This window comes from Acinetobacter halotolerans, assembly GCF_004208515.1.
Lineage (GTDB): Bacteria > Pseudomonadota > Gammaproteobacteria > Pseudomonadales > Moraxellaceae > Acinetobacter > Acinetobacter halotolerans.
Window position 1 is genome coordinate 1 of record NZ_SGIM01000015.1, and the last position, 57,671, is coordinate 57,671.

Below are 57,671 nucleotides of genomic sequence, written 5' to 3' on the forward strand. Positions count from 1 at the left end.
CCCGCCAGTAATACCACCGATGATGCCAGTGATTGGGCCAAGAGGGCCACCATCACCACCTGTAATACCGCCGATAATTCCAGTGATTGGACCTAAAGGACCACCGTCACCGCCACCTGTAATACCACCGATGATACCAGTGATCGGGCCTAGAGGGCTGCCACCGTCGCCACCTGTAATACCGCCAATGATCCCTGTGACGGTATCTAATGGACCACTATCGCCACCGCCAGTGATACCACCGAGAATGCCAGTAATTGAACCAAGAGGACCACCATCTGTATTATTAGTTAAGGTACTGATCGTATCTGTTACCGTATTTGTAGATAGAATATTTGTAATTGTTGAAAGAGAAAGAGGAGCCAGAGTTGAGCCAGTGGCTGATGAGGTACTACTCTCCGTTAAATTTGAGGTAATACTTTTAAGGGGTGATAAAAGACTTTTGAATAGCATAACGATACCTATATTTTTAAAGTTGTGTTGTTTTGATTCAATTATTTGATGCTTACGGTTATTTTGTGACTTACGTCTCATTAATCAGATTTAGTGTTGTGTTTTTCAATTAATTTGTCAATGTATATTAATGATCAAATTTAATTATTAAATGAGAGTTTAAAGTCGGGTAGGTAATTGTTTTTATTTGATATATTTTATTTTTTTAGTGGCGAAAAGTCTTATGGTGAAGATGTGTTAATAATTTTCCATCATGGAGTTTAGTCTATTAAATCAGTTGGTTATTAGGAAGTAGGTTGAATTGTGCAGATGCTTATTGAGGAATAAGCAGAAAGTTTATGAAATTTGTTGTTGGTTTGAAAGTAAATGTTTCGTAGATTCTGGGTATATAAAAAAATAATATATATCATAATCTTAATTCATTATCTAAAAGTGTAGATGATGTGAATCCTATTTTATCTTTAATGAAAACTTATCAATTCGAATAAATTTTTATGATTGAGGTAATTAAGGATTTTTTATCTTGTTTCACGACGATGTACTATAAAAAAACCGCTGAAATATCAGCGGTTTTTTTATAGGGAAAGCAAGCCTTAGAAAAGGTTGTTACTTTCAAAAAGCTGTTCAGTTAGATTTAAGCTTGGGATATTAAAGCTTTCAGTGAAGTTTGAGTTAAAGACACTTGCAGAGATACTTTGAGACGATGAAGAGGTTGCACCAACTACAGAGTCTAAAATGTTCTCTACAACACTATTGCTATCGCCATTGATAGAAATGAAGCCACCTAAATTACCGCTTATACTGCCACTTATGATCTCTGTAATTGAATCAAGAGAGCTACCATCGCCACCACCGATACCACCAGTAATACCGCCAATGATGCCAGTGATTGAACCTAAAGGACCGCCGTCACCGCCGCCAATGCTACCGATAATACCTGTGATTGCGCCAAGAGGACTGCCATCACCACCTCCGATACCATCAATCATGCCACCACCAAGTAAATCCTCACCAATGACGTGTTGGATAATATCTGCAGCGGTAGAGCCATTGTTGATCAGTGTGCCGATGACACCTGTTGCATTATTTAGAGCACCACCGAAATCAGCACCTGCTAAATCAGAGATGGCTTCAAGTGTACCGTTGACAGTATCACGAGAAGTTTCAAAAGTGAGTGTGCCAAGATTTGCGAGGTCACCGACAGGATGTTCAGCTTGAGGGAATGCCCCAATAATTGTGCCAGCGACAGTGTCGATACCTGTATTGATGATTTCAGTTTTGAGGCTTTCAACGCCTTGAAGAATATCAATACCTGTTTGGATGACGCCCGTTACAGGATTGTTGCCTAGATCGCCACCAGCAATGCCACCAATAATACCCGTTAAGATATCGAGAGGACTGCCGTCGTCACCACCCGTAATACCACCGATAATGCCTGTGATTGCACCTAGTGGACCACCGTCGCCACCTGTAATACCGCCGATGATGCCAGTGATTGCATCGAGAGGGCTGCCACCGTCGCCACCTGTAATACCGCCGATGATGCCAGTGATTGCATCGAGAGGGCTGCCACCGTCGCCACCAGTGATACCACCGATGATGCCAGTGATTGCATCGAGAGGGCTGCCGCCGTCACCACCTGTAATACCGCCGATGATGCCAGTGATTGCATCGAGAGGGCTGCCGCCGTCACCACCTGTAATACCGCCGATGATGCCCGTGATTGCATCGAGAGGACTGCCGCCGTCACCACCTGTAATACCGCCGATGATGCCAGTGATTGCATCGAGAGGGCTACCACCGTCGCCCCCACCAATAATCCCAGTGATACCGCCAACAATATTGGTGATTGGGTTCAGTAAACCACCACCCGCATTAGGATCACCAATAACACCGCCAGCAATACCTGTGATTGTGCCGACAAGGCCAGTACCGCCGTTACCATCTCCAGCCACAATACCGACAATATTTGTGACTGGGCTGAGTACGTCGCCTTCACTGAGACTATTTAAATCTAATACAGAGATTGCATTGCCTGAGAAGTTAATCGGAATGGTGATTGGTGCAACGATGCTCGCATCATCACCGTTACCATTGCCAATACCATAGTTATGCTCACCATTTCCAGCCCCAATACCGTTGAGTAGGCCACCTAATAGGCCTGCACCTGTGCCGAAGCCATTGCCAGAACCATTACTATTGTTGGTTGTGTCGTTATCTTCGACATGGTTGTTGGTTGTTGTTGAAGAGTTGTTGGTGGAGTTTGATGTGGCAGTGCCAAATACGGATACCGCATTGCCTGATAAGTTAATTGGAACAGCAACAGGCATGACGATACTGGCATCGTCGCCATTACCATTGCCTATACCGTAGTTGTGTTCGCCATTGCCCGAACCAACACCATTCAGCAAGCCACCTAGCCCAAATAAACCACCACCTGTGCCATCACCTGTTCCATTGCCGCCACTATTACTGTTGTCGGTTGAGTCGTTGTCTTGAACGTAGTTGTTGGTTGTAGTTGATGAGTTATTGGTTGAGTTTGAGGTCGCATTACCAAAGAGTGAGAAGGCATTACCGTTAGCACTAATTGGCACTGTTATTGGTGCGACGACACTTGCATCATCCGCAATGCCATTGCCGATGCCATAATTATGCTCACCGTTGCCAGCAGCAATACCATTGGCTATACCACCGCCCGTACCATTGCCTGATCCATCACCACCGCTATTGCTATTATTGGTGGTGTCGTTGTCTTGGAAATAGTTACTGGTTGTGGTTGATGAGTCATTGGTTGAGTTGGAGGTTGCATTGCCAAAGATTGAGAAGGCATTGCCATTCGCACTGATAGGGGTGGTAATCGGTGCGACCACAGCAGCATCATCGGCGATACCATTGCCGATACCGTAGTTGTGTTCGCCATTCCCTGCACCAATACCATTGAGTAGACCACCCATACCATTGCCAGATGAACCACCGACACCGCCGCCACTATTGCTATTGTCAATACTGTCATTGTCTTGGAAAAAGTTTGAGGTTGTGGTTGATGAGTCATTGACTGAGTTAGAAGTCGCATCACCAAAGATCGAGAAGGCATTACCATTGGCACTGATCGGTGTGGTAATTGGTGCGACCACAGCAGCATCATTACCTATACCATTCCCAATGCCATAGTTATGGTCGCCATTCCCTGCGGCGGCACCATTGCCCCAACCACCAATACCATTACCGCTGCCATCACCGACGAGGCCTGTACCACTATTGCTATTGTTGGTGCTGTCATTGTCTTCAAAATGATTGATTGCAGTTGTTGATGAGTCGTTGACCGAGTTTGACGTCGAGTTTCCAAATACAGAGAATGAGTTACCGAGTGCATTGGCTGGAGCAGTGATTGGCATAACGACAGCGGCATCATCGCCATTTCCATTGCCGATACCGTAGTTTTGCTCACCATTGCCTGAACCTACGCCATTGAGTAAGCCACCGATGCCATTACCTGATGCACCGCCTACACCTGTACCACTATTGCTATTGTCAATGCTATCGTTGTCTTCGATATAATTGATGGTCGTAGTCGAGCCATTATTGACTGAGTCGTTGGTCGAGTCTCCAAAGACTGCAAAGGAGTTACCTAAGCCATTGACTGGCATAGTGATCGGCGCAACGACACTGGCATCATCGCCGTTTCCGTTACCGATACCATAATTGTGTTCGCCGTTACCTGCACTTACGCCATTCAGTAAGCCACCACCAATACCATTGCCCGCACCACCATCAATACCAGTGCCACTGTTACTGTTGTCTGTACTGTCGTTGTCAAATACAAAATTAGAGGTGGTTGTAGAGGCGTCATTGGTCGATGCGTTATGGGTATTGCCAAACATCGAGAAATCATTGCCTAAACCATTTAATGGGGTGGTAATTGGCATCACGATACCTACGTCATCACCATTGCCATTACCGATTCCGTAGTTTTGTTCGCCGTTGCCTGATGCTGGTCCATTGCCCCAGCCACCAATGCCATTACCCGCAGTACCTGTTCCACTATTGCTATTGTTGATGCTGTCATTGTCTTCAACAATATTGGTGGTGTTGGTAGATGCGTTATTGACTGATGTGTTGGTGGGTTGGTCGGGATCTGAATTGCCAAACCATGAAGCATTGTTACCCATCACGTTGACTGGTGTCACGATTGGAGAGGTCCAATCTGCATCAGTACCGTTGCCATTACCAATACCATAGTTTTTGTCACCATTGCCTGCACTGACACCATTGAGTAAACCACCTATGCCATTGCCAGTTGCGCCATCAACACCTGTACCATTGTTACTGTTGTCGGTGCTGTCATTGTCTTGGACGTGATTAAGCGTGGTGGTTGGTGCTGTATTGGTGGATGAAACACCACCTCCATCTGTGCCACCAAATGAGTTACCGAGGACATTAAATGGTGAAGTCACTGGAGCAGTGATGCCGACATCGTCGCCATTTCCGTTACCAATGCCGTAGTTTTGTTCGCCATTGCCTGATGCTGGGCCATTGCCCCAGCCGCCAATACCATTGCCAGTATTGCCATCAACCCCTGTTCCGTTGTTGCTGTTGTTGGTGGTGTCATTGTCTTGAACAATGTTCGAGGTCGTGGTCGGTGCTGTGTTAACGGAGTTTACTTCGCCGCCACCAATCCCGGCGAATGAGTTGCCAAGTACTTGAGCTGGGGTTGTCCATGGTGCAACGATGCTGGCATCATCACCGTTACCATTGCCGATACCATAGTTGTGTTCGCCATTGCCAGCAGAAACACCATTTAACAATCCACCTGTACTACCATTACCAGCCGCACCGACACCATTATTACTATTATCGATGGTGTCGTTATCTTCAATTACGTTTGTTGTCGTGGTTGGCGCAGTGTTGACTGAATTTACATCACCACCACCAAAGCCTGCGACTGAATTACCTAAAGCTTGAAAGGGTGCAGTAACAGGCATGGTGATATCGGCATCATCGCCGTTGCCATTACCGATCCCATAGTTTTGTTCACCGTTACCCGCACCAATACCATTTAACCAGCCGCCGCCATTACCATTCCCCGCAGTGCCAGTCCCATTGTTATTGTTGTTGGTGGTGTCATTGTCTTGAATATGAGTTGATGAAGTGGTTGGAGCAGTATTGATTGAGTTGACATCACCACCGCCGATGCCTGCGATTGAATTACCTGCTGCCTGAACTGGGGTGGTCCATGGCGCTGTTAGATTGACATCATCGCCGTTGCCATTACCGATCCCATAATTATGTTCACCATTGCCTGCTGCAATACCATTTAAGAAGCCACCCCCATTTCCGTTGCCTGCTGCGCCTACACCACTATTACTATTATCTGTGGTGTCGTTGTCTTCGATTACTGTCGTCGAGCTGGTTGGTGTGGTATTGATTGAGTCAACATCGCCACCACCAATGGCGGCGAAAGAGTTGCCTAATGCATCAAATGGTACGGTAACAGGTGTGGTGACATTCACATCTTCTCCATTGCCATTACCGATTCCATAGTTGTGATCACCATTCCCTGAACCGACTCCGTTAAGAAAGCCACCGTTGCTACCATTGCCCGCCGCTATACCGATATTGCTATTGTCAGTGGTGTCATTGTCCTGAACGTGCGTTGAGGATGTGGTTGGTGTTGTGTTGGTTGAAGTGACTGGGGGTGCTTCACCAAGCCAAGAGTATGAATTTCCTAATGAGTGAAAAGCCGTTGTGAAAGGAGAGGTGAAGTTAAGGTCACTGCCATTACCTGCACCAATACCGTAGTTTTGATCGCCATTACCAGCTGCAATTCCATTGAAAAAGCCATCATCAATATTACTCCCACCGTTATTGTTACTTGTGGTGGTGTTATCCTCGACATGAACATTGTTGATTGTCGATACAGTGTTGACAGAAGATGATGTTCCTTGGCTATTGCTACTCGCAAGAGATAGAATGCCTGTAATGGGTGATAAAATATTTTTAAATAACATGTCGATATACCTATAATTATTGGAGTTTTGTTTTATTTACCTTAATAATTATGTGACTCCTGTCTCATAATTTATAGGTTAGTATTTCTTGGTTATTATTATTGTGTCAATATTGCTGTATGTGTCACGTTTTTGTGTGATGTAAAGTTTATATAAATCAGCATTCTAGTTTTTTATGATCGAATATTTGTTAGAATTTCTACATAGATAAAATAATATAAAATGAATAGTTCATAACAATTAAATGATAGATAGAATTAAATTCAGCCCCACTCATTTGTCTATTAAGCTGAATTTTAATGAATTTTTTTTATCTGAAGCTCATGTTTAAAAATATGTCACAACGCAAAAGATATGAATGGCGTACAAAAGCTTTACATAAAATTAACATAGCGCAATGGTCACTCAACAGAAAAAAACACTTTTAAAAAAATAGAAGCTGCTGAATCTATAGCCAAACGATAGCGAAGTGGTGAAAAAGCCCTTATCAATTGGGAAAAAATGCGTATAATGCCCAACATCAAATATGCGCTCATAGCTCAGCTGGATAGAGCACTTGGCTACGAACTAAGGGGTCGGGAGTTCGAATCTCTCTGAGCGCACCAATTTGATCAATAGAAAAAACCGCTTAATCGCGGTTTTTTTGTGCCTATTTTTTATGTGAATAGCCCCTACATCTTAGTTTTTATTTTCTGCATAAACACGGTATTGCCTCCTACTGCTGGCAACGTGTCATGATAAGGGAGACTGCGCATTGCTCTCAATAAAAAAGGGGCTTTTTCATCGATCTTCATGGCAGTGGTCATTTTCAACAAAGAACCTTGATTGCTTGCATTTAAATGCATTTGTCCTTTGATATAGCGTAAATCCCCACCATTCGCATGAAAATTATTTTCCGTGCTTTGCGGGTAGTAAAAATGCAATTTAAAGGCAAATGGAATATTAATCACACCTAGACCAATATTCACTTGAACATCTGCATCTTGACGTTGGTTTTGGATGGTGGTTGTGCTGACTTTTTTGATTTGGCGTGGAAATAATTCTTTATAAGCAATAGGATGAAGCCACTTTTGTAGTTGTTGAGGGGACTGTTTATAAAATTGGTAGGTCGTGGTAAATCGCATGGACTCTCGCCCATGGGTATACGCTAATGTGGTCGGTGCGTGCAGAAAACTAACTGGCTGTTGAGCCGCTTGACTCAGTTGAGTTACTTTTGTCAGTTGCGACGTTGTGAGCTGAGGGTTTGGGATTTGCCCCGCCGCAAGTGGTGTGCTATTTGATCCAATAAAACGATTTCTCAATGCTTCCAAAATAAATGCACTACCGCTGCTTGGAATACCAAGCTTGGCATCTGGTATCGCATTCAAAATTTTTTTAACTAAAAAACCTTGTGGTTGATTTAAGTCGCTCCATTGAGTCAGAGCAATTAAGGTTCTATTTTCATCCAATGCAAACCATTCAAATCTACCAACACCATAAGGAATTGGCGCATCAATCACCAAGGTTGAAATACTATTGGCTGCTAGCTGATGTTGCATGGTGACATCTTCATTAAAGTTCAGTACCGGTATGGGCGTGGGGATCGACACGCGATATTTCATTTGGGTGATATTGCCTGAATGCACCAATGTTTTTGCAGATTTGAGGGTCGGAAAAAGACCTACATACTGGTTAAAATCAGTGAGCGTCTTGGCGACTTGTTGTGCGTTAGCAGGAACAATAATTGCAGCTGAAGTAAAGTTTGCTGTTGGCTGTGGATTACTTTTTAAGGTTGGAATCGATGTTTTTACGGGTGGATGTCCATATATAAAAATATGGTCTTGTGTGTAGCTTGCCAATATTTGTGGTTTATTTTGAAAGGGTTGCAAAGCACTAGGGATATTATCCGTCCATGTAACAAGCTGTGCAAAACTATGTTGTGTCAGGCAACATAGAAAAATGGTAAACAGAGCAATTAAACGAGACATCACATTCCTTTGATTTTTATAGGTGATCTGAACTGGTCAATTTATAACTTTTTTGTGTATGGACAAAAGCTCTATTATGTAAAACGACATGAATTGCAACAAACTGGTGTAGTATCTATGTCTGTCTATAATCAACCTATTGAACGCTATGTCTGAACAACGTCCAACACTCTCTGCGCGCTATTATCTAACTCTAGAAGAATCTCAAGATGGTTTTGCTTTGATTACGTTTGGCAAAAAACCGATCACTCGGTTTCTGACACCCGCCATCAGTATTGCGATTATTTTGTGGGGTATTTATTTAGGTTTCACCGATGTTGGTCGGTATTATGTGATATTGGGTGTGTTTTTCTTGATGATGCAAGGCGTGATGCGGTTTTGGTTACTTCCGATGTTGTTTAAACGACAATTTGTGCGTTATCAATTTGGAAAAAGTGAACAAGGCATTGATTTATATCAAGACCACTTTGATCTGTATGCTGGGGGTAAAAAGCAAACAGCAGCTTATAATGAAGTACAGTCTTTCATTACTGGTAAGCTGACTTATATGTTAGAACTAAAAACGAAAACAGTGGTCATCATACCGAAACGCGCTTTTTCAAATCCTACTGATCAAAGTAAATTTGAAAATAGTTTTAAAAAATAAATAACGGTTCAAAAGAACAAGGAGCTTCTATGAATTCACGTCCTTCAAAAATTGTCTGCGTTGGTCGAAACTATGCCGAACACGCGAAAGAGTTGGGTAATGTGATCCCAGATCGTCCGATCTTATTTATGAAACCACCAAGCAGTTTGGGTTCTCTAGCGCAAGGGATTAGTTGGAATCAGGCATTAGGCGAGTGTCATTTTGAATGTGAAATTTGTTTGCATATTGCCCATCCTTTATCTCAAGAAACAGATCGGGAAAAAGCTTTAGAAGCTGTCGGCGCGATTACACTGGGTTTGGATTTAACTTTGCGTGATTTGCAAAGTGATTTAAAGAGCAAAGGAGAACCGTGGGAGCGTGCTAAGGCTTTTGACGGTGCATGTATACTTGCGGATTGGGTCGAAACTGATGAAATCGGGGACTTACAAGAGTTAGAGCTTATTTTGATGATCAATGGCGAAGAACGCCAGCATGGTTTTAGTCGAGATATGTTGTTTGATATCGGGGCATTATTGGTTGAAATTAATCAATCATTTAGCTTGGAGTCTGGTGATGTAATCATGACCGGTACCCCTGCTGGAGTTGGTGCGCTCAAGCCAAATGATCAACTGACGATGAAATTGATCACCCAAACGGGTGAATATGACTGGGATACATTTGTCAAAGCATAACTGTTAATAGTATGGCGTTGATATTCAGATATCAGCGCCTTTTTTATTGTTAAAAAATGAACCAGACAGTTGATTCGCCTGAATTAGCGTCCTTGATATAACTTGCGGAACTGGTCTGGGGTAAAGTGCATCCAGCGTTTAAACATATATATAAAAGCGGATGAACTGGCATAGCCTAAATCCAATGCGATGCTTTCTATGGTTTTACCTTGATTGAGCATCGACATTGCTTTCATTACTTTGAGACGTTGCCGCCATTCGTGCAGCGACATGCCAAGCTCCTTTTGGCTATAACGCGCTAAGGTTCGTTCGGTCATGTTAATCATGTTGGCGAGTTGCACTAGCGTACTGTTGTCGGCAGGATAGTGGTGTAAGTGGCTTAATATTTTTGATAAGGCGGGATGTTGTGTGGTGGGTAAATAACTTCCGACCAGTTCAGCATGTGTGAGTGAATCCAATAATACTTGTAGTAGTCGTAAATACTCAGGGTCCTGTTCTGAGAATGGGTGCTTTCGAATGTGTTCCAGCAAGGCAGGAACCAGTGGCGCTGTCAGTAAAATGCCAGCTTGCTGCGGCATATTTTGACACAGGCTTTCATGTACATATAAGGTACAGTGAGTCACTTCGTTACGATTGATACCACTATGTTGTAAATGAGGAGGCAGCCAAATGCCGTACGGAGGAGGGGTAAGGTAGTGAATCTGATCAATACTGACCTCAAGTACCCCATCAAAAGTATAAATAAATTCTCCCCATGCGTGCGCATGTTTTGGGTAAAACGTTTCAGCAGGTGCATCACGAATACGTAACCACAATGATGCAGGAATATCATCGTATGCAGGAAGTTCATGAAAATCTTGGATGCGTTGTGCTGATTTTTTCATAATATGAGAATTGCCTGAAAACATGCATGCATTGTCTGAATTTCACTATATCATCAAAATACGACAGCTTTATATTGGCTTTCTAATTATAAAATTGGGAGCTGACGATGGATGAGCGTAAAACATTAGATGCACGAGCATCAGGCCTTATGATCGGTCTCTGTATGATTTGGGGGCTACAACAAGTCATCTTAAAAATGGCTGCGCCTGATATTTCTCCCTTAATGCAAATTGCTTTACGTTCGGGTTTAGCTGCAATCCTACTATTGCCTTTATTGTGTTTGGATAAAACGGCTGAGCTCTTTAATCGACAGAACCTGAAAGCAGGTGCTTTGGTTGCTTTTTTATTTTCTTTAGAGTTCTTCTTATTGGCGCAGGCATTGCAATGGACCTCGGCTTCACATGCTGTAGTTTTGCTGTATACCGCACCGATTTTTGTAGCGTTGGGTTTACACTGGAAACTACCCTCTGAGCGTTTAAGTCTGTTGCAATGGAGTGGCATTGCTCTGGCTTTTATTGGAATCGTCGTGACGTTTATCCGAGGACAACAAGGAACTGCTTCGCTGATCGAGCAACAAATGCTTTGGGGGGATTTGTTGGCATTGGCAGCGGGTATTGCTTGGGCAGCAACTACGATCACCGTACGCTTATCTTCTTTGGCGCAAGCTGCTGTGACACAAACATTATTCTACCAATTGGCTGGTAGTTTTATTTTACTGTTTGGATTGGCGGTATTTTTAGGACAAGCGAGTATTCATTTTACTCCCTTAGTGATCGGCAGCTTGGCATTCCATACGTTGGTGGTGTCTTTTGCGAGCTTTTTAGCTTGGTTTTGGTTGCTTAGAAATTATTTAGCATCTCGCTTAGGCGTATTCTCTTTTTTAACACCGTTGTTCGGTATTGTGTTTGGGATGTGGTTGTTAGGTGAGCGAATTGAACCTAATTTCGTACTTGGTTCAATTCTGGTATTGATGGGCATCATGGTGGTGAGCTTGCAAGGCTGGTTAAGGAAATAAAAAAAGACCTCATATCGAGGTCTTTTATGTTATTTCGATTCAAAAATCGTTGAAAGGGGAATCGAAAGTTTGGCTGCCAAATAATCATTACTTTCAATCAATGCTGGCCCGATTTTTTCCATCCACTCATCATCCTGATGCACATTGGATACATCATCTCTTAATGGAAGCGGATAAGGGAGCGCGGTAAAGAAACTCCAAAAATCAACCTGTGCTAGATTACGCACCAATACATACTCATCGTTATCTGTTCGTTTAATCAGATTTTGCGCTTCTAATTGTAGGATATATGAGGGTAAACGCCCGAGCTCGCCACGACCCACAATATCGAGTAGCTCATGTTCACTCACGCTGTTGCCGACTTGCTGTTTTTTATAGAACAACTCTAAGATATCCAATAACATCATGATTGGATGACGTTTTTGTTCTTTGCCCGAATGGAATGCGGTCAGCGCATAACTGATTTCTACGCCTAATAAAATGATGTTCCAAGACAGAAAAATCCAAAGTAGAAAAATAGGGATCGCCGCGAAAGCACCATACACAATTTCATAGCTGGTGAAATTACTCATGATCCAGCCAAATAAACGCTTTAAGATTTCAAACACAGTTGCACTGAAACAAGCGGCAATGATCGCGGAGACAATCGGCACATTACGATTCGGTATGGTCCAATATAAAATAAAGAAACCAAAGACCGTTAATAAAAACGAAATTAGCCATAACAGAAAAGCACCATCAAGTTGATAGCCTGCAAAATTATTGCTGAGGATATTCATGGATGCGACAGCGGAAGAAAGTACAAATGCACTGCCTAAAAGGATTGGTCCTAAAGAAATAATAGTCCAGTAACGCATAAAACCGACTAGACCCGAACGTGTCTCTTTCACACGCCAAATGCGATTAAATACATTTTCAATCGAGGACAACATCAGTACAGTGGTGACAAATAAGAATAAGATACCGATGATGGTGAGATTACTTGATTTATCAGTAAAAGCACTTAAGGCTTTATCAAAGGCAATGGTACTTTTTGGCAAGAAATTACTATAAATCAGTTGTTGCAGCTGCTGCCTAGCAGGCTCTAAAGCTTTAATAGAAGAAATAATCACCAAAAAAACGGTAAGCATTGGGACAACAGCAAAGAGCGTGGTATAGGTCAAAGACCCTGCTTGTTCTCGACAACGATCAGCCTCAAAACGGCGTAACACAAAGACAATAAATTGAAACCATGTTTTTTCTAAAAAATTCAGTTTTTTTAGATAACGGTTTAAGATCATGGGTTCTATCCTAGTTATTTTTTAAATCTTCCTCTTTTGAAAGAGGGCTTCGGGAAGATTTTGGATTGATCAATACACAAAACAGCGAATAGATTGGCATTAATCGTATAATATCTTTTTTAAGTTAACAAAAATCTTGAAAGCGATGCAACCTTACATTCTTGTTCTTTATTACAGTAAGTACGGCTCAACCAAGCAAATGGCACATCTGATTGCAGATGGGATTGAGTCTGTAGGTGTGACAGCACGTATCCGAACAGTGCCTAATCTGGCAACAGTTGTGACGCAAACTGAAGCAAGTATTCCCGAAGAGGGCGATATTTATTGTACGCTAGATGATCTGACCCATTGTTCGGGATTGGCGCTGGGCTCACCCACACGTTTTGGCAATATGGCCAGTGAGATGAAATACTTTTGGGATCAAACCACCAGTCTATGGCTCAATGGTGCTTTGCATAACAAACCTGCTTGTGTCTTTACCTCTTCGGGTTCGATGCATGGTGGGCAGGAGAGTACTTTATTGACGATGTTGCCGCCGTTATTTCACCACGGCATGATGATTTTAGGTTTACCGAATTCGATCCCTGCGTTGTCAAATACCAAAACAGGTGGAACGCCTTACGGTGCGAGTCATGTCAGTGGACCACGCCATGATCAGGGCTTGAGTCAAGATGAAAAAGTCTTATGTGAAGCCCAAGGCAAACGCCTAGGTGAAGTAGTTAAAAAACTATTTTAAAGTCATAAAAAATGGGAGCATCTGCTCCCATGATTTTTATTTTTTCAGTTGCCAATCATAGATATTTTTACGGTATGCATACCAAATCATCCAGAGTCCAATAATAATCATCGGGAAACTCAGGATTTGACCTTTGGTCATCCAGCCAAATAAGATGAAGCCTTGATCTGCATCGGGTTGGCGGAAAAACTCCATAAAGAAACGTGCAACACCATAACCCATCAAGAATACTGCTGAAACAGCCATACGCGGACGAGGTTTAGCACTAAACCACCACAGTACAATAAATAGAATTAAGCCTTCACAAATCGCTTGGTAAAGCTGTGAGGGGTGACGTACCAAACCCAATGGATCTGTTGGGAAAATCATGCCAAATGGATAACTCGGGTCTTGAACTTGACGACCATACAGTTCGCCACCAATGAAATTACCAATACGACCAAACATCAAACCTGTCGGTACACAAGGAGCAATAAAGTCCAAGGTCTGAAACCATGTCTTTTGGTATTTTTTACACCAAAATAACATGGCAATTACCACGCCGAGAAAGCCGCCGTGGAAGCTCATGCCACCTGTCCATACTTGGAACAACCACAGTGGATTTTCTAAGAATTTCGCAAACTCATAAAACAGTACATAGCCAACGCGACCACCCAGTACGACGCCGAGTGCACCATAAAAGACGAGATCTGAAACCATATCTCCCGTCCAGCCATCACGTTGCTTAGCGCGATAAGAGGCGAGCCCCCAAGCACATAAAAAAGCCAACAGGTACATGAGTCCGTACCAGTGCACCTGTACTGGTCCTAAGCTCAGTGCAACTGGATCAATATTTGGATAGGTCAGCATCGCTGTTCCTCAGTTTAGAATTTGAAATTAAGTTTTGACCAAATTGTAGCGGAATGATATGAAAAATGTTGTACATTCAATGTGAAAGTCAACAGTCCTTAAGATAAGAGAACAAGATCAATGTGTATTGTCGCGTTTGCATGGCAAGTTCTGGAGGAACTGCCACTGTGTTTAATTTCAAATCGAGATGAGTTTTATCATCGCCCAAGTGTTGCTTTGCACGCATGGGAAAATAGTTCGATCGTGGCAGGGCAGGATCTGCAATCGGGTGGTACATGGATGGGGGTGACGGCATCGGGTCGTTGGGCGATCGTAACTAATTTTCGTAACGGCCGTGATCAGCAGCAGTATCAGACTTCAAGAGGACATTTGATTCAAGATTTCCTTGAAAGCGATTTAGCGCCGATTCGTTATGCTCAAATGTTAGAACAAAAACAACAAGACTATGCGGGCTTTAATTTATTTGTGGGGGATACACAACAAGCTGTTTATATGAGCAATCGCGGAGAAGCACCACAAGTTTTGGCCAAAGGTGTTTATGTGGTTTCCAATGGCTTAATGTCCGAAGATTGGAAGAAGACCATGCATTTGCGTAAGCGCTTTACCCAAGAATTTTTGCCGATGTTACAGCAACCAAAGATTTCAGAAACAGATTTAGAATATGCCATCTGGGATATTTTAGAAGATGAACGAAAAGTTATCCCAGAGTTGTTACCCGATACGGGTATTAGTTCGGAGATGGAAGCCTTACTTTCTTCAACGTTTATTCAAAGCCCCATTTATGGCACACGCTGTTCAAATTTTTTACGCATGACACCAAAACAATGGCAATGGTTGGAAAAAGAACAACAAGGGGAGCAGCAAGGAAATATTGTGCGTCAACATATTACGCTACTGAAATAGCCAATGCCAACCCGAAGGTTGGCATTGTAATGTTTGTTGGGTGAGGTTGGCGATTAGCCAGCAATCACACCACCGTCTTTACGTGTGATTACCACCGTTGCTGAGCGCGGGCGAGCAGTTGTATTATTTGGATTAGTTTGGGTCGCAGGCCAATTACTGGTTGGTGCAGCATAACTCTTAGAGTCTTCACCTGGATGTTGTACATTAATGAAAATGGCTTTGTAGTCAGGCGTCATGGTAACACCCGTGATTTCACACTCTTTAGGACCTGTAAGGAATCGACGTAGATTTTCATCATTCACTTTGGCACCGACAATGGTTTCAGTTCCATTCGAGGTTGTAGCTTTACTACCATCACTAACTTGACCTGGTAGCGCTGCAAGCATCATACAGTTAGTGACATCAGTATAAGCGCCGTCATCAGTCTGAATCCAAAGCACGCCACGAGGGTCGAACCACATACCATCTGGTGATGAGAAGTCATTTTGATCTGTCAAGCCAGAAAGGTTGATATTGGCTGCCATGGCTGCTTCCGCACCAAATAAGTAGATATCCCACTTAAAGCTTTCAGCCGTAGTTTTATCATCTGCTTCACGGAAACGGATAATATGACCGTTAACGTTCCCTTTTTGTACTTTTTCGTTGTTTTTCAAGTCTTCATAATGACGCGGGTTAGCGGCATCGGTTGGATAGCTTGAACCACGATTTGAGTTGTTGGTCAGTGTCACATACACTTCACCATTGACTGGGTTGACTGCACACCATTCTGGGCGATCCATCTTGGTTGCGCCTACTGAGTCCGCTGCCAGACGAGCAAAGGTCACCACATCCGCTTGAGATTTAAATGGGTACGCTGCATTGCTTTCATTTAAGCCATTTTTACCATAGCTAAGCTCAACCCATTGACCAGTACCATCATTATTGAATTTAGCAACATAAAACTTTCCAGCATTCATGTACTTATCGCCAGCGCGATAGCCACCATTTACATCTTTTGGATCCCATTTCGCATCGGAAACAAATTTATAGATATATTCACCACGTGAGTCATCACCCATATAAAAGGCTAGATTTTCACCTTCAATAACGCGACTGGTACGGCAGTCTTCATGAGCAAAACGTCCTAGAGCAGTACGTTTTACAGGGGCTTGGCGATTATCAAATGGATCAATTTCCACCATCCAACCAAAGGTGTTTGGTGCATTACGATAGTCTTGTGCTGCTTGTTCTGCTTTTACATCAGCATTCCAGCGATCATATAGGTCTTGTGAGTCCACTTGTCCGAGTGCTGTTTCCCAGCCATAACGAGTACTAGAACCTGCTTTCAAACCATAACGTTGAAGTGCCACGATTTCTTCTGGGCGACGTGCTGCATCATCAGTTGCGCTACGTGCAAAATAACCAATAAAGTTTTCTTCAGTTGTGAGGTAGGTTCCCCACGGCGTATAACCATTACCGCAGTTGTTATGCGTGCCGCGTGTTTGTACTCCTGATGGTGAGAACTTGGTTGCTAATAGTGCATTACCTGCCGCAGGACCAGCAAATTCCATCAAGGTTGAACCTGTGATACGACGGTTGTACACAGAGTTTTTTACCAATTCAACCTTTTGAGTTTTGGTATCTTTTTTAACATGAATGATTGAGACACCATGTGCATTTACTTCACGAATCACTTCATCTTCTGGACGGCGACCATCTACTTTGGTTGGACCTTGAGGATGCAAGAATGTTGGGTTGATATATTCGTGGTTGAGGACTAACAAGCCATCATTAGATTGTTGTTCATCATAACGACCAGTTGCAGTATTTAATCCAAAATAGCTCATACCATCATGGCAGTCACCTGAACGGAACTGAAAGCTTGGTCCTGATGGAATACTGTTGTCATCCCATTCTGCATAACTTGGATTAATTGAATCACCTAAGGCATAAATCACATCTGCTTGATAGTCTTCTGGTACGGTGACAATATCGTTAAGATTTTTTGGTACAGCGGTGAAATTAAGTTTTTCTGGTTTTTTATTAGGATCAACAGGCGTTGTTGTGCCGCCACCGGAATTGTTATTTTTATTATCGCTATCATTACAGCCGGTTAATGTTGATGCCAATGTCAATGCGACAGCGCCGCTTGCTGTTTTGGTGATGAGGCTACGGCGACTAATATGTTGTTCTAAAATGTCACGGAAATGGATATTAGCCGAAGTGTTATTATCCAGTTCTTGGTCTTCATGATATGGCGTCAGCTGTGTCATGGAATCATCCTAAGTTTATAAGTGCATTAAAAAAATTTCCCGCCTTTAACTTAGATTGAAATTGTGACGTTGCCTTGACACTTATGTGACAAATACATTAAAAATCAATTAATAATTTAAAATTTGGTCAAAAAAAACAGGTCTAGGACCTGTTTGGAAAACCACTTGTTTTTATACAACGGAAATTATACTTCTTTTCTTTTTTCGATGATTCTTCCAAAGAATAAGCCCAATTCAAAAAGTAACCACATCGGTACAGCCAACATAATCATAGAAATGGCATCAGGCGGCGTAACAAACATGGAGACAAAGAAGCAACCTACAATAATAAAGCGCCGTTTCTCGATCAGACTTTGGGTAGTGACTACACCAATTAAAATAAGCAATAAGGTAATCACTGGAATTTCAAAAGTTAGACCAAACACGATAAATAGCTTCAAACAAAAAGCCAAATAACTGTTGATGTCTGTCATTGGTGCTACGGTTTCAGGCGAGACACTGATAAAGAAATGCAAAATAGAAGGCAAGGCGATGAAATACGCAAACGCAATACCGATATAAAACAAAGCAATGCTACTAATCAATAAGGGCAGAGCCAATGATTTTTCTTTTTCATACAGTGCAGGTTTGGCATAGGACCAAATTTGATAAATGATAAAGGGCATAACCAGCATCAGTGCGACAAAGAAATTCAATTTAAAGGGTGCCATAAATGTCGCGGTGACATCGGTCGCAATCATGGATGAGTTGACGGGTAACTGCGCTCTTAGCGGCTCTGAAAGTATTTGGTAGGTCCGATTTGCAAAAGGCAACAAACAGAAAAACAGAACCAGTATTGCGGCAACCATTTTAAATAAATGTCGACGCAAAATCATGAGATGCTTGGTTATCGGCATTTCTTCAAGCTTAGCGTCTTGATCATCATTCCCCAAAGTGGTTTGGGTTAATGGAGAACTTGATGGTGAACTCATACCGCCACCTTTAATTCAGGAGTTGAAGAGGTTAAATCAAATTGTGAATGCGGAGTCGGAGATGCCATGTGTAAGAGTGCAAACTTCGGTAGATAAACGCATGCCACTGGATGTAATAAATAATGGTAATGAAGTGGTGTGCGATTGTTTTTGGATACCGCAGTTTGAGGTTCATCTTCTAAAGAGACTTTTTGGTGTTCAAATGAGGTCATCTGAGCTTGCATCTTTTGCTCAAGTTCAGCGATACGTTGCATTTCTTTTTGCATTTGTTCACGTAGCTCAGACAAGCGTAATTCACGATCGATATCATTTTGAACGTTACTGACCAGACGCTTAATTTTTGCATACCATTTCCCCACAAAACGAGCGGCTTCAGGTAGCTTATCAGGCCCGAGTACCAGTAAAGCAATAATGCCGAACGCAAGCAGTTCGGACATTCCCAAATTCAGCATAATGGCGCTCGCTTAGCTTTTTATTGAGCTTTCAGTACTTTTGACTTGAGCATCAATGGTACGAGGTTCATTTAGAGCAGTTGTGGCTTCTTCGTCTTCTTTGATCGATTTTTTAAAATCTTTCACAGCCCCACCAACATCTTTACCTAAGTTCTTAAGCTTTGATGTACCGAACAGTAAAATAACCACTACTGCAAAAATAAGTACATGCCAAATTGATAAACCAGCCATAACCATATTCCTATAAAACTTTGGTTATATCTCAACAGTTTGGCATGACAGCGGTGTGACACTAATATTGCAATTTTAAGACAATGAACAGAGGGATGATTTTTATAAAAAGAAAGAAGCCCGAATATATGTTTCGGGCTCCTGTCAATATTAGCGTAGGCTCGCTTTAAAAAGTTGCATCGCTTGACCACGATGGCTGATTTTATTTTTCTCTATTTTGCTGAGTTCTGCACTGGAAAGCTGCAGTTCAGATACCCAGAATAATGGGTCATAACCAAAACCATTTTCACCACGTGCGGCTTCTAGAATCTCACCTTTCCAAATCCCTTGGAAAATTTGTGGAAGAGGATCATCTGCATGCGTGACTAAAGCCAACACACAAACGAACATTCCTTCAATGGTCTGATCTTTTTTACGCAATGGTTTAAGATCAGCTAACAGTTTTTGATTGTTAGCAGCATCGTTGCCATGTTCACCTGCATAACGTGCAGAATAAATCCCAGGTGCACCGCCTAAAATCGGTACACATAGACCTGAGTCATCTGCAATTGCTGGTTTGCCAGAAATTCTTGCTGCATGACGTGCTTTGATAATGGCATTTTCAACGAAGCTCAAACCATCTTCAATGGCATCTTCAATATTGAGTTCACCTTGAGGAATAATGTCGATGGATAGATCGAGTTGCTGAAACAGCTGCTCAAATTCGGCAACTTTACCTTTGTTATTGCTCGCAAGGACGAGACTACCGTGTTGTAGCCAATGTGGAGTAGACATGTTTGATCGGAATATCTAGATTGAATAGCGAAGATTTTAGTGACTTTTTAAGTATGAGAGTAGTTAAATTATCTTAATGAGTAGGAGATTGGGGATGTTGAGAAAAAATGTTTTTAACCGAAAGCGTGCAAGTGCATTGAAAAGGTTAAAGTAATTGATTTTATTTTTTATCATTTATTCAATTAGATAATATAAGATATAAAAAAACTTGAATATTTATTTTTTTCATGTATGATTCACTTAACTAGAAAAATTATTGTTTTGGTTAATCTTCTCTAAGTATCGCAGTTTTAGTCATAATCCTTCGTTTTTTACAGATATCAAGCTCAATTCTTCATTATTTTTCAAAGTTATCATTAGCCGTAATAACATGGCTAAAATGTTAAAATTCAATAGGATAATATTATGTCTACTACAACAGTTACTGGTACAGTGAAGTGGTTTAACGAAACTAAAGGTTTTGGTTTTATTCAACAAGAATCAGGTCCAGACGTTTTCGCTCATTTCAGCGAAATTGCAAACTCAGGTTTCAAAACTTTGTTTGAAGGCCAACAAGTTTCATTCAGTATCGCTCAAGGTCAAAAAGGCCCAAATGCTGTGAATATCGTTGCTCTTTAATAAGTAACCCAGCATTCAAAAAAAGCACTTTATAGTGCTTTTTTTACGTTTGGCATTTAAGAAAGTCATCTAAAAGGATACTCAGCAGACTATTATCATACGCGAGGTCTCCGCGGAAAACTGAGCTGATCTGCAAGGTTTTCTCACGTATTAAAAAACCGACTTCATTAATCCGTCGGTTTTAGTACAACAAAATATAATAATTACTGTGCTTGAATCCATCGATCAGCACGATCACGCGCAGTACGAATCTGTTCTTGAGTCAAGTTTGCAGCCAAAGCTGTTTTTTTACCTTCAGAAAGGCTAATTACTTTAGTATCAAGCATGCCATCACGTGTTGAAAGCTCATACCATTGATAAGCACCCATATAGTTTTTCTTCTGTTCTTCCATCATGGCAAGATTAAAGCTGGCACGGTTATCACCATTACTTGCCGCTTTTTCAAAATACTTACGCGCTAAGACTTCATCTTTTTTGATACCAATACCATCTGCATACATGCGACCCACATTGAGCTGAGCTGCTGAGATGCCTTTATCGGCTGCGGCTTTAAATAGCGCAAATGCTTGTTTCTCATCTTTTGCAACATCTTTACCATATTGGTAGCGTGTTGCGAGATAAAATTGTGCTCCTGCCTGACCAGCTTTGGCTGCGCTTTGTAATTCACCGATACTCATCACTGAGTATCGTGCTGCTTGTGTTGCAACCGATTGGGGTTGAGCAACATAGTCAGCATGCGCTTGTATACTGATCAGACCAAACAAAAAGGTGCTGATAAATGTCTTTTTCATAGTGCGCTCACTCGATAAATTGCGACTTCACCAAATAGGTTCGGCATATGCTTGCTGAGCACACTACCTTGTTGGTCACCATTAACGGCAAGTCGATTAATAATTTTAATCCGATTCTCAGCACATAATGCTTCGAAGTCTCGGAAAGTACATAAATGAATATTCGGGGTGTTATACCACATATAAGGCAACGCTTCCGAAACAGGCATTTTCCCTTTTAACGCAAGAAAAGAACGCGTCTTCCAATACGCAAAGTTCGGAAAAGTAATAATCGCCTGTTTGCCAACACGCACCATATCACGAAGTAATACATCTGGTGCATCTACAGCTTGCAAAGCTTGTGCCATAACCACTGAGTCAAAAGATTGGTCAGCAAACCGGCTTAAACCTAAATTCAAGTCCTGTTGAATAATATTTAACCCCCGACTGATGGCAATTGCAATCTTTTCTTGATCAATTTCTAAGCCATAAGCGCGAATATTGTGTTGTTTGCTCATATGAGCCAATAATTCACCATCCCCACAACCCAAATCGAGCACGCTGGTATTCGGAGTAATCCATTTTTCGGCCAGTTGTTGGTCTATACGCATTAGATTGCCTCCAAATGGGTCGATTGCAACTGCTGCTCTCCACCTAAAAATGCGCGTAATGTTTTCACATACAGCGGAATCGGGAACAAGAAAGAGTCATGACCTTGTTCAGCATCAATATCTAAATAGCTGACAGGCTGATGATTATCAATCAAGGCATCCACGATTTCCTGAGATCGGCTTGGACTAAAACGCCAATCGGTGGTAAATGAAATCACTAAAAATTGGCATTTCGGTTTACGCATCGCTTTCGTTAATGAATGCTCATATTCGCGAGAGGGATCAAAATAATCCAATGCCTTGGTCATAATCAAGTAAGTATTTGCATCAAAATTGCGACTGAATTGTTCGCCTTGATAACGCAAGTAGCTTTCGACTTGAAACTCAACGTCAAAACCATACATAAATTTGCCCGATTTTAGATCGCGACCAAATTTTTGTTTCATGGCTTCTTCAGATAGATAGGTGATATGACCGACCATCCGAGCCAAAATCAAACCACGTTTTGGATAGCTATCATTTTCCAAATAACGTCCATGATGGAAGTCTGGATCAGAAAGAATAGACTGGCGCGCAACTTCATTAAAGGCAATATTTTGGGCAGAAAGCTTTGGCGCACTGGCGATAATTGCACATTTTTTTAGGCGATCTGGATAATCGAGAGACCATTGTAAGGCCTGCATTCCACCGAGTGAGCCACCGATAATGGCATACCAAACCTCAATGCCTAAACGATCAGACAACATGGCTTGGGTTTTGACCCAGTCACGAACCGTCACTAACGGGAAGTCTGGACCATAGGGACGATTTTCATTTTCTGGATTTGGCGATGTCGGACCCGTTGAGCCGTTACATCCACCGATATTGTTTAAAGAGACCACAAAAAAGTGATTGGTATCAATTGCTTTCCCAGGTCCAATACATCCGTCCCACCAACCTGCTTTTTTATCATCTTCATGATGAAATCCAGCAGCATGATGATGTCCTGACAATGCATGGCAGACTAAGATTGCATTGGAGTGATCTGCATTGAGTGTTCCATAGGTTTCAACCATCAGGTCGAAACGAGGCAAAATCCGTCCGCACTCAAGCTCTAATGGAGCTTCAAATGAAATTTTTTGTGGTGTGACTAAACCCACTGAATCCGATGGAAAAGACACGAGAATGATTCGCCTTGTATAAAGTTTCTTAATCAATAATAAAAGGATACCAATTCAGGTACCCTTTCAAAAGTCATTTTTTCGATATTTAAATAGGTTGAATCATCAATACCTTAGATGGCTGCGGCAACCACCTGTTCAGTAGTTAATACGCCTTGCTCAATCAATCGGTTGGTACATGCAATAATCGCTTCGATAGATGCGGTGACAATATTGTCGTGAACGCCTGCACCGAATGCACTCTTACCTGTACCTTTGACTTGGATTTCGATCAACGCAAGTGCTTTTGCATTTGCACCAGAACTGATACTACGTTCTTCGTAGTTCACCACATCGATTGGTAATTGTAAGGCATCTAACATGGCAGAGATTGGACCATTTCCTTCACCACGGAGACGTTGAACTTCGCCTTCGATTTCAATATCTAACTCAATGATTTGTTTGCCATTGATATCAGACAATTGATAATGTTTAGTTTGATAATGACTGTTTTTCACATCTACATACGTGTCTTGGAATAATTGCCAAATCTGATGTGCACTGATTTCAGTCTCATTTTCATCGGTATACTGTTGTACGATCTGGCTAAATTCGATTTGCACGCGTCGTGGTAAAGCCACGTTATAATTCGACTCTAACAAGTATGCAATACCACCTTTACCTGATTGGCTGTTGACACGAATCACCGCATCGTAGTCACGACCTAAATCTTTCGGATCAATTGGTAAGTAAGGCATATCCCACATTTCTTGGTCTTTTTGGAATTCGAAGCCTTTTTTGATGGCATCTTGGTGAGAACCAGAGAAAGCTGTGAAGACCAAATCGCCTGCATATGGATGACGTGGATGCACAGGTAAGCCCGTACATTCTTCAACAGTGGCAATGATTTCATTGATATTTGAAAAATCTAAGTTTGGCGCAACACCTTGGCTATACATGTTCAATGCCATCGCCGCAACATCAACATTTCCTGTGCGTTCACCGTTGCCAAAGACACAGCCTTCGACTCGGTCAGCACCTGCCATAATCGCTAATTCTGACGCAGCAATACCACAACCACGGTCATTGTGACAGTGAACTGAGATAATCACGCCCTCACGACGTGCTAAGTTGCGATGCATCCATTCGATTTGATCGGCATAGACATTTGGTGTTGAAACTTCGACCGTTGCAGGCAAATTCAAAATGACTTTATTGCTTGGTGATGCTTCCCAAATTTCAGTAACCGCATCGCAGACGTCTTTCGCGACTTCTAATTCAGTTGCAGAGAAACATTCTGGACTATATTGGAAAACCCATTCAGTCGCAGGATATTGTGCAGCATATTCTTTGACTTTATTAGCCGCATTCATCGCAAGTTGTTTTGCGCCGTTTGCATCGACATTCAATACTTTTTGACGGAAGGTCGGTGAGTTTGAGTTGTAGATATGCACAATCGCGCGTTTTGCTCCGACTAATGCTTCAAAAGTACGTTCGATCAAATGATCACGCGCTTGAACCAAAACTTCGATATAGACATCATCTGGAATCAAGTTTTCTTCAATTAATTTACGAGCAAAGTCGAAGTCAATTTGAGATGCAGATGGAAAACCAATTTCAATGTGTTTGAAGCCAATTTTGACCAACATATTGAACATTTTGAATTTTTGTTCCATGTTCATCGGTTCAAAAATCGCTTGGTTACCGTCACGAAGGTCTGTACTCATCCAAATCGGTGCTTGGTTGATTTCATTATTCGGCCATTGACGATCTGGTAAATCCACTCGTTGGTACATACGGCGGTATTTTTTGCTTGGGTCAGCCAACATCATTAGGTAACTCCTTGTTATAGCAAGGGTTGCATGTTTAGTCTAAATGCAACCTACTATAAATATATATGGTGTCTATCAGAATCAATTTAAAGAGGATTTGTGTTTCGAGTGCCTAAAGAACTAGGCAAAAAGATTTATACGCGCGCGAGGCGCAGCATCAGGAGAGCAGCGAGATGTTTTGTATATGACGGATCGGTAATGCCGTGATTTGTTTTCATTATCTACCATTCAAATCAGTTATTTGGTTTTGCAGCTATATTAATCATCTAATCAAAATCAGTCTAGGTGAAAATACAAGCGACTGCAAAGGTGTATAAGCATTTTAATTGGAATAAACCAAAAAAAAATTCCTATTTTTGCACTGAATCGAAAAATATTGAAAATATTTTCCGATATTTCTACTATTTCCGATAAATAAAATCTTGGTTAATGTCTTTTATGGTGGCTGTTCCCATCAATGCCATGCTAATTTCGAATTCTTCTTTTAAAATTTTGATCACATGCGCAACGCCTAAAGCTCCCGCCGTTGCCAAACCATAGATATAAGGACGACCAATCAAAACCGCAGATGCGCCTAAAGCAATGGCTTTAAATACATCCGAACCTCGACGAATCCCACCATCCAATAATACTGGATAGTCTGTGGGAACGACAGCTCGAATCTTTTCAAGCGCAATCAACGGTGGGATGGTGGTATCTAATACGCGTCCACCATGATTAGAGACGATCAGACCTGAGACACCATATTCTAATGCTTTTTGCGCATCGGCAGGGTGGAGGATACCTTTCAGTATCACAGGCAAATCAGTCTGCTTGACCAACCATGCGATATCATCCCATGTTGGTGCGTATTTCATCAGCCCCTGAAAAATTGAATGCTGATGATCAGCTAAAGTTTGAATCAGTTGTGGAGCTTGATGATGAGGGTGGGGCAAGTCTATTGGAAGTCGAAAATCAATTTTACGTTCCCGATCTCGAATCCCTGTATGCGGCGCGTCTACAGTGAGCACAATGGCTTTAAAGTTGTTTTCCTTAGCAATTTTAATCAGGTCTAAAGCGCGTTCTCGATCACCTTGCCAATATAATTGAAACCACTTATGTGGATTTTCTTTGTTGAGGTCACATATGTGGGTATTGGTTAAATTGCTGAGTATAAAGTTGCTTTGCATCACTTCGGCTGCAAGTGCCGTGGCTTGCTCTGCTTGAGGATGAAACAGCGCTTGATGTCCAATCGGTGCTAAAAAAATCGGATGTGGATAATCGATACCGAATAGATTGAGTTGGGTATGAGCGTGTGTGAAGTCATTTAAATGACGAGGAATCAGTTGGATATCTTGGAATTGCAATTGATTTTGTTGCACGCTAATTTCATTCATTGCACCACCTTGTAAGTAGTGCCACGCTGGCTGAGATATATGTTGTTGTGCCTGCAATTCGTAATCTGCAATGGTTTGGAGCTGCGGCGGAATCTGCTTTAAAGGTGCAAGTGGTGTCTGAGACATTATAAAGTGCCCCATTGTCTCAATAAATTATGATAATGACTGGTGAGCGCAACAACTTCTTCTGAATCCCCGAGTTGTTGTCTGAGTCTTAAGATGGTCATATCCAAATTGAATAACATGTTGCGTTGCCAATCATCTTTGACCATGCTTTGAATCCATGTGAATGCGGCAATGCGACTACCCTGAGTCACTGGCTCAACGCGGTGTAGGCTGGTAGAGGGATATAAAATGGCATCACCTGCATCCAATTTGACTTCATGGCTGCCATAAGTGTCCTCTACAATCAGTTCACCACCCTCATATTCATCAGGTTCGGATAGAAAAACGGTAATCGAGACATCGGTGCGAATAGCAGTGCCTGTCTGAGATGAATACTGGATGGCGCTGTCGACATGATTGCCATAACTGCCATGACTTTGATAGCAATTAAACATAGGGACTAGAATATGTTGAGGAAGTGCAGCAGAGCGAAGCAATAGATTTTGTTGCAATGCCGTTAATACGGACTGACTAATCAATGGGTATAAATCACTTTGAATATCGACTTGTAAGTTGTTTTTGGTCTGTTGAGCTTGTACGCCCGCACTTTGAGCGCCGTTGACCCAAAGTTCAGGCAGTTTGAGTTGCTCACGGAGTTCAGTGACTTGTTGCGTGTTCAATAGTTCAGGAATATGCAACATCATCTTTAAAAACCTTCTAATACGAAACAGCCTGCTAGAAAATTATACCTTTTCTAGCAAGCTGTGTTTGGGGGCAGTTGATGTTTTAACAGACCCTGTGGTTAATTTGAAAGACACAAATAAATCATTTAGAACTTATAGTTAAATGTTAAGGCCGCTGAACGAGGTTGACCTAAAACAAAACGGCTACCACCATTGTTTAATGCGCTGATATATTCCTTATCCGCTAGGTTATAAACATTGAGGTTTACAGAGGCATTTTTGTTGATGCTATAACCTGCCATCGCATCAAACACCACATAAGATGGGACTTTTGGCATGTTTGCTGGAGCGTCTGTTACATCTACAACACGTTTTTGTTCATCGACATAACGAGCGCCTAAACCAAGTTTAAAGCCAGCGATGTCATAAGTGGTCCATAACGAAGCAGTCCAATCTGGTGACCAACGCACAGAATCAGTTTTAAGTAAGCTACCATTGCTTATACGTGCTTGATCTAATTGTTTGGTTTTCATGTGAGCAACGCCCGCAGAAATGTTCCACGCATCGGTAATTTGACCAACAACACCTAGTTCTACGCCTTGAACACGTGTTTTACCTTCTTGCATTGGTTCTAGCGTAATTGGATCAACTGTAAACTGGTTTTCATTTTCAGTGTGATAAACCGCAGTCGTCAATGCTAATTTATTCTTTAATACATCCCATTTCCCACCAATTTCATAGTGATGTGTTTCTTGAGCCTTACCACGTGGATTATTGGCCGCTTGAGTGCCAGATGTTGCATCAGATAGGTTGAAGTTTGCACTTCCTGGAGGCGTCAGTGATTTCGCATAAGATGCATACACACTGCTGTTTTCGGTAGGTTTAAATAAGCTACCAAGTTTCCAACTAACTAATGTGTCATGAGCCTTTAAATCTGTTGGGGTTTCTACCGCAGTTGCCGCGGCAATAGCAAGTGCATCATAGGTGGTATGGTAATAATCCACACGGACACCACCATTAAACTGTAGTCGGTTATTCAGCAACTTAATCGTGTCAAACAAATATGCTGCAGCTGTTTGAGTTTCGCCATTACCATAAGCACCTGTGTAAACCAGTTTTGGCATCTCATCATGGTGATTTGGGTTGTATAAATTCGCTGGAGGAGGCGTAATCGTTGTTTGTCCTGGCATTTGTGTGGCTAAAGTACGGGATATTTGCTGTTCTTGCAGAAACTCTAAACCTGCAACGAGATCATGTTCGACTACACCTGTTTTAAAGTTGAAGTTTAATGCTGAAAGATTGGCCAAGATCTTATTTTCTTGATTTACACCTTGATACGACCGCGCAATCTTCCAGTTTTTTGGATCACTTGAACCATCTTTGTCGATTGCATTAATACCTGTTAAAACACGGTTCATCTGGGATTTACCATAACGAGTGGTATTGGTAAATTGAACGTTCTCGCCAAAATCACTTTCGATTTTCGCCGTGATCATATCTGCATCAATATCTTCATAGTCATTGATGTTGCCATAATAGTTTGATCGGTCTACAGCAGGTGCTTTATTGATTTCAGCATCCGCATTATAGAAGCCTTTCATGCCAATGGTTGGGATACCACCATCAGGGATGTTACGTTGGCGAATATGCTGAGAATACAAATAAAAACGGGTATCAGTGTTCAAACCAAATGCAATCGAGGGAGCTACAGCCCAACCATTATTTTCAACGACATCTCGACCTTCAACACCGCCATCTTGGCCCATTGCATTGAAGCGAATAGCTACATTTTCATTGATTGCTTGGTTGATGTCAGCAGTCAAACGTGCATTTTCAGCCGTGTTATAACGTGCTGAAACCTCACTGCTATTTTCAGCTTTCGGTAATTTGGTGACTAAATTGATATAGCCTGATGCAGAACCGCGACCAGCTTCTGCACCTGATGGACCTTTTACAACTTCGATTTGTTCTAAGTTAAATACATCACGGCTGACCGCACCAAGATCACGGACACCATCAACATAGGTTGAAGTTTGGGTCGAGAAACCACGCATTTGAAATGTGTCACCTGCGCTAGTGTTCCCATTTTCCCCCATTTGTAGCGTGATTCCCGGAGTATTACGCAATGCTTCAATCAGTGAAGCGGCGCCTTGTTCTTGTAAGAGTTCTTTTTTGATGACTTGTATGGTTTGTGGTGTATCAACTAAAGGTTGTGTGTATTTTGGCGAACTTATCTCGTCGGCTTTGTAGCTGTTTTCTGCTCTTACTTCAATCGTTGGAAGTTTTTTAACATTTTCCTGTGCTGTGGCGGCATGTGCAGTTAAGGGGAGGCTTGCAGCAAGTGCAACTAATTGTGGAGTACCAAGGTGTTTACGACTTTTGATTTTTGCCATTGAGAGAAACCCCGAAATTGAAGTGGTAAATAACCGAACTTGCAACTTTGTGAAACTTTTACGAATAATGCGGTAAAAGTGGATAAATTGTTAAACTGTGTAACAGTGGGTGTGAAGTCTAATGATAATTATTATCGTTATCAATATCTTTATTTATGGCTATCTGAATTTTTATTTTTAAGTAATTGATATTTAAATTTATATACTGAAATTGATATTAACGATGGATGATGTTGTATATTTTTATAGTAATGATCGATAAAAATAAGCATTTGTTATTTAATATAAAAAAATATAAAAAACTTTGATTTTTTTGTATGCTTGATGTGATGTAGGGGATAGTGATAATCGGTAAGAAAAATATATAATTTTTCAGTCAAACGGAAATAATGGGCTATTTCTAGTATCCGATTTTGTATATCTGAAAAGTTGTCATATAATGTGGCACTTTAAAAAATTGTTATTACTAACTATATATCGAGGAAGCCATGCAAGTAACGACTGAAGCGGTTTCGGGCGTTGCCCGTCGTTTAAATGTTTCTGTACCGACGAGCCGTGTTAACGAGCAGTTTGAAGCTCGCTTACAGCGCACTGCCAAAACTGTGAAGATCAACGGCTTCCGTCCAGGTAAAGTGCCTTTAAATGTAGTACGCCGTGAATATGGCGCGGGCATTTATCAAGAAGTTGTGAATGACATCATTCGTGACACCGTTTTTGAAGCAATTCAACAAGAAAAAATCAATGCTGTCGGTATGCCGAACATTGAAAAAGTTGAAAACAAAGATGATGTTTTAGTTTACGAAGCAACTGTAGAAGTTTATCCAGAAGTTGAAGTGAAAGCTTTTGCTGATTTGGAAATTGAGCGTAAATCATCAGAAATCAACGATAAAGACGTTGATACCATGATCGAAAACTTGCAAAAACAACGTCAAACTTGGGCTGTAACCAAAGGTATGGCGAAGAAAGACATGCAAGTGACTTTCGACTTTGAAGGTACTGTTGATGGTGAGAAGTTCGAAGGCGGTACGGCTGAAGACTTTAAACTGGTACTTGGTTCAGGTCGTATGATCCCAGGTTTTGAAGATGGTATCGTAGGCATGAAAGCAGGCGAAGAGAAAGTTATTGACGTGACTTTCCCTGAAGATTACCAAGCTGAAAACTTGGCTGGTAAAGCTGCTCAATTCAAAATCACAGTGAAGCAAGTTGAAAAACCAAAGCTTCCTGAAATTGATGCTGAATTTTTACAGATTTTTGGTGTGACTGAAGAAGAAGGCTTAGAAAAGTTAAAAGCTGATGTTCGCAAGAACATGGATCGTGAAGTCCGTAACGGTCTTCGCAACCAAATTAAACAAGCTGCATTTGATGCGCTTGTTGCTGCAAACGAAATTGAAGTACCAGCTTCAATGGTTGCTCAAGAAATTGACCGTCAACGTCAACAAATGATCCAACAGTTTACCCAACAGTTTGGTGCTCAAGGTGCGCAATCATTTGATAGCAGCATGCTTCCTGATGAGCTATTCAAAGAACAAGCTGAAAAATCAGTTAAACTCGGTGTGTTGGTTAGCAAAGTAATGGCTGATGCGAAACTTGAAGTTGATCAAGCACGTGTAGAAGCTTATATCGATGACATGGCTTCTTCTTATGAAGATCCAACAGAAGTTGTTGAATACTTTAAAACTGACAAACAGCAACGTGCTCAAATTGAAGCTGTGGTTTTAGAAGACCAAGTTGTTGATCATATTTTAGCAGCTGCTAAAGTAAATGAAGTAGCGGTAAGCTATGAAGACTTATTGAAAGAGCAACAAGCTCGCCGTGGCTAATCTATCAAGAGTTGAGAAGAAAGGCGCGTAAGCGCCTTTTTTTATCGGTCTTTGTCTATGTTATGAAAGTGTTAATTTGTCAAAAAATTGCCAGATTTTAGTCTAAATAATCGAATATTTCAGATTGAACCTTTTGCAATTTCATCGATTATCCCTCATATTGTTGGCATAGATCGTGTCACAATAATTTAGGAATAAGTAAACGTATGTATGTTCCAACAATTGATAATGCTTTAGTTCCAGTAGTCGTTGAGCAGTCATCTCGCGGTGAGCGTTCATTTGATATTTTTTCACGCCTGTTACGCGAGCGTGTCATTTTCTTGACTGGGGAAGTGGAAGACAACATGGCCAACTTAATCGTTGCGCAAATGCTGTTTTTAGAAGCTGAAAACCCAGAAAAAGATATTCATCTATATATCAATTCCCCTGGCGGTTCTGTGACTGCGGGGATGGCGATTTATGACACTATGCAGTTTATTAAACCTGATGTCGTGACTTATTGTATGGGCCAAGCTGCGTCAATGGGTGCATTCCTGTTAAATGCAGGTGCCAAAGGCAAGCGTTACTGTCTTGAAAATGCGCGTGTGATGATCCATCAACCATTAGGTGGTTTCCGTGGTCAAGCCTCAGATATTGAAATTCACGCACGTGAAATACTCTTTATTAAAGAACGTTTGAATCGTCTAATGGCCGAGCATAGTGGTCAAGACTATGAAACTGTTGCTCGTGATACAGATCGTGATAATTTCATGACTGCAAATGCAGCTAAAGAATATGGTTTAGTTGACCAAGTCTTAAGTAAGCGCCCGTAATTTTCTAAAGATTCAAGAATTGGAGTAAATATGTCCGAACATCCTCAAGGACAAAAACATTGTTCATTTTGCGGTAAAACGCAGTCTGAAGTCGGGAAACTGATTGCAGGTGAGGACGCATATATTTGTAATGAGTGTGTGGATGTCTGCTTGGATTTGGTACAAACCAGTCAACAGGTCGAAGCTGGTGATTGGGCAAGCAAAGCCTTGCCTAAACCACATGAAATACGTGCTGCCTTAGATCAGTATGTTATTGGACAAGATATTGCAAAGAAAACCTTATCTGTAGCAGTTTATAACCATTATAAACGCTTGAAAGCGGGTCAATCAGGTCATAAAGATCAAGAAATTGAAATTGCGAAAAGTAATATTTTGCTAATTGGACCTACAGGTTCAGGTAAAACTTTACTTGCGCAAACACTTGCTCGTTTACTTGATGTTCCTTTTGCGATGGCAGATGCGACCACACTCACTGAAGCAGGCTATGTCGGTGAAGATGTTGAGAATATCGTACAGAAGCTGTTGCAAAAAGCAGATTATGATGTAGAGAAAGCCCAAAAAGGTATTATTTACATTGATGAAATCGATAAGATTACACGCAAATCTGAAAACCCTTCCATTACTCGTGATGTATCGGGTGAGGGCGTACAGCAAGCATTATTGAAAATGATTGAAGGGACGGTTGCTTCTATCCCACCACAAGGTGGTCGTAAGCATCCTCAGCAAGAATTTATTCAAATTGATACTGCCAATATTCTGTTCATTTGTGGTGGTGCATTTTCAGGCTTGGAAAAAATCGTTCAACAACGTCAAGAAAAGGGCGGTATTGGTTTCACGGCTGATGTGAAGAATAAAGATGATCGGAAGAAAGTATCAGAATTATTCCGTCAGGTAGAAGCAAATGATCTTGTGAAGTTTGGGTTGATTCCTGAATTTATTGGTCGTTTGCCTGTGATCGCAACTTTAGAGGAACTGGATGAGGAAGCGCTTATGCAGATTCTGACAGAACCTAAAAATGCGTTAACTCGTCAATATCAACATCTGTTTACGATGGAAGATGTGGACTTGGTCTTTGATGAATCTGCATTACGCGCTGTGGCAAAAAAAGCACTTGAGCGTAATACTGGTGCGCGTGGTCTACGTTCTATTTTAGAAAATGTACTGCTTGAAACCATGTATGATTTGCCAAGTCGTACAGATGTGGGCACTGTGATTGTGGATGAAGCGGTGATCAATGGTACAGCTAAACCGACGTTTAAAGCAGAGCGTTTACCGCAAGTGACGAATTCTGAAATCACTGAAAAGAAAGATTTAAAAGTGATAGATTCTAAATCGGCGTAACGCCAAAGATCTATCGTTTATCTAAAAAAGCATGAAAGGCTTAGCTTTTCATGCTTTTTTTATTTGCAATTGGGCATTGAGGTGTTAATCTTAAAAAATTGAAAAAACCGCATAGTGTTGCGTAGTTAAAAATAAATCCAAGAAAACGCCTTGAGGGATGTCATGCGTTATTTAATATTGTCATTATGTTGTGCAGGGGTATTGGCTGGCTGTCAGAGTCAAAAGGCAGTTGAACAGAATCCAACAGCACTGACCGCAACGCTACCACCTGTTGATACTGAAAAAGAACCCGGTTTATTTGATCAATATCACGTCGGTGGCTTCACTGTAGGTGGTTGGGTCAATCAAAAGTTAGGGCAACATTTCTCACCCATTAAGCCACAAAATCAACAAGCTGCTGTGGTCTATCTCTATCGTCCAGATACGCGATGGAATCGTCAGGAAATCGCTGCTGCAAACTTATTTATCAATGGTCATCGTATTCCAAGTTTGTTACACAATCATTATTATTGGCTAGAATTACCCGCAGGCACTTACAGATTGAGCGTGAGCCGTCCTTTGGTTGGATTACATTTCCAAAAACCGAAATACATCGATTTTAGCGTTGATGCTGAGCAAACTTATTTTATTAAATATGATGAAGAAAATAAGATTTCTCGAAGTGAGCCGAGTGGTCCATTTATGCCAACGCCTGAAAAAGTCGCTCGTCAAGAAATTGCATTTACACGCTTAAAATCATCAAGCTATAATTTTGTGGCACAGGATGAATCTGGCAAGATTCGCTCTAAGCCTCAAGAGCTTAAACCTGAAAAATATGATGCAAAATCAGAGGTGCATTTGGTCAAACCATTTAAGTTATGGAATCCTTTGACTTGGTAATGTGCTCATAATTATCTATGCAGAAAAGCACAATTTGGTTGTGCCTTCTGCAAAAGTTTAAGGCTTAGAAATAATAGCCGAGATTAATATTAAAGCGTTGTTCAGTTTTAGAGCTATCGCCTGCAACGCTTCCCCCAATAAAAGGTTGATTTTTTGCATTGACAAAATCAACGTAACTAAAGAAATTCCCTGCAGAAACAGCAACACCAGTAGTGTTCATAAAGGTGTCACGGCTATTATCAGATTTGTCATAAATCATGCCGTAATCATTATAAAATTGCAGTTGTGAAATCGGACCCAAAGAAACGGGCAGCGTATAGGCAACATTGGCACTTAAGGATTTGGCTTGTGCTGCAATGGAGTCATAGAAGCCATATGCGCCAACAATCATACGATCCGCATTGTTGTTGACATTGTAGTCATATTGGCTGTGCTGTAATTGAACGTTCCAGCGTTGATAATTACTATTGAGATGAACTGCCCATGCATGGTAGTTTCCGACGCGTTTTTGGTTGTCATGCAGTCCACCATAAAGTGCAGATGTTCCAATTTCACTGGAGGTCCCGCCGAGATCAAATTGATAACCTATGCGACCTGAAAGCGTATTGTATTCACCGATTTTTTGCGTTGGTTCGGCATAAATATCTTCATCGTTAGCTCGTACGCCAACAACATCATATGAGTAGCGTTTACTACGATCATCGACATAACCGTCAACGCCCCCTAATTCATCATTTTTATAGAAACCTAAATCAAGTCGCCAATTATCTTTCATTTGGCGTGAAACGAGGATCCCAAGGTCAAAGTCATCTTCTAAGCCGATATAATAGTTCGGACTGAAATAGTAGCTATGAGAATTATAGGGTTGATTACCAAAGCGAACAGGTGTAATCCCGGCTTTAATTTCCCAATTAGGCATGAACTCATAACCTAGCCAAGCATATTTGACGGTTGTCATGTAGTCATAAAAGCGCAGTTCTGCACCAAGTAGAATGTCATCGACATTGCCATTAAATTTGAGTGCGATCATATCGAAGTCAAAATCGCCATGACGATCTTTGTTACCTTTTTCGTATGAGTTAATGCCTAAATTGGCACGAACTGCACCGCCAACATCGACTTTACTTTTTTTTGCTTCAGTGCGAGTGGTCTCAGCTTGTTTGTCTAATGCTTTGGTTTGTTGTTGGTGTAGTTTGGTTTCAAGTGCAGCAAGTTGTTGTTTTAGGCTGTTTATTTGTTGCTGTAAGTCAGGTTCAGTATGAGCATAGCTGCTAGAGCAAATAGCAAGTGAAGATAAAAGTAAAAATCTTTGATAAAGCATAATATTGAGAGTTCTCCTTTTTTGATGTTTAAGCAGTGTAATAGAGTTTTTGTCGTATTTTCAAATATCAAACATTTAAAAAGGCATTGAGGCTAGCCTCAATGCCTTAAAAGTGAATAGCACTTATATTTTGTTTATACGCGAGAGTTTAAGCTTGTGCGGCATCAACCACTGGAATTTTTCCAATTTTTGCTTGCCAGATTTTTGGTGCTGTCGCATGGATCGATGTACCATTCACATCAACCGCGACAGAAACAGGCATATCTTCAACCACAAACTTATAGATCGCTTCCATACCTAAGTCAGCAAATGCAACCACTTCAGCTTCACGTACTGCTTTCGATACGAGATATGCTGCACCACCAACGGCCATCAAGTAAGTTGCTTGATTGTCTTTGATCGCTTCAATCGCAGCCGGACCGCGGTCCGCTTTTCCGATCATACCGAATAAACCAGTTGCTTCTAACACTTGACGGGTAAACTTGTCCATACGAGTTGCAGTTGTCGGGCCAGCAGGACCAACCACTTCATCACCCACTGGATCGACTGGACCCACGTAGTAAATAAACTTACCTTTTAAATCAACAGGCAGTTCTTCACCATTATTCAACATGTCAACCATGCGCTTGTGTGCCGCATCACGACCCGTATAGATCGTACCGTTTAACAATAAAGTATCGCCCGGCTTCCAAGCATTCATCTCTTCTTGGGTAATGGTATCCAGATTCACACGTGTTGATTTTGAAGAATCCCAAGTCACAGCAGGGTAGTCTTCAAGTTTCGGTGCTTGGATATGTGCAACACCAGTACCATCAAGTTGGAAGTGCGCGTGACGTGTTGCCGCACAGTTCGGAATCATACCCACTGGCTTACCTGCAGCGTGGCATGGATAGTCTTTGATTTTAATATCAAGAACTGTGGTCAAACCACCAAGACCTTGTGCACCAATACCTAGTGCATTCACTTTCTCGAAGATCTCGATACGGAGTTCTTCCATCTTGTTTTGTGGACCACGACGAAGTAATTCGTCCATGTTGATTTCTTCCATGAGCGCTTCTTTTGCAAGCATCATGGCTTTTTCAGCAGTACCACCGATACCGATACCGAGCATACCTGGTGGACACCAGCCTGCACCCATGGTTGGAACAGTTTTAAGTACCCAATCTACGATTGAATCAGATGGGTTGAGCATGGCAAGTTTAGATTTATTTTCTGAACCGCCACCTTTCGCTGCAACGGTAATATCAACTTTGTTACCTGGTACGAGTTTATAGTGGATCACGGCAGGGGTGTTGTCTTTAGTATTCTTACGACCAAAAGCTGGATCAGCCAAAACAGAAGCACGGAGGACGTTTGAGTTCTCTAAGTAACCTTGGCGAACACCTTCGTTGATTGCATCATCTAAGCTCATGCTTAAATCAAATTTAACGTCTAAACCCACTTCAAGGAAAACATTGACAATCCCTGTATCTTGACAGATTGGTCGATGGCCTTCAGCACACATACGTGAGTTGATGAGGATCTGGGCAATTGCATCTTTTGCAGCTTGGTTTTCTTCACGATCATAAGCACGGCTCATCGCTTGGATGAAGTCTTGTGGGTGATAGTAAGAAATAAACTGCAGGGCATCCTTGATTGATGTAATCAAGTCATCTTGTTTGATGATCGTTGTCATATCAAAATTCTCTTGAGCGGGCGATTAGCTGGCGGGCTAAATTATATGACAAAAAGTCTGCATTGTGGGAGTTTTAGCGTGTATTTGGCTAATGGTTGAAAGATGTGAGTTTCGGTTTCTTGCTAAATCTCTTATGTTCTTCCCGATGGGGAAACGCAAAGCGGCTCAATCATCATGAACGTCGTTTATTGGCAATATAAATTGACCTTATTTCATTCTCAATTGAGAGGGAGAGTAGCCGAAATACTTTTTAAAGCGATTACTAAAATGACTACTTGAACTAAAGCCATATTGCGCAGAAATTTCAGTGAGATTTAAGCGGGTGGTCTGTAGGGCTTGATGTGCCAGTTCTAGGCGACGTTGCATCACATATTGATGTGGTGGCATCTGCATGGATTGTTTAAACATATGTGCAAAATGATATTCACTGAGTTGCGTTTGTTGTGCCAAATCAGACAGTGTGAGGCTGAGATATAAATGCTGATCGATCCATTCTAAAAGTTGCTTTAGCACATATGGTGATAAGCCTCCTTTTACCACAGGCACTTGCCATTGTGTGTGGCTATAATTTTTAATGAGATGGTTGAGTAATAGCGTGGTTGCGGTGCTCATTTGTAAATGGTTTTCGTGATTACCCCATGCCCCGTTAAGTAGGAAATGTCGGTAAATCATCGAGATGTGTGGGTCAGATACAAAGATTTGTGGGTTGAGCGTGATTTGACTTGGCTCTCGATCCCAGACTTGTTCCGCCACACGTTGTAAATGCTGTTGAGTATAATAAAGATGCACAAACGTGAGTGAATCACGCAGATCCCATGTTGAGTCAAAATCTTGTGGCATGAGGCACATACGATCTGGCCCGCCGCCATTGTGCCAACCTTGAGCGGTCTTTTGATAACTCTGATAGCCACCTTGAATATACATGCTTAAAGTATGGTGGTTGCTACAGACATTGACACGATCTTGGTTGTTTTGCCACATCGCCAATTGCATACCCGAACCCAACTCTACCGAGTCGAGTAATTGGGCTTTATATTGTTGTAATTGATCTAGAATCTGATATTTCATCTTCTACTCAAAGCTTTAGATATGTGACTAGTGTAGCGATTTTTAATACATAATTGTTATCGATGCAACAGAAGAAATAGAAAACCGCAAGTTGGTGATAGTGAACGCAAGATGATGCAAGCTATCGTGATCTAAGACCAAGCAAAATAGTGCAAATGATTTTGGGTTTAGAAAATATGAATGCGCTGTTATATGCTTCGGTTGTGATGATCTGGGGCACAACATGGATTGCGATTAGCTTACAACAGCAAAGTGGCATCGCAGCCAATGTTGCCGTGTTTTGGCGTTTCTTTATTTCTGCGATGATATTATTTGTTTTTGTCATCTTGAGTAGAAAACTGCAAAAGCTAAATCGTACAGATCACTTGTTCTGTTTATTACAAGGCTTATGCGTTTTTGGCTTGAATTTCGTTTGTTTTTATTATGCGGTTCAATATATAAGCAGTGGTTTAGAAGCTGTTATTTTTTCTATGGCGATGATCTTTAATGTCATCAACGCCAAACTGTTCTTTGCTCAACAGGTTTCAGCACGTTTTTACCCCGCGGCTTTATTAGGCTTGCTCGGCATCATTGCTCTATTTTGGCATGATGTGATCGGAGCTGACTTAAATCATAATACTCTGATGGGGATTGGGTTGTGTGTATTAGGCACTTATGGTTTCTCTCTGGGGAATATGATCAGTACTCGACATCAAAAGCAGGGTTTGGATATCTTCACCACTAATGCTTATGGCATGCTTTATGGTGCGATATTAATGGCAGTGATTTCGGGCTTTAAGCAAGATAGCTTCTTCCCAAGTATGCAGTTGAGCGCAATCACAGCTTTACTCTATTTAGCAGTGTTTGGCTCTGTGATTGGATTTACGGCTTACTTTTATTTGATTGGGCGTATTGGTGCAGGAAAGGCAGCATATAGTACATTGCTATTTCCTTTGGTGGCTTTGGTCATTTCAACGATATGGGAAGGTTATCAATGGCATATCAATGCCATGATAGGTGTGATTTTGATTCTATGTGGCAATGCGATTTTCTTTATTAAAAGCCCACAGGCAAGCGTGCTGACCCGGTCAAAACAGGCTTAGCCCAGACTGAACAGGAGTACAGGAATGCAAGCAGATTTGGCAAAAAATATTATTGATATTTATAAAAAACATGGCCGTGCTTGGACGGAGCGTCGAGGCAACCATTTATATGAAAAAACATGGCTAGATCAATTTCTTGCTTTGATCCCATCACATTCCCAGCTTTTGGATTTGGGTTGCGGCTCAGCCAAACCCATCGCGGCATATTTGATTGAACATGGGCATCAGATCACAGGCGTAGATGCCTCAGATGTAATGATAGAAATGGCACAATCAAATTTTCCTGAGCAGAGATGGATACAGCAAGATTTTCGTCATTTTAACGTTGATCAGAAATTTCAGGGGATTTTGGCTTGGGATAGTTTTTTTCATCTTACACACGATGATCAAAGAAAAATGTTTGCATCTTTTGCGCATCATGCCCGAACCGGAACAGTTCTAATGTTTACCAGTGGACCTGCACATGGTGAGGCAATCGGCGAGATGTTTGGCGAGCCGTTGTACCATGCCAGTTTAGCCGCTGATGAATATCGTGCTTTATTGGAACAACATGGATTTGAAGTGATCCGGATGGTGGCGGAAGATCCTGAGTGTGCAGAGCATACAGTGTGGTTGGCAAGATTCATTTGAAAATAGCGATTTAATGAAATAAACGGATTTTTAATCACAAAAGCTAGTTTTAGTTTATGAGTATTATTTTTTAGATTTAGTTTAATACAATATTGTTAACTCAAGATTTTGGTTGTACTAATATCTTTCGAAAATGCTTTTGGATACATTCGGGAATAAGCACCATGAATTTCATTATCTGATAGAGATAATACCTGACGAAGATTCACGCTCAGAAAGGATAGGGTTGAGGCGGTGAGAAGGATAAGGCTGAGCAAAATCAAGGTCGCATTTATACCAAAGCTGCTTATACAAATGCCTGAAATAACAAGACCTATTGGGTTTGCGATACTTGTGCCAAATGTGGATGAGGCGCTGACTCTATTGAGGAAATGATGCGGTACTGCTGCACTTCGCATAAAACTAGTATTGGTCACGGCAACCATTAAGCCGCAGCCCGCAATGCACATACCGAAACACATCAAGCTAAAATAGCCAAGGTGAAAAACATATAAGACTTGGCTCATGATTGCAGATATCAAAATACCTAGACTCAAAGCTAAATACCCTGAATACGTGGTTATTGCTCGACCAAAAAAAGAATTGGCGAGTGTTCCAAATTTTGTTGCACCTAGGAACATACCAATTGCAAAAAATGTGTCAACGATGCCGAATAACCAAGGGCTTTTACTATAATTTTGATAAAAATAAGTGGGAAGAGCGACACTGAAAAAGGGAAATAACCCTAAGTTTATGAAAAAAGTGATTTTAATTAAACTAATTTCTGGAGGGAGTTGTTTAATCGCAGAAAAACCACTGTACCACTTGGGACGCTTGAACTTAGAACTTATCTCGGAACTGATATTTAAAAGTTTTACAGAATTTAATAAAAGGATTGAAAGAAGAATGAGCCCGACACTAAACCAAATCGTATTGTGGGGACCGATGATGGAAATTAATCCTGTTCCAAGGATGGGGGAGCAAAAAGTTACAATCGTCATTGCTGCTGATCGCCATTGAATCGCACTAGAAAGTTGTTCTTTACTGACTTGAAATGGAACAATACTGCTTTGTAGTGGCTCACGAATACCAATGGCTAAGCCACCCAAAGCTTGGCAAATAAACAGTACAATCGCTAAATATGTATGCGTGGTCGCAAGAAGCGCAATGATGATTGCTGAGATCAGACTCATCCAATAACATATTGAAATCAGTCGTTGTTTATCATAGATATCACCGAGGGATCCAAATAGTCCCCGCGCTAAGAGATCTGCTGCTGTGCCTATAGCAACAAAAACGACAAATGAGGTTGCATGGTGAGTTATCGAAAGAACCCACCATGCAAGGGCTAAATGTATACATCTTGAAGCAATGCTATTCAGAATTGCAGAAAATTGGACAAAATAAAAACTTCTTCCAAAGGAGCATTGAGTCAGGCTTGTTTTACTCCTCGGCTAAGCTACTTCATGTGCTGCTTGGATCGCCGTTAACGCAATGGTAAACACAATATCATCAACCAATGCACCACGAGATAAATCATTGACTGGTTTATTCAAGCCTTGCAACATTGGACCGACACTGACCACATTGGCAGCACGTTGTACCGCTTTATACGTGGTATTCCCAGTATTTAAATCAGGGAAAATAAACACATTGGCACGCCCCGCCACTTGTGAATCTGGTGCTTTTTGACGTCCCACACTTTCAACCGAAGCCGCATCATATTGTAGTGGTCCATCAATCAGTAAGTCTGGTCGACGTTGTTGCGCTATTTCAGTGGCTTGACGAACTTTGTCTACATCAGCCCCAGTGCCAGAGGTTCCTGTTGAGTAACTGATCATGGCAATTCTTGGATCAATCCCAAACGCTTTGGCAGAGTCGGCAGATTGAATCGCAATTTCAGCCAGTTGTTCTGCCGTGGGATCGGGATTAATCGCGCAATCACCATAAACAAAGACTTCATCTGGTAACAGCATAAAAAAGATGGAAGATACCAATGAGTAGTTTGGTGCAGCTTTAATGAGTTGAAATGCAGGACGAACCGTGTTTGCTGTGGTGTGAATCGCCCCTGAAACCAAACCATCCACTTCATCCAATGCCAACATCATCGTGCCGAGTACAACCGTGTCTTGGAGTTGAGCGATGGCTTGAAGTGCATCCAATTTGCCTTTACGCAGTTCGACCATCGGTTCGATATATTGCTCTCGAATGCTATCGGGATCGATGATTTGCAAATCTTCTGGAAGTTGAATTCCGCGTGCTTTCGCAACTTCTGCTACCGATTCTGGTTTAGCCAATAACACACACTGTGCAATGCCACGTGCCTGACAAATGGCAGCTGCTTGGACGGTGCGAGGCTCATCGCCTTCAGGTAACACAATACGTTTTTTGGCTGCAATTGATTTCTGCACTAACTCATAACGGAATGCGGAAGGAGATAAGCGTGGATGTAAATTATTTTGCGTATGTTGATCAAGCCACTGGCTATCAATATGACTGGAAACAAATCGGGTGACTTGTTCCGCTCGTTCGGTATCATCAATTGGAATTTCATTACCAAAACGACTGAGCTTTTTTAGTGCCTCTAATGTCGTAAGTGGAGTATGTAAAACTGGTAAACCTTGTTTAATCGCACTTTGACAGAATTCTAATACATTTTCTGAGGGTGGGGATTTCTCGGTAAGTACTAAACCCGCCAATGGAGTGCCGTTACTACTGGCCAGGCTTGCAGCAAGCAAAGTATCGGTACGTTGAGAGGCGCTAATAATAAGCTCGCCTGCTACAAATTTGTGTAATTCAGATTCAATATTGGATGCAATTAAACTGGTATGCAGTATGCGGCGATGTTTGGCATCACCTTGATGTAACCATGTACCATTGACGATTTCAGCAATGTCTAAACTTCGTGGCACGCTGAGAATATTACTAAAAGGAACTAAACCAATAATCGGCAATGCTTCTGTGCCGATAAAACGATTGTAGTGTTGAAGCTCTAAGGAAAAGTCAGCTATTTTTTGATCTAAGCGTAAACTTGGATCAAGCGTGACAGGGATTGCAGCGGTATCCTCAGGCAGTCCTTTTGTTCGCATGAATAACACGCCAGTGGTTCGTGTGGATGCTGCACCACCGAATTGACGTAAGTGGGCATCTATTCTTTCTGCCGTTTTGCGTGGATCAGCTAAATCTGCGGTACTGACCAAGACCACTTGAGCATCTAGTGCTTGCGCGAGAGCGGCATTGACCTCGATTACAAAATGATCTTGTCCATTGGGAACAAGGCCTTCCACAATAATAACATCATGATCCGCCGCAATTTGGCGATGTAATGCCACGGCTTCTTCCAATAATTCATCCGTTTCACCGAGCGCAATGAGCTGGGTCAATCGATCGTAAGGTATTGGCTCTACAGCGTGATGTTGAAATAAGTGCCGATATAAAGTAGTGGTACGATCAACAGTTATATCGGCAATTTGAGAAAAGGGTTTCAAGAAACCAGCATTGATTCCTTTACAGTCCAGTGCATAAACCATACCTAAACAAGCTGAGGTTAAACCAACACCTTCACCTGTGGGAATGAGTAAAATCGTATTCATAATGACCTTATTTTTTATTTAGAGTTTAGGGTTTTGTTCAAGGACTTGGCGTGTTTCTTTGGCAATCCGACCTTCTTCATCTGTCGGGATCACCCAAATTTGTGGACCTGTACCCATGTCGATCCGGCCTTCAGTGCCACGGGCTAAAGTATTGTTTTTCTCTTGACTAAACTGCAAACCGAAATGGGGTAAATACGCCAAGGTTTTTTCACGCACATCGGTAGAGTTCTCACCAATCCCACCCGTAAAGATTAAACCATCTAAGCGAGGAAGGGCACAACTCAGTGCCGATAAAGATTTTGCGAGTCGGTAGCAGAAGACTTCGATCGCGAGTGTTGCACCTTCATGTCCATTTTCAGATGCTTCAACCAAGGTACGCATGTCATTGGAGAGCCCTGACAAACCGAGTAAGCCACTGTCTTTATTGAGCATGCTGTCAATTTTTTGAATATCCCAGCCTAAATTGTTGGATAAAAATAAAGGTAAGCTTGGATCAACATCACCACTCCGTGTACCCATGACCACCCCTTCAAGTGGGGTCATGCCCATCGAGGTATCAAGGCTCTGTCCATTCCAAACCGCACAAGTTGAGCTACCATTGCCTAAGTGGGCACTGAGCCAACCGCCGTAATTTTTCTGTCCTGCTAACTCACTGGCACGCTCTGTCACATAAGCATGACTAGTACCATGGAAGCCATAACGACGGACTTGGTGTTGATCATATAAAAATTGTGGTAATGCATAACGATAGGCGCGCTCAGGCATGGTTTGATGGAATGCGGTATCAAAGACAGCGACTTGAGGCAGTTGTGGAAATAACGCCATAGTTGCCTCAATCCCAATCAAATTTGCGGGGTTGTGCAAAGGTGCAAGTGGAATCGCATCACGAATGCGATCAATCGTTTGTTGGGTTAATTGCTCAGCATGGGTCATATTGCCACCATGCACCACACGATGCCCAATGGCCTGAGGATTGTAATTAGATAAACGTGCGAGCAAGGTTTCTAAAGCTTTGGCATGATCTGCATATGGGATTGAGAGTTCAAGTGCTTCACCACCAAGCGTGATCCCTTTAATCCGAGCATCAGCTGCGCCCAAATTTTCTGCAAGACCATAAATACGATCTTCACGACGTTCTGAGATAAGCGCATATTTAATAGATGATGAACCACAGTTTATTACGAGTACAGATATAGCCATGTTTGACCACCTAACAAATTCTAATTTTATGATGAGCACTTTGTTAACTACTTGTATGAACAGCAGTAACAAGCGCTATGTTTTAACATGAGGTGTTGCATGGGTGAAAATAGACTTTAGCCTATACAACTATTTTATAAATCAACTTATTTAGTATAGTTTGTAAATAATAAGCTCTTTTGATTAAAGTGTTGGTTTTAGCGATATTTTTGTATAAAAATATATAAAAACACGATAAAGATCAAATTAATGCGCTTTATCGTGTCAGGGTTTAAATAGATGAATTTGGATTATTGACGGATTTGACCATCACCAAAAACGACCCATTTCTGAGAAGTTAAACCTTCTAAGCCGACTGGCCCACGGGCATGGATTTTATCGGTAGAAATACCAATTTCAGCGCCTAAACCATATTCAAAACCATCAGCAAAACGGGTTGAAGCGTTGATCATCACTGAACTGGAATCAACTCGCGCCAAGAACTCACGTGCCAGACTAAAGTTTTCCGTAATAATTGCATCGGTATGATGAGAGCCATACTTATTGATATGCTGAATTGCCTCATTCATTCCTGTTACGACTTTCACCGCAAGGATTGGACCTAAATATTCAGTATACCAATCTTCGTCAGTTGCTGTTTTAACAGATACACCTAAAATACGTTGTGTTTCAGGGCATCCACGGAGTTCAACCTGCTTCTCAGCATAGAGTTCTGCAATACGAGGTAAAAATTCTTCAGCGATTGCCTCATCCACCAATAACGTTTCCATCGCATTACAAACACCATAACGATGTGTTTTGGCGTTCAATGCGATAGGCAAGGCTTTTTGCAAGTCAGCTTGTGCTTCAACAAAAACATGGCAGTTGCCGTCTAAGTGTTTAATCACCGGAATACGTGCTTCTTGACTAATACGTTCAATCAGACTTTTTCCACCACGCGGTACAATCACATCGACATATTCAGTCATCGTAATTAAATGACCAACGGCTGCACGATCTGGCGTATCTATCACTTGAACGGCGTGTTCAGGTAAACCAGACATTTGTAGGGCATGCTGGATCGCGATGGCAATGGCTTTGTTTGATTCCAGTGCTTCTGATCCACCACGTAAAATAATGGCATTGCCAGATTTCAATGCCAATGATGCCGCTTCAAGGGTCACGTTTGGTCTTGATTCATAGATCATCCCAATCACACCCAGTGGAACACGCATTTTACCCAGTTGAATCCCTGATGGGCGGTAGGCAAGGTCAGTAATTTCCCCAATTGGATCGATGAGATTAATCACATCTTTTAGACCCTGTAACATCCCTTTAAAACGTGCAGGCGTGAGCTCTAAACGATCCAACAACGCATTATCTAATTGGCGTTGACGTCCGTTATTCATATCAATCTGATTGGCTGCTAAAATTTGTGCTTGATTGTTTTCTAAAGCGGTATAAATTGCAGACAAAGCATGATTTTTCAAATGAGTTGGCGCACTCATTAAAACACTTGACGCTTGACGCGCCTGAGTACCTACTTGTTGCATATAGTTTTGAATAGAGTCTTGCATAGCATTTTGATGATTGCGTGTATTTATAAAGATAGTAACAGTCAAATGCCGAACAATGAATAGGCGGAACTGACAATTCAAAAAAATTAAAAATGTTAATTGACGCAATTTTTTTTATTTTAATGCGATAGGAGTATTGAATATAAAGTTGAGTTTACATATTTTGCAAAAGATTATTGGATTAAACAAGATAAGTGGTTAAGGAAATGATTGCGTATAAAACGTGCATTTGTATAGAATGAAAAAGTATAGGATAAATGTAATACAAATTTTATAAATTTGTTAACTTGCAAGTGCAAATCGTTGAACATGAGATGCTTGCAACAGAAAAATAAACAAGGATGGAGGAAGGACATGAATTCCATTATCCAAATGGACTCGGATATAAATCATAGCTATACAGGCTTTGGTTTTTTCGACATCTACAATAAAAACAGTTTTAAGCAACCAGCGCGTACTACGTGGATCGATGGTTGGAAAATTGAATATATGGCAATTGCAGATCCTAAAACGATCCACAACACGCCGATTGTAATTGTCGGGGGCGCATTTCAAAACTTTAACTCTTATAAGTATTGTGTTGAACAACTCTTTGAGAGTGGTCCTGTCATATTGATTGACTTGCCTTCAATGGGTGCAAATCAACAAATTCGTAATGTTGATACAGGTGAGTCAGCTTCAATTTTAGAATTACCAGATTTGTCTAGAATGCTTGGACAATGGCTCGATATCGTTGGAATTGATAAAGTTTCAATGATGGGGATGTCATTAGGTTCGGTTATCGCATCTTCATTTGCTGACCAACGCCCAGAGCTCATGGATCGTATGGTGTTGATGGGCGTGATGCAAAAGACACGTAAAAGCTGGCGCATGTTACTAGAAGAATCATTGCATTTAATGCGTGAAGATCGCATGGAAGAATTTGGTCAAGCTGTCATTCTCTATTTAGTGAACCATGCCAAATTAGATAAAACCCGTATGTCGCCGACGGCAAAGCGACTGTTCTTTAGACAAATGGCTGATTTCAGTAGCACTGAGCGTGAACGTTATGAAATTAACTGTAATCGTTTATTGCGCTTAAGCAATGTACCTATACCGCAATGTAAGACCTTAGTGGCGGCAGGGCAGTATGATAGCTTTACCTTGCCACATGAAAATGCAGATTTTGCTTTGCAGTGCCAAGATATGCAGTTTGCCTTGATTGCCAATGCGGACCATGTACCGCAGTTGCAACGTCGTAAAGAAACGATGAATTTGTTTACCTCATTTTTGAAAGGTGAGTCCATCGATAATCTTGATGGCATTATTTCGATGACGCGCGAACAAATGAAACAGATTGAACGTCGTGGTGAAGAACGTATTGCTGTTTTACAACCCAACACCAAGCTGACCCATCGTCATCTAGAAACTGAAGCGGTTGTGAATATTGTCGATATCACCTTCTTTGGTGTCTATCTAAAGTTAGATCATCTTGAACAGCTTGATTTTGTGAACCAGCATCCACGTGACTTAGCCTTACATTTGTCTGATGAGGAAGGTGAGTTTAAGATCGAATGTTTAATCTTTGATGCGACTGCACAAGGGCTTCGTATCTTATTTAAACATGGTAGCTTTGACATCGCAGAACGTTTAACACGTTTTATTGAGCGTCAAAAACAAGCTTAATTTTGCAAAGTTAAGCTAAAAAAAAGAGAAGTCACTCATCGTCACTTCTCTTTTTTCGTTTCTATGTATTGCTCGCTTGAATCATCCAAACTAGATCACCTAAATGCTGATCATTATTTTCTAACTTTACTTGCTCAAAGAATTGCTTGGGTTGCAGCACTTGCACCTGTTTAAAGCCAGCCTCATGAAAAAACTGTTCCACTTCTGCTGGTGTTTTAAAATGAAAGCTAAACGCGCTACGTGACATCCATTTTAGTAAGCGGCTGCTATTCCAAATAATAGTAGCAAGTTTGTTTTGAGTGGGTTCAGGATAAATATCAGTTAAGTAATGTAGTACTTTAAAGTTATGACCATAGGTTGCGATTGATTGAATCAGTTGTTGTAATAACGGTTTATCAAAATAGTTAATTAATCCTTCGCTTATAATGACCAAGGGGCGCTTTGAGTCAAACGCTTCAAAAGCGCTAGCAAATGCATCTGTAAATAAGTCTACGGATAACACTTCATCGACATTTTCTTCTATCTGTTGTAATGCCGCTTGCTTGGTCGCTGCCATATCAGGCAGATCGAGTTCGCGATAGGTAATATCTGGGTAATGTTGCCTAAACCACCAACCACGAGGAGATAGACCACAAGCAATTTCAAGCACTTGTAAATGTGGGTGCTGGTCAATTAATGCTTTTAAATGAGTATCGAGCATGCTGTGGCGTTGTTTTAAGGTGGTGCGCATGCTGCCACCGACATATTTTTCCGCCCAACTTTCAATCGGATGGACTAAGGCCGCGAGGGTTTTTCCTTTCGCTGTTGCAAGTGCCGGGTGTGAAATCCCCATTTGATACCAAATATACCCCGTATAGTGCGCTGTAAATGAAATGTGGCGATGTTTCGAAAGTTGTTGTGTCATCTGTCCTAGACTCTATTTTTCCTAATTGGGATATATAAAATTAATCTCTTTTTAAAATTGAGATTTTTCCACAAGATCCTATTTTAGATTTGTTATTTACTATCGTGGGGCGGCATGGATGCCGCCGTTGGGCTGGTCTTGCTCTGCTTTCAAAGCGTTGCTTTGAAACTGCTCAGGATGTACCCTCAGCCTATGAGCAGCGACTAAAGCTGCGAAATATTTTTGCTTACTTTTCATCCCTGAAAAGTAAGTCGAGCCTAAGGCAAAATCCTTCAATCAGATGAGCACTCGGCAAGATTCAATTATGTTCATAAAAAGATTAAAAAATCTAAGTAAAGTTAGAACGAATTCTTAAATTCTTCAATGGCTTTTCTAACGCTCTGCCAGTTTTCATCTAATGTCAGTGTTGTACCCACCTGAATATTTGGAATTTTACCACGCATACGTTCTAAACGTTGCTGATTTGGTAAAGCAAGTTGCTGTATGCCATCTAAGGCGGTACAAGCAGCAGCGCGATCATTGCAGACCAAGCCCATGTCACAGCCAGCATTTAATGCTGCTTGGATGCGTGCATCAGCACCACCCGCAACACACGCCGCTTGCATACTCAAATCATCAGAGAAGAGAACACCGTCAAATTTAAGCTGTTGGCGTAAAACGTTTTGCAACCAAAATGGTGAGAAGCCTGCTGGGTTTGGATCAACTTGATCATAGATCACATGTGCAGGCATCAGTGCATCAAGTTGTGGCATCAACTGAATAAAGCTTTGCATGTCTTTATCATAGATTTCCTGATAGCTACGATTATCAATTGCTGCTGCAACATGTGAATCCGCTTTGACTGAACCATGTCCAGGAAAATGTTTGCCCGTGGTTGCCATACCTGCTTTTTTCATCCCGCGCATAAAGGCATCTGCAAGCGGTACGATATCTTGCATGTTTTTAGCAAAACCACGATCACCGATCACATCACTGACATCATTCAGGTCTAAAACAGGCGCAAAACTAAAATCAATACCGACTGCAAGTACCTCAATCGCCATCAACCAACCGCATTGCTCTGCTAATTCAATCGCTTGTTGAGGATTGTGGATGTAGTGTTCTCCGAGTCGGCCCATTGCAGGCAGTAACGTAAATCCTTGTCTTAGGCGTTGTACGCGACCACCTTCCTGATCGACTGCAATCAAAATGTCAGGGCGAACTTGACGCATATGATCAGTTAAGGCGCGAACCTGTTGAGGCGATTCAATGTTACGCGCAAATAAAATCATGCCACCGACTTGTGGCGCTTGTAATAGTTCAATATCTTCTTGAGTAAGTTCTGTGCCAGCAATATCCAGCATCAATGCGCCAATCATAAGGATTCCGTTTGAATTTTGATAAAAAATTTGATGTAAAAAACGATAGCTAAATTGTGCAATGATTTGCTACATTTTGTCAGTACAGAATATGATAAAACTACATGATATTGATGATAAATACTTATTGAGACGTTATTTTTAACAATCAATGAGTTTTACAGGCTGGTAAAATGCTGAATGAAATATGTTCATATTGATACGATCAGCGTGTAATAATTGCCATATCCAAGGAAGCACCAAAATTTTATGAAACTTCAAATGATAGCGTGTGCAGTTGCAATTGCGACTGGTGGTTTATTTTTCTCTCATACTATGAATGAGGCTATTGCGGCGACAGAAGCGCCTGCCGTTTCAGCAGTGATTAAGCCATCACAAGAACAAGCATTGGTCGCACGTCAGTTAGCAACATTGGTTGATCGTCAACACTATCTCAATATGCGTTTAGATGCGACGACTTCAAAACGTATTTTAGATATGTATCTTGATAGTCTTGATCCTGATCATTCGTTATTTTTAAGTAATGAAGTTGAAGATTATAAGAATAAATATGGTTCAAACTTTGGTGGTTCTCTGAAAGCAGGAAATCTAACAGGTCCTTTTGCGATTCATGCGCAATATCGTGAACGATTGAAAGAATTTTATGAGTTTATGTTGGCGGAATTAAAGAAACCACAAAACTTGCAGCAGAAAGATGTGTATTTGGATATCGATCGTGAGAAAGTTCCTTATTTTAATACCAAAGCTGAACAGCAAACGCATTGGCGAAAGATGTTGGTTTCGCAACTGATTAATTTGACGATCAGTAAAGAGGAAGAGCAAGCCAAACAAAAAGCATTGAAAGAGAACCCATCACTTGCGAATGGTCAAGATTTGACTGGACCAGAAGATTTAACACCTGTTCAAACACTGACTAAACGCTATACACGTCAGTTAGAGCGAATGGGACGCGTGAAAAGTGATGATGTCTTAGAAAAGACACTGAATGCGATGTTAGCGACTTATGATCCGCACAGTAATTATTATCCACCGATTGATGCAATGGAGCTGAATCGCCAAACCACTTTGCGCTTAGAAGGAATTGGTGTTTCGATTCGCCCTGAACGTGGTAATGAGGATTACACTCGAATTGAAACCATTGTTGAAGGTGGTCCAGCAAGCAAATCAGGTCAAGTGAAATCAGGAGATCGCATTATTGGGGTTGCTCAAGATGGCGAGAAAATGGTGGATGTGATTGGTTGGCCGAGTTCGGAAATTGTAGGCTTGATCCGTGGTAAACGTGGAACTAAAGTTGTTGTGCGCTTGTTAGGCGCAGGAGCAGCAATGAGTCAAGCACGTAATGTCACTTTAGTGCGTGATATTATTCAAGAAGAAGATGCAGGTGTTCGTTCACGTACGGTTGATATCATGCGTGATGGCAAAAAGCATGTCTTTGGGGTCATTGAAATCCCTTCATTCTATTTTGATTACCGCTCACGTCGTGCAGGTACAGAATACCGTTCGGTTTCTGTTGATACTGCCAAAGCATTTGAAGCACTCAAGGCGAAGAATGTAGATGGAATCTTGATTGATTTACGTAATGATCCAGGTGGTTCTTTAGAAGAAGTTGCACGTATGTTGGGGCAAGTAATCAAATCAGGTCCTGTGGTGCAGATCCGCGATGGTAATGGTAATGTCAATGTGTTTGAAGATACCGATGGTGGTGTACAAACCTATGCAGGTCCGTTAGCTGTTCTCGTAAACCTCGCTTCTGCATCGGCAAGTGAGATCTATTCTGCTGCGATTCAAGATTATGAGCGCGGTATCGTGATTGGCAGTACGACGACTGGAAAAGGTACGGCGCAGGTACAGTTGGATTCATTGGCATACGGACAAGCGACACTGACACAGCGTAAGTTCTATCGTGTAACGGGTGGAAGTACTCAGAATAAAGGGGTGATCCCAGATATCAAGTTGGTTGATATTTACAATGAAGAATTTGGTGAGCGTAAAGCGAAAAATGCTTTGAAGTGGGATACGATTCCGACTGCACCATTTAAGCGAGAGGGTTCGATACAACCCTATGTTGCTAAACTGGCACAGTTCTCCGCTGAACGTGTTGCAGCAGATTCTCAGTTTAAATATTTAGAAGCACGTAAAGCAATTGCTCAGAAAACCTCTGCTCAGAAGAAAGTGGTTTTAGATATCAACCAACGTCGTGCAGAGCTGATTGACTTAGAGCAACAAACCTTAAATGCTGAAAACCAACGTCGTTTAGCAACGGGTCAAAAGCCTTATGCAAACTGGGAAAGCTATCAAGCTTCAATTGATGCGCTAGTTGAGTCGCGTGCTAAAATGAAAGCACATCAACGTCCAGCATTACCAGAAGAAGAGGTTTTTGTGACTGAGGCTGCCAATGTGCTTTTGGATTACGCCAAGCTGCAAGGACGTTAATTTTTTCATCATCCCTCATAAAAAAAGCCCTATTAAAAAATAGGGCTTTTTTGTTTAAACAGGTTTAATCTGCGCGAATCCAAATCTGATTACGACCTAAAGCAGAAACACCTAAATAACCACGTAAATGTAAGCGCTTGCCATTTGCATTGAGCTTAGCTCTCATACTATAAATTTTGCCTGTATTCGGATCAAGAATACGACCATTGGTATAGTTTAAGCCTTCGCTATACTTTAATCCTGTAACCACATCTAAACCGACAATAGGTTTATCCGTATACGGTGCAGGGCAATCTATACATTTTTCTTTTGGTGTGTAGCCTATACGAGGTGTCAGTTTTACAATTTTACCTGTATAAGTTCCATTCGCTTCTTTGCGAATTTCAACTAAAGCTTTAGGTGCGCCTGTTTTGTCATCGATACTCTGCCACATACCTGTAATATCAATTGCAAAAGCAAAACTGCTGACCGTCGATAAAAACAAAGCACTTATTAATTTTTTCCCCATGATCAAAAATCCATTTATTGTTCAAGTGTTCTATTATGGGTGATTTGTAATAACCAGTTCAATATTAATATGAGATTTGTGACAAAAATTATGATAAAGATAAAATAAATGTGGGTAACCAAATGGCTGTAAATACGCCATTAACTGCCATGCCGAATGCTGCATATCGTCCAGTTACTGGACCACGCTGCCATGCCTGAGCAGTACCGATGGCGTGCGCTGCTAATCCTAAGGCCAAACCAGAAGCACGTTCATCATTGATGTGTTTCAAGATCCAAGGTGAAAAGGCTGCGCCAATAACACCAGATAAAATCACGATCAGGGTCACCATCATTAACGGAGCATGTAATAAAGTGGCAATATTCAGTGCGATAGGGGTGGTTACTGCGCGTGTTGCAAATGCCATGATCGTTGGTTCAGACATATGTAATAAGTAAGCCAATCCCATTGGGAGGGCAACAGCACTAATACTTGCAAAGCCTAAAATTCCAAGCATGGATTTAATCGGTAAATCATCATAACGCATCGCTGCCAAAGGAATCGCTAAGGCGACAGTGACATAGCCAAGTAGATGGTTAAAGGTGCTATCGACGCTATTCATATACTGTTCATAAGGAATGCCTAAAATCAACAATAGTCCAATCACGATAAACATGGCAAAAACAATTAAGGGAATCTGAGGGATTTTTTTATTCAGCGGTTTTGCGAGGAGATAGCTGATGAGTGTGATGATGAATCCGTAAATAATCATAAACATACACAAGACCTCTATAACCAGCGTTTTGCCATTTTGGCGTAAATCCATAATGGCAATAACGTACTCAAGGTTAAGACAAATAAAAATACAGGAATTTCTTTACCTAAGTGAACCAACATAATCAATGAACCCGCACAAATAGGCAGGAATGCGAAGGCACTTTCTTTCATGATTTTGTTGTTGGTATCAATCAGACGATTGGAGATTTTTCTATATTTTCTCCAAATCAATAACGTTGCCAGTAAAGCAATCAGTCCGACGAGATTTCCTAATTCTGGGTGATGAAAGACCTTGGTGATTGCGACAGCACCCTCACGAAATACAATAATCAATAAAATCGTGTAAAACCAAGCTGTCCAGTCAATCTCTTTCATAGGATCTCTTACTCTCGTCTATCTGAATGATGGTTGATCTCAATTTAGTGGCGGATGTTCTATCTCAAACTCTTCCAAAGTGCGCTGGAATAAGGATGCTTTTGTTCCTAAAATTTCGTCTAAAGGCAAATGTGCTTGCTTAATGAGTTGTTCCAATTTTTGCGGGGCAATACGGATCGACAAATGCAAATCACCATGATCATCATGATACTCAGACTGTATAACGTTTAGGCTATATAACTGTGTACGTAGTTTGCCATAAGCAGGTTTAAGGATTAAATCGAACTGTTGTAATTGACCCATCAAACATTGCTGTACAGCCTGACTGAGTAACTCCAAACCTTGACCAGAATGAGCTGATAAATACACACGATCTGGGAGATCAGGTGCTTTATACAGGATTTTTGCAGTATCTCCGCTCAGGTCTATTTTATTATAAACATGCAAAATTGGCGCGTCGGCTCCAATTTCTTTCAGAACAGATTCTACAGCTTCGATTTGCTCAGCCATATTCTCGCTACTGCTATCGATCACATGCAGCAGTAAGGTTGCTTCTAATGTTTCTTCCAATGTTGCTTTAAATGATTCGACTAAGTCGTGTTGTAGATTTCTGACAAATCCGACTGTATCTGCGATCACAACCGCACCGATGCCATCCCAATCGAGACGACGTAAAGTCGGATCTAGTGTTGCGAAAAGTTGGTCTGCTGCATACACATCGCTTTTTGCTAAAATATTAAATAAAGTTGATTTTCCTGCATTGGTATAACCCACTAGAGAAATCGTGGGAATCGCTGCTTTTTGACGGGCAGCACGACCTTGTGAGCGGGTTTGTTGTACCTTAACCAGTTTATCTTTGAGTTGCGTAATACGGACTCGGATGAGTCGACGGTCTGTTTCCAATTGTGATTCACCTGGACCACGTAGACCAATACCACCTTTTTGTTGTTCTAGATTTCCAGTAAAACCCCGAATTAGACGTGTCGATAAATGTTTGAGCTGGGCAAGTTCAACTTGCAATTTACCTTCATGAGTACGTGCGCGTAATGCGAAGATGTCCAAAATCAAGCCTGTACGGTCAATTACCCTACATTTCAGGATTCGTTCTAAATTGCGTTCTTGTGCAGGAGACAGAGCATGGTCAAAGATAACCAATTCTGCATCGAGGCTTTGGACTAATTCTGCGATTTCATCGACTTTGCCAGAACCAATAAAGAATTTTGGATCGGGTCTATTTCGTTGTACAGAAATATGTTCTAGGATGTCAGCACCTGCGGATTGAGCAAGTAATCGAAACTCTTCGCCATCAAGATCATCAAGCAATTGGACAGATACACTCACCAATATTGCCCGTTCACCACCTTGATGTTGCTCTAAATATTCCACGCTGTTGTCATACCTTTGACATTAAAGTCCTATTCTAAGATAAACTGAAACCAAAGGGCAAAGTCTTCATTGATTTATATTGTATTGCGATAGATAAGTTGAATAAAAGCAACAAGGCTTCCCATATATAAGATAGACCAGCCTAAAAACATTTTTAGGGCATAGCCATAAGTTATCTCGGTGTTTTGATTGGAAGTTGGGTTAGTTGGATTCATTTGACTGCCTGCTGATCTGGAAAATCTATTAATTTACAATAGCTGATCTGATCAGCCATTTGAAATTGAAAAAAATTATGCTTACATTCGGTTTTTATTATCGGGCTAACTTTTATAACAGGATATGGGCATGATATAACTTGCATTAATCCAATGCATACATTGCCCCTATGGTTTTAATGATTTTATGACTCAAGACGCAACAGTAGAAAAAGGCACCTCACCATTAAGTTTATTTTCAAAATTTAATTTATATAGTAGAAAGCTGGTTTCAGGCCTAGAAACCATCGGTGAAGGTTTCTATCTTATTTATCGTCATGGTTTATATAAAGATCCCAACAACCCTGTAAATACACGTTATGTGCAATATTTTTGCCGCCGTTTGTGCGAAGTTTTTAATATTGACGTACAAGTACATGGCGTAATTCCGCGTGAGCCTGCCTTATGGGTGAGCAATCATATTTCATGGTTAGATGTCGCTGTACTTGGTTCTGGTGCTCGAATTTTTTTCTTGGCCAAAGCCGAAGTGGAAAAGTGGCCTATTCTTGGCAATATCGCCAAGGGTGGCGGGACTCTATTTATCAAACGCGGCTCAGGGGATTCACTTCGAATTCGAGAACAGATCGCCGAGTTCTTAAAACAAGATATTCCAGTGCTCTTTTTTCCTGAAGCAACCACAACAGATGGTCGGAACGTCAAAAAAGTACATGGTCGGCTATTGGGTGCAGCAATCGAGGCACAACGACCTGTGCAAATTTGTGTGATTTGCTATGTAAATCAGCAGGGGGAGCTCGACATGGTTGCGCCATTTATTGGTACCATGTCTTTTGTAGAACATGTTCAGCGTGTTTTGGAGATGCCTAGAGTGACTGCACATTTGCTGACGCTTCCTGCAATCTCGGTAGAGGGACATACGGTCGAAACATTGACAAAAGAAGTAGATATAAGAATGCGTGAGGGATTAAAAAAACTACATCGCAAAGTTCTGGAGATACTACCCAGCGATGAAGAAACTACATGAAACCTTCAATCGGTAACCATGAAATTATTTTAACACCCGCTTTTTGCCACCATTTCATTTTAGGCTCTTTGGTGTAAATAATCGGGCCTTGAGGTGTTTGACGATGCCAAGTAATTTTTTTGTTGGCATCTAAAACCAATTTATATGCATATTTGGTCAAGTTTTGGTCCATGGTGGCATGCACTTCTTTTGCTAGGGCAGGACTATTCAACAACACCCCAATTTCTGTATTTAAATAGGCAGAACGAGGGTCAAAGTTAAAAGAACCAATAAAAACTTGTTTGTCATCCAAAGCCATAAGCTTGGCATGTAAACTAGAACGACTTAAACCTTTAATACTGATTTTGGCTTTTTTAGCAAGTTCTTCAGTACGTTTATCCAGATCACTTTTGTCTATGGCTGGTAGGAACTCATAAAGTTGCACCCCATTTTCAAGTAATTCTTGACGATATTTTCCATAAAAAGCATGTACGA

At 41.4% G+C, this 57,671-nt stretch carries 46 protein-coding genes, 1 tRNA gene and 1 pseudogene (1 of these 48 running past the window's edge); 16 read left to right on the forward strand and 32 right to left on the reverse strand.

The window, feature by feature from the left end; all coding sequences use genetic code 11:
* Both EXE30_RS15980 and EXE30_RS14325 read right to left on the reverse strand, forming a co-directional pair.
* Window positions 1–453 (reverse strand): annotated as a pseudogene (locus EXE30_RS15980) (beta strand repeat-containing protein); the annotation flags it as partial.
* Between the two features lie 593 nt (window positions 454–1,046).
* Window positions 1,047–6,461, reverse strand: a complete 5,415-nt coding sequence (locus EXE30_RS14325; RefSeq protein WP_130162983.1) for a beta strand repeat-containing protein — start codon at window positions 6,459–6,461, stop codon at window positions 1,047–1,049.
* 528 nt (window positions 6,462–6,989) lie between these two features.
* Here EXE30_RS14325 and EXE30_RS14330 point away from each other — a divergent pair.
* Window positions 6,990–7,066 (forward strand) — tRNA-Arg (locus EXE30_RS14330).
* A 66-nt stretch (window positions 7,067–7,132) separates the two neighbouring features.
* Here the strand turns inward: EXE30_RS14330 and EXE30_RS14335 are convergent.
* Window positions 7,133–8,428, reverse strand: coding sequence for an SRPBCC family protein (locus EXE30_RS14335; protein ID WP_130162984.1), 1,296 nt, complete (start codon window positions 8,426–8,428; stop codon window positions 7,133–7,135).
* Window positions 8,429–8,576: 148 nt separating this feature from the next.
* Between EXE30_RS14335 and EXE30_RS14340 the strand changes: the two genes are divergently transcribed.
* Together EXE30_RS14340 and EXE30_RS14345 are read left to right on the forward strand one after the other, a co-directional pair.
* Window positions 8,577–9,074, forward strand: coding sequence for a YcxB family protein (locus EXE30_RS14340; RefSeq protein WP_130162985.1), 498 nt, complete (start codon window positions 8,577–8,579; stop codon window positions 9,072–9,074).
* Window positions 9,075–9,103: 29 nt separating this feature from the next.
* Window positions 9,104–9,745: a fumarylacetoacetate hydrolase family protein gene (locus EXE30_RS14345; RefSeq protein ID WP_130162986.1), complete on the forward strand. Its 642-nt coding sequence runs from the start codon at window positions 9,104–9,106 to the stop codon at window positions 9,743–9,745.
* An 83-nt stretch (window positions 9,746–9,828) separates the two neighbouring features.
* On the opposite strand, the gene EXE30_RS14350 is transcribed toward EXE30_RS14345, so the two are convergent.
* Window positions 9,829–10,629: an AraC family transcriptional regulator gene (locus EXE30_RS14350; RefSeq protein WP_130162987.1), complete on the reverse strand. Its 801-nt coding sequence runs from the start codon at window positions 10,627–10,629 to the stop codon at window positions 9,829–9,831.
* A 107-nt stretch (window positions 10,630–10,736) separates the two neighbouring features.
* Here EXE30_RS14350 and EXE30_RS14355 point away from each other — a divergent pair, with 107 nt between their 5' ends.
* On the forward strand, window positions 10,737–11,645 hold the full coding sequence (locus tag EXE30_RS14355; RefSeq protein WP_121928810.1) for a DMT family transporter: 909 nt from the start codon (window positions 10,737–10,739) through the stop codon (window positions 11,643–11,645).
* 29 nt (window positions 11,646–11,674) lie between these two features.
* On the opposite strand, the gene EXE30_RS14360 is transcribed toward EXE30_RS14355, so the two are convergent.
* Window positions 11,675–12,925, reverse strand: coding sequence for a YihY family inner membrane protein (locus EXE30_RS14360; RefSeq protein WP_130162988.1), 1,251 nt, complete (start codon window positions 12,923–12,925; stop codon window positions 11,675–11,677).
* 145 nt (window positions 12,926–13,070) lie between these two features.
* Between EXE30_RS14360 and wrbA the strand changes: the two genes are divergently transcribed.
* Window positions 13,071–13,661, forward strand: coding sequence for an NAD(P)H:quinone oxidoreductase (gene wrbA, locus EXE30_RS14365; RefSeq protein ID WP_130162989.1), 591 nt, complete (start codon window positions 13,071–13,073; stop codon window positions 13,659–13,661).
* 36 nt (window positions 13,662–13,697) lie between these two features.
* Here wrbA and lgt read toward each other — a convergent pair whose 3' ends face one another.
* Entirely contained in the window at window positions 13,698–14,510 is an 813-nt protein-coding gene (lgt, locus tag EXE30_RS14370; RefSeq protein WP_004672921.1) for a prolipoprotein diacylglyceryl transferase, read from the reverse strand.
* Window positions 14,511–14,630: 120 nt separating this feature from the next.
* Here lgt and EXE30_RS14375 point away from each other — a divergent pair, with 120 nt between their 5' ends.
* On the forward strand, window positions 14,631–15,413 hold the full coding sequence (locus tag EXE30_RS14375; RefSeq protein WP_130162990.1) for an NRDE family protein: 783 nt from the start codon (window positions 14,631–14,633) through the stop codon (window positions 15,411–15,413).
* A 53-nt stretch (window positions 15,414–15,466) separates the two neighbouring features.
* On the opposite strand, the gene EXE30_RS14380 is transcribed toward EXE30_RS14375, so the two are convergent.
* The 5 genes from EXE30_RS14380 to rdgB all read right to left on the reverse strand — a co-directional run bounded on the left by EXE30_RS14380 (window position 15,467) and on the right by rdgB (window position 20,093).
* A complete protein-coding gene (locus EXE30_RS14380) occupies window positions 15,467–17,665 on the reverse strand; it encodes a PhoX family protein (protein WP_130162991.1) in 2,199 nt (732 codons plus the stop codon).
* Window positions 17,666–17,850: 185 nt separating this feature from the next.
* A complete protein-coding gene (gene tatC / locus EXE30_RS14385; RefSeq protein ID WP_130162992.1) occupies window positions 17,851–18,636 on the reverse strand; it encodes a twin-arginine translocase subunit TatC in 786 nt (261 codons plus the stop codon).
* A complete protein-coding gene (gene tatB, locus EXE30_RS14390) occupies window positions 18,633–19,088 on the reverse strand; it encodes a Sec-independent protein translocase protein TatB (protein WP_130162993.1) in 456 nt (151 codons plus the stop codon). The genes tatC and tatB overlap by 4 nt, the downstream gene beginning before the upstream one ends.
* 12 nt (window positions 19,089–19,100) lie before the next feature.
* Window positions 19,101–19,319, reverse strand: coding sequence for a Sec-independent protein translocase subunit TatA (tatA, locus tag EXE30_RS14395; protein ID WP_004672915.1), 219 nt, complete (start codon window positions 19,317–19,319; stop codon window positions 19,101–19,103).
* Between the two features lie 150 nt (window positions 19,320–19,469).
* Window positions 19,470–20,093: an RdgB/HAM1 family non-canonical purine NTP pyrophosphatase gene (rdgB, locus tag EXE30_RS14400; RefSeq protein ID WP_130162994.1), complete on the reverse strand. Its 624-nt coding sequence runs from the start codon at window positions 20,091–20,093 to the stop codon at window positions 19,470–19,472.
* 405 nt (window positions 20,094–20,498) lie between these two features.
* Here rdgB and EXE30_RS14405 point away from each other — a divergent pair, with 405 nt between their 5' ends.
* The gene (locus EXE30_RS14405) at window positions 20,499–20,711 is read left to right on the forward strand and encodes a cold-shock protein (protein WP_004672913.1); all 213 of its coding nucleotides are present in this window, start codon (window positions 20,499–20,501) and stop codon (window positions 20,709–20,711) included.
* Window positions 20,712–20,914: 203 nt separating this feature from the next.
* Here the strand turns inward: EXE30_RS14405 and EXE30_RS14410 are convergent, their stop codons facing one another.
* The 7 genes from EXE30_RS14410 to EXE30_RS14440 all read right to left on the reverse strand — a co-directional run bounded on the left by EXE30_RS14410 (window position 20,915) and on the right by EXE30_RS14440 (window position 29,620).
* Window positions 20,915–21,502: a tetratricopeptide repeat protein gene (locus EXE30_RS14410; protein ID WP_121928801.1), complete on the reverse strand. Its 588-nt coding sequence runs from the start codon at window positions 21,500–21,502 to the stop codon at window positions 20,915–20,917.
* The gene (metW, locus tag EXE30_RS14415) at window positions 21,499–22,092 is read right to left on the reverse strand and encodes a methionine biosynthesis protein MetW (RefSeq protein WP_004672910.1); all 594 of its coding nucleotides are present in this window, start codon (window positions 22,090–22,092) and stop codon (window positions 21,499–21,501) included. Before metW ends, EXE30_RS14410 begins: the two co-directional genes overlap by 4 nt.
* Window positions 22,092–23,252 carry a homoserine O-succinyltransferase MetX gene (gene metX / locus EXE30_RS14420; protein WP_130162995.1) on the reverse strand — a complete coding sequence of 387 codons (1,161 nt, stop codon included), beginning with the start codon at window positions 23,250–23,252 and terminating at the stop codon, window positions 22,092–22,094. Before metX ends, metW begins: the two co-directional genes overlap by 1 nt.
* 113 nt (window positions 23,253–23,365) lie before the next feature.
* Entirely contained in the window at window positions 23,366–25,063 is a 1,698-nt protein-coding gene (gene leuA, locus EXE30_RS14425) for a 2-isopropylmalate synthase (RefSeq protein ID WP_130162996.1), read from the reverse strand.
* A gap of 401 nt (window positions 25,064–25,464) precedes the next feature.
* Window positions 25,465–26,565 carry an alpha-hydroxy acid oxidase gene (locus EXE30_RS14430; protein WP_130162997.1) on the reverse strand — a complete coding sequence of 367 codons (1,101 nt, stop codon included), beginning with the start codon at window positions 26,563–26,565 and terminating at the stop codon, window positions 25,465–25,467.
* Window positions 26,565–27,248, reverse strand: coding sequence for a Fe2+-dependent dioxygenase (locus EXE30_RS14435; protein ID WP_130162998.1), 684 nt, complete (start codon window positions 27,246–27,248; stop codon window positions 26,565–26,567). Before EXE30_RS14435 ends, EXE30_RS14430 begins: the two co-directional genes overlap by 1 nt.
* A 125-nt stretch (window positions 27,249–27,373) precedes the next feature.
* Window positions 27,374–29,620 carry a catecholate siderophore receptor Fiu gene (locus EXE30_RS14440; protein WP_130162999.1) on the reverse strand — a complete coding sequence of 749 codons (2,247 nt, stop codon included), beginning with the start codon at window positions 29,618–29,620 and terminating at the stop codon, window positions 27,374–27,376.
* 488 nt (window positions 29,621–30,108) lie between these two features.
* On the opposite strand from EXE30_RS14440, the gene tig reads away from it, so the two are divergent.
* The 4 genes from tig (at window position 30,109) to EXE30_RS14460 (ending at window position 34,472) form a co-directional block, all read left to right on the forward strand.
* Window positions 30,109–31,440 carry a trigger factor gene (gene tig, locus EXE30_RS14445; protein WP_121928796.1) on the forward strand — a complete coding sequence of 444 codons (1,332 nt, stop codon included), beginning with the start codon at window positions 30,109–30,111 and terminating at the stop codon, window positions 31,438–31,440.
* 206 nt (window positions 31,441–31,646) lie between these two features.
* Entirely contained in the window at window positions 31,647–32,252 is a 606-nt protein-coding gene (gene clpP / locus EXE30_RS14450) for an ATP-dependent Clp endopeptidase proteolytic subunit ClpP (protein WP_004672895.1), read from the forward strand.
* A 30-nt stretch (window positions 32,253–32,282) separates the two neighbouring features.
* Window positions 32,283–33,593 (forward strand): ATP-dependent protease ATP-binding subunit ClpX, encoded by a 1,311-nt coding sequence (gene clpX / locus EXE30_RS14455; protein ID WP_130163000.1) that lies wholly within the window; start codon window positions 32,283–32,285, stop codon window positions 33,591–33,593.
* A gap of 162 nt (window positions 33,594–33,755) precedes the next feature.
* Entirely contained in the window at window positions 33,756–34,472 is a 717-nt protein-coding gene (locus EXE30_RS14460) for a DUF2846 domain-containing protein (RefSeq protein WP_130163001.1), read from the forward strand.
* Between the two features lie 64 nt (window positions 34,473–34,536).
* Here the strand turns inward: EXE30_RS14460 and EXE30_RS14465 are convergent, their stop codons facing one another.
* The 3 genes from EXE30_RS14465 to EXE30_RS14475 all read right to left on the reverse strand — a co-directional run bounded on the left by EXE30_RS14465 (window position 34,537) and on the right by EXE30_RS14475 (window position 38,536).
* A complete protein-coding gene (locus EXE30_RS14465) occupies window positions 34,537–35,793 on the reverse strand; it encodes a carbohydrate porin (RefSeq protein ID WP_130163002.1) in 1,257 nt (418 codons plus the stop codon).
* 148 nt (window positions 35,794–35,941) lie between these two features.
* The gene (locus tag EXE30_RS14470; RefSeq protein WP_004672888.1) at window positions 35,942–37,468 is read right to left on the reverse strand and encodes a fumarate hydratase; all 1,527 of its coding nucleotides are present in this window, start codon (window positions 37,466–37,468) and stop codon (window positions 35,942–35,944) included.
* A gap of 207 nt (window positions 37,469–37,675) precedes the next feature.
* Entirely contained in the window at window positions 37,676–38,536 is an 861-nt protein-coding gene (locus EXE30_RS14475; RefSeq protein ID WP_121928792.1) for a helix-turn-helix transcriptional regulator, read from the reverse strand.
* Between the two features lie 176 nt (window positions 38,537–38,712).
* Here EXE30_RS14475 and EXE30_RS14480 point away from each other — a divergent pair, with 176 nt between their 5' ends.
* Window positions 38,713–39,618 (forward strand): DMT family transporter, encoded by a 906-nt coding sequence (locus tag EXE30_RS14480; RefSeq protein WP_130163003.1) that lies wholly within the window; start codon window positions 38,713–38,715, stop codon window positions 39,616–39,618.
* 24 nt (window positions 39,619–39,642) lie between these two features.
* Entirely contained in the window at window positions 39,643–40,248 is a 606-nt protein-coding gene (locus tag EXE30_RS14485) for a class I SAM-dependent DNA methyltransferase (RefSeq protein ID WP_130163004.1), read from the forward strand.
* 95 nt (window positions 40,249–40,343) lie between these two features.
* Here EXE30_RS14485 and EXE30_RS14490 read toward each other — a convergent pair whose 3' ends face one another.
* The 4 genes from EXE30_RS14490 to EXE30_RS14505 all read right to left on the reverse strand — a co-directional run bounded on the left by EXE30_RS14490 (window position 40,344) and on the right by EXE30_RS14505 (window position 46,576).
* Window positions 40,344–41,663 carry an MFS transporter gene (locus tag EXE30_RS14490; RefSeq protein WP_130163005.1) on the reverse strand — a complete coding sequence of 440 codons (1,320 nt, stop codon included), beginning with the start codon at window positions 41,661–41,663 and terminating at the stop codon, window positions 40,344–40,346.
* Window positions 41,664–41,681: 18 nt separating this feature from the next.
* Window positions 41,682–43,820: a phosphate acetyltransferase gene (pta, locus tag EXE30_RS14495; RefSeq protein WP_130163006.1), complete on the reverse strand. Its 2,139-nt coding sequence runs from the start codon at window positions 43,818–43,820 to the stop codon at window positions 41,682–41,684.
* A gap of 18 nt (window positions 43,821–43,838) precedes the next feature.
* Window positions 43,839–45,020 carry an acetate/propionate family kinase gene (locus EXE30_RS14500; RefSeq protein WP_130163007.1) on the reverse strand — a complete coding sequence of 394 codons (1,182 nt, stop codon included), beginning with the start codon at window positions 45,018–45,020 and terminating at the stop codon, window positions 43,839–43,841.
* 290 nt (window positions 45,021–45,310) lie between these two features.
* Window positions 45,311–46,576 carry a glutamate-5-semialdehyde dehydrogenase gene (locus tag EXE30_RS14505; protein WP_130163008.1) on the reverse strand — a complete coding sequence of 422 codons (1,266 nt, stop codon included), beginning with the start codon at window positions 46,574–46,576 and terminating at the stop codon, window positions 45,311–45,313.
* 354 nt (window positions 46,577–46,930) lie between these two features.
* Here EXE30_RS14505 and EXE30_RS14510 point away from each other — a divergent pair, with 354 nt between their 5' ends.
* On the forward strand, window positions 46,931–48,241 hold the full coding sequence (locus tag EXE30_RS14510) for an alpha/beta fold hydrolase (RefSeq protein ID WP_130163009.1): 1,311 nt from the start codon (window positions 46,931–46,933) through the stop codon (window positions 48,239–48,241).
* 61 nt (window positions 48,242–48,302) lie between these two features.
* Here EXE30_RS14510 and EXE30_RS14515 read toward each other — a convergent pair whose 3' ends face one another.
* Together EXE30_RS14515 and nagZ are read right to left on the reverse strand one after the other, a co-directional pair.
* Window positions 48,303–49,145 (reverse strand): class I SAM-dependent methyltransferase, encoded by an 843-nt coding sequence (locus tag EXE30_RS14515; RefSeq protein ID WP_130163010.1) that lies wholly within the window; start codon window positions 49,143–49,145, stop codon window positions 48,303–48,305.
* A 338-nt stretch (window positions 49,146–49,483) separates the two neighbouring features.
* Window positions 49,484–50,503: a beta-N-acetylhexosaminidase gene (nagZ, locus tag EXE30_RS14520; RefSeq protein ID WP_130163011.1), complete on the reverse strand. Its 1,020-nt coding sequence runs from the start codon at window positions 50,501–50,503 to the stop codon at window positions 49,484–49,486.
* Between the two features lie 249 nt (window positions 50,504–50,752).
* Between nagZ and EXE30_RS14525 the strand changes: the two genes are divergently transcribed.
* Window positions 50,753–52,936, forward strand: a complete 2,184-nt coding sequence (locus tag EXE30_RS14525) for a carboxy terminal-processing peptidase (protein ID WP_130163012.1) — start codon at window positions 50,753–50,755, stop codon at window positions 52,934–52,936.
* 64 nt (window positions 52,937–53,000) lie between these two features.
* On the opposite strand, the gene EXE30_RS14530 is transcribed toward EXE30_RS14525, so the two are convergent.
* The 4 genes from EXE30_RS14530 to hflX form a co-directional block, all read right to left on the reverse strand.
* Window positions 53,001–53,444: a DUF2147 domain-containing protein gene (locus EXE30_RS14530; RefSeq protein WP_130163013.1), complete on the reverse strand. Its 444-nt coding sequence runs from the start codon at window positions 53,442–53,444 to the stop codon at window positions 53,001–53,003.
* Between the two features lie 88 nt (window positions 53,445–53,532).
* Complete coding sequence (locus EXE30_RS14535) at window positions 53,533–54,201, reverse strand: LrgB family protein (protein ID WP_130163014.1); 669 nt, start codon at window positions 54,199–54,201, stop codon at window positions 53,533–53,535.
* A gap of 11 nt (window positions 54,202–54,212) precedes the next feature.
* On the reverse strand, window positions 54,213–54,575 hold the full coding sequence (locus EXE30_RS14540) for a hypothetical protein (protein ID WP_130163015.1): 363 nt from the start codon (window positions 54,573–54,575) through the stop codon (window positions 54,213–54,215).
* Window positions 54,576–54,614: 39 nt separating this feature from the next.
* Entirely contained in the window at window positions 54,615–55,961 is a 1,347-nt protein-coding gene (hflX, locus tag EXE30_RS14545) for a ribosome rescue GTPase HflX (RefSeq protein WP_130163016.1), read from the reverse strand.
* 402 nt (window positions 55,962–56,363) lie between these two features.
* On the opposite strand from hflX, the gene EXE30_RS14550 reads away from it, so the two are divergent.
* Complete coding sequence (locus EXE30_RS14550) at window positions 56,364–57,197, forward strand: lysophospholipid acyltransferase family protein (protein WP_130163017.1); 834 nt, start codon at window positions 56,364–56,366, stop codon at window positions 57,195–57,197.
* Here the strand turns inward: EXE30_RS14550 and EXE30_RS14555 are convergent.
* Window positions 57,190–57,671 carry the 3' end of a phospholipase D family protein gene (locus tag EXE30_RS14555; RefSeq protein WP_130163018.1) on the reverse strand. Its footprint extends 1,147 nt past the window's final position, so 482 of the gene's 1,629 nt are visible here — the last part of the coding sequence; the start codon falls outside the window, past its right edge; it ends in the stop codon at window positions 57,190–57,192. The two genes, EXE30_RS14550 and EXE30_RS14555, sit on opposite strands and share 8 nt — an antisense overlap.

Bases quoted from the DNA above. Each gene is read 5' to 3' on its own strand.
- EXE30_RS14325 (WP_130162983.1), bottom strand. From the start codon at position 6,461: ATGTTATTTAAAAATATTTTATCACCCATTACAGGCATTCTATCTCTT.
- EXE30_RS14335 (WP_130162984.1), bottom strand. From the start codon at position 8,428: ATGTCTCGTTTAATTGCTCTGTTTACCATTTTTCTATGTTGCCTGACA.
- EXE30_RS14340 (WP_130162985.1), top strand. From the start codon at position 8,577: ATGTCTGAACAACGTCCAACACTCTCTGCGCGCTATTATCTAACTCTA.
- EXE30_RS14345 (WP_130162986.1), top strand. From the start codon at position 9,104: ATGAATTCACGTCCTTCAAAAATTGTCTGCGTTGGTCGAAACTATGCC.
- EXE30_RS14350 (WP_130162987.1), bottom strand. From the start codon at position 10,629: ATGAAAAAATCAGCACAACGCATCCAAGATTTTCATGAACTTCCTGCA.
- EXE30_RS14355 (WP_121928810.1), top strand. From the start codon at position 10,737: ATGGATGAGCGTAAAACATTAGATGCACGAGCATCAGGCCTTATGATC.
- EXE30_RS14360 (WP_130162988.1), bottom strand. From the start codon at position 12,925: ATGATCTTAAACCGTTATCTAAAAAAACTGAATTTTTTAGAAAAAACA.
- wrbA (WP_130162989.1), top strand. From the start codon at position 13,071: ATGCAACCTTACATTCTTGTTCTTTATTACAGTAAGTACGGCTCAACC.
- lgt (WP_004672921.1), bottom strand. From the start codon at position 14,510: ATGCTGACCTATCCAAATATTGATCCAGTTGCACTGAGCTTAGGACCA.
- EXE30_RS14375 (WP_130162990.1), top strand. From the start codon at position 14,631: ATGTGTATTGTCGCGTTTGCATGGCAAGTTCTGGAGGAACTGCCACTG.
- EXE30_RS14380 (WP_130162991.1), bottom strand. From the start codon at position 17,665: ATGACACAGCTGACGCCATATCATGAAGACCAAGAACTGGATAATAAC.
- tatC (WP_130162992.1), bottom strand. From the start codon at position 18,636: ATGAGTTCACCATCAAGTTCTCCATTAACCCAAACCACTTTGGGGAAT.
- tatB (WP_130162993.1), bottom strand. From the start codon at position 19,088: ATGCTGAATTTGGGAATGTCCGAACTGCTTGCGTTCGGCATTATTGCT.
- tatA (WP_004672915.1), bottom strand. From the start codon at position 19,319: ATGGCTGGTTTATCAATTTGGCATGTACTTATTTTTGCAGTAGTGGTT.
- rdgB (WP_130162994.1), bottom strand. From the start codon at position 20,093: ATGTCTACTCCACATTGGCTACAACACGGTAGTCTCGTCCTTGCGAGC.
- EXE30_RS14405 (WP_004672913.1), top strand. From the start codon at position 20,499: ATGTCTACTACAACAGTTACTGGTACAGTGAAGTGGTTTAACGAAACT.
- EXE30_RS14410 (WP_121928801.1), bottom strand. From the start codon at position 21,502: ATGAAAAAGACATTTATCAGCACCTTTTTGTTTGGTCTGATCAGTATA.
- metW (WP_004672910.1), bottom strand. From the start codon at position 22,092: ATGCGTATAGACCAACAACTGGCCGAAAAATGGATTACTCCGAATACC.
- leuA (WP_130162996.1), bottom strand. From the start codon at position 25,063: ATGATGTTGGCTGACCCAAGCAAAAAATACCGCCGTATGTACCAACGA.
- EXE30_RS14430 (WP_130162997.1), bottom strand. From the start codon at position 26,565: ATGTCTCAGACACCACTTGCACCTTTAAAGCAGATTCCGCCGCAGCTC.
- EXE30_RS14435 (WP_130162998.1), bottom strand. From the start codon at position 27,248: ATGATGTTGCATATTCCTGAACTATTGAACACGCAACAAGTCACTGAA.
- EXE30_RS14440 (WP_130162999.1), bottom strand. From the start codon at position 29,620: ATGGCAAAAATCAAAAGTCGTAAACACCTTGGTACTCCACAATTAGTT.
- tig (WP_121928796.1), top strand. From the start codon at position 30,109: ATGCAAGTAACGACTGAAGCGGTTTCGGGCGTTGCCCGTCGTTTAAAT.
- clpP (WP_004672895.1), top strand. From the start codon at position 31,647: ATGTATGTTCCAACAATTGATAATGCTTTAGTTCCAGTAGTCGTTGAG.
- clpX (WP_130163000.1), top strand. From the start codon at position 32,283: ATGTCCGAACATCCTCAAGGACAAAAACATTGTTCATTTTGCGGTAAA.
- EXE30_RS14460 (WP_130163001.1), top strand. From the start codon at position 33,756: ATGCGTTATTTAATATTGTCATTATGTTGTGCAGGGGTATTGGCTGGC.
- EXE30_RS14465 (WP_130163002.1), bottom strand. From the start codon at position 35,793: ATGCTTTATCAAAGATTTTTACTTTTATCTTCACTTGCTATTTGCTCT.
- EXE30_RS14470 (WP_004672888.1), bottom strand. From the start codon at position 37,468: ATGACAACGATCATCAAACAAGATGACTTGATTACATCAATCAAGGAT.
- EXE30_RS14475 (WP_121928792.1), bottom strand. From the start codon at position 38,536: ATGAAATATCAGATTCTAGATCAATTACAACAATATAAAGCCCAATTA.
- EXE30_RS14480 (WP_130163003.1), top strand. From the start codon at position 38,713: ATGAATGCGCTGTTATATGCTTCGGTTGTGATGATCTGGGGCACAACA.
- EXE30_RS14485 (WP_130163004.1), top strand. From the start codon at position 39,643: ATGCAAGCAGATTTGGCAAAAAATATTATTGATATTTATAAAAAACAT.
- pta (WP_130163006.1), bottom strand. From the start codon at position 43,820: ATGAATACGATTTTACTCATTCCCACAGGTGAAGGTGTTGGTTTAACC.
- EXE30_RS14500 (WP_130163007.1), bottom strand. From the start codon at position 45,020: ATGGCTATATCTGTACTCGTAATAAACTGTGGTTCATCATCTATTAAA.
- EXE30_RS14505 (WP_130163008.1), bottom strand. From the start codon at position 46,576: ATGCAAGACTCTATTCAAAACTATATGCAACAAGTAGGTACTCAGGCG.
- EXE30_RS14510 (WP_130163009.1), top strand. From the start codon at position 46,931: ATGAATTCCATTATCCAAATGGACTCGGATATAAATCATAGCTATACA.
- EXE30_RS14515 (WP_130163010.1), bottom strand. From the start codon at position 49,145: ATGACACAACAACTTTCGAAACATCGCCACATTTCATTTACAGCGCAC.
- nagZ (WP_130163011.1), bottom strand. From the start codon at position 50,503: ATGATTGGCGCATTGATGCTGGATATTGCTGGCACAGAACTTACTCAA.
- EXE30_RS14525 (WP_130163012.1), top strand. From the start codon at position 50,753: ATGAAACTTCAAATGATAGCGTGTGCAGTTGCAATTGCGACTGGTGGT.
- EXE30_RS14530 (WP_130163013.1), bottom strand. From the start codon at position 53,444: ATGGGGAAAAAATTAATAAGTGCTTTGTTTTTATCGACGGTCAGCAGT.
- EXE30_RS14535 (WP_130163014.1), bottom strand. From the start codon at position 54,201: ATGTTTATGATTATTTACGGATTCATCATCACACTCATCAGCTATCTC.
- EXE30_RS14540 (WP_130163015.1), bottom strand. From the start codon at position 54,575: ATGAAAGAGATTGACTGGACAGCTTGGTTTTACACGATTTTATTGATT.
- EXE30_RS14550 (WP_130163017.1), top strand. From the start codon at position 56,364: ATGACTCAAGACGCAACAGTAGAAAAAGGCACCTCACCATTAAGTTTA.